Annotated in this window: 50 protein-coding genes and 4 pseudogenes (2 of these 54 running past the window's edge); 38 read left to right on the top strand and 16 right to left on the bottom strand. The window is 47.5% G+C overall.

Annotated elements, in window-relative coordinates; translation table 11 throughout:
• Positions 1 to 48, top strand: the 3' end of a protein-coding gene (locus K7I13_RS06725; protein ID WP_255948939.1) for a hypothetical protein. 756 nt of this gene lie to the left of the window's left edge; only the last 48 of its 804 coding nucleotides appear in the window; its start codon lies beyond the left edge, outside the window; the stop codon is at positions 46 to 48.
• 429 nt (positions 49 to 477) lie between these two features.
• Entirely contained in the window at positions 478 to 858 is a 381-nt protein-coding gene (locus tag K7I13_RS06720) for a hypothetical protein (protein WP_255948938.1), read from the top strand.
• A 14-nt stretch (positions 859 to 872) separates the two neighbouring features.
• Here the strand turns inward: K7I13_RS06720 and K7I13_RS06715 are convergent, their stop codons facing one another.
• The gene (locus K7I13_RS06715) at positions 873 to 2,792 is read right to left on the bottom strand and encodes a hypothetical protein (RefSeq protein WP_255948937.1); all 1,920 of its coding nucleotides are present in this window, start codon (positions 2,790 to 2,792) and stop codon (positions 873 to 875) included.
• 144 nt (positions 2,793 to 2,936) lie between these two features.
• On the opposite strand from K7I13_RS06715, the gene K7I13_RS06710 reads away from it, so the two are divergent.
• From K7I13_RS06710 to K7I13_RS06655, 12 genes and pseudogenes are all read left to right on the top strand, one after another.
• On the top strand, positions 2,937 to 4,130 hold the full coding sequence (locus K7I13_RS06710; protein WP_369413731.1) for a pyridoxal phosphate-dependent aminotransferase: 1,194 nt from the start codon (positions 2,937 to 2,939) through the stop codon (positions 4,128 to 4,130).
• Between the two features lie 9 nt (positions 4,131 to 4,139).
• Complete coding sequence (locus K7I13_RS06705) at positions 4,140 to 4,823, top strand: metallophosphoesterase (protein WP_255948936.1); 684 nt, start codon at positions 4,140 to 4,142, stop codon at positions 4,821 to 4,823.
• 54 nt (positions 4,824 to 4,877) lie between these two features.
• Positions 4,878 to 6,044, top strand: a complete 1,167-nt coding sequence (locus K7I13_RS06700) for a sodium ion-translocating decarboxylase subunit beta (RefSeq protein WP_369413714.1) — start codon at positions 4,878 to 4,880, stop codon at positions 6,042 to 6,044.
• A 90-nt stretch (positions 6,045 to 6,134) separates the two neighbouring features.
• Entirely contained in the window at positions 6,135 to 6,278 is a 144-nt protein-coding gene (locus K7I13_RS06695; protein WP_255948935.1) for a hypothetical protein, read from the top strand.
• A 192-nt stretch (positions 6,279 to 6,470) separates the two neighbouring features.
• Entirely contained in the window at positions 6,471 to 6,956 is a 486-nt protein-coding gene (locus tag K7I13_RS06690) for a hypothetical protein (protein ID WP_255948934.1), read from the top strand.
• 28 nt (positions 6,957 to 6,984) lie between these two features.
• Positions 6,985 to 8,100 (top strand): annotated as a pseudogene (gene purD / locus K7I13_RS06685) (phosphoribosylamine--glycine ligase); the annotation flags it as partial.
• Positions 7,998 to 8,393, top strand: a complete 396-nt coding sequence (locus K7I13_RS06680; RefSeq protein WP_255949240.1) for a phosphoribosylglycinamide synthetase C domain-containing protein — start codon at positions 7,998 to 8,000, stop codon at positions 8,391 to 8,393. The pseudogene purD and the gene K7I13_RS06680, both read left to right, overlap by 103 nt.
• A 92-nt stretch (positions 8,394 to 8,485) precedes the next feature.
• Positions 8,486 to 9,418 carry an aspartate carbamoyltransferase gene (gene pyrB, locus K7I13_RS06675; protein ID WP_255948932.1) on the top strand — a complete coding sequence of 311 codons (933 nt, stop codon included), beginning with the start codon at positions 8,486 to 8,488 and terminating at the stop codon, positions 9,416 to 9,418.
• 41 nt (positions 9,419 to 9,459) lie between these two features.
• Positions 9,460 to 9,897, top strand: coding sequence for an aspartate carbamoyltransferase regulatory subunit (locus K7I13_RS06670; protein ID WP_255948931.1), 438 nt, complete (start codon positions 9,460 to 9,462; stop codon positions 9,895 to 9,897).
• The gene (locus tag K7I13_RS06665) at positions 9,894 to 11,366 is read left to right on the top strand and encodes a dihydroorotase (protein ID WP_255948930.1); all 1,473 of its coding nucleotides are present in this window, start codon (positions 9,894 to 9,896) and stop codon (positions 11,364 to 11,366) included. Before K7I13_RS06670 ends, K7I13_RS06665 begins: the two co-directional genes overlap by 4 nt.
• An 88-nt stretch (positions 11,367 to 11,454) precedes the next feature.
• Positions 11,455 to 12,111 carry a DinB family protein gene (locus K7I13_RS06660; protein ID WP_255949238.1) on the top strand — a complete coding sequence of 219 codons (657 nt, stop codon included), beginning with the start codon at positions 11,455 to 11,457 and terminating at the stop codon, positions 12,109 to 12,111.
• Between the two features lie 349 nt (positions 12,112 to 12,460).
• Positions 12,461 to 12,775: a hypothetical protein gene (locus tag K7I13_RS06655; protein ID WP_255948929.1), complete on the top strand. Its 315-nt coding sequence runs from the start codon at positions 12,461 to 12,463 to the stop codon at positions 12,773 to 12,775.
• A gap of 311 nt (positions 12,776 to 13,086) precedes the next feature.
• Here K7I13_RS06655 and K7I13_RS06650 read toward each other — a convergent pair whose 3' ends face one another.
• Positions 13,087 to 13,755 (bottom strand): hypothetical protein, encoded by a 669-nt coding sequence (locus tag K7I13_RS06650; RefSeq protein WP_255948928.1) that lies wholly within the window; start codon positions 13,753 to 13,755, stop codon positions 13,087 to 13,089.
• Between the two features lie 28 nt (positions 13,756 to 13,783).
• On the opposite strand from K7I13_RS06650, the gene K7I13_RS06645 reads away from it, so the two are divergent.
• The 7 genes from K7I13_RS06645 to K7I13_RS06615 all read left to right on the top strand — a co-directional run bounded on the left by K7I13_RS06645 (position 13,784) and on the right by K7I13_RS06615 (position 21,960).
• Positions 13,784 to 14,452, top strand: coding sequence for an MBL fold metallo-hydrolase (locus tag K7I13_RS06645; protein WP_255948927.1), 669 nt, complete (start codon positions 13,784 to 13,786; stop codon positions 14,450 to 14,452).
• 210 nt (positions 14,453 to 14,662) lie between these two features.
• The gene (putP, locus tag K7I13_RS06640) at positions 14,663 to 16,252 is read left to right on the top strand and encodes a sodium/proline symporter PutP (protein WP_255948926.1); all 1,590 of its coding nucleotides are present in this window, start codon (positions 14,663 to 14,665) and stop codon (positions 16,250 to 16,252) included.
• A 143-nt stretch (positions 16,253 to 16,395) separates the two neighbouring features.
• Positions 16,396 to 16,977 carry a xanthine phosphoribosyltransferase gene (locus K7I13_RS06635; RefSeq protein ID WP_255948925.1) on the top strand — a complete coding sequence of 194 codons (582 nt, stop codon included), beginning with the start codon at positions 16,396 to 16,398 and terminating at the stop codon, positions 16,975 to 16,977.
• A 227-nt stretch (positions 16,978 to 17,204) separates the two neighbouring features.
• Complete coding sequence (locus tag K7I13_RS06630; RefSeq protein WP_255948924.1) at positions 17,205 to 18,299, top strand: BMP family ABC transporter substrate-binding protein; 1,095 nt, start codon at positions 17,205 to 17,207, stop codon at positions 18,297 to 18,299.
• Positions 18,300 to 18,386: 87 nt separating this feature from the next.
• A complete protein-coding gene (locus K7I13_RS06625; RefSeq protein WP_255948923.1) occupies positions 18,387 to 19,925 on the top strand; it encodes an ABC transporter ATP-binding protein in 1,539 nt (512 codons plus the stop codon).
• The gene (locus K7I13_RS06620; RefSeq protein WP_255948921.1) at positions 19,922 to 20,998 is read left to right on the top strand and encodes an ABC transporter permease; all 1,077 of its coding nucleotides are present in this window, start codon (positions 19,922 to 19,924) and stop codon (positions 20,996 to 20,998) included. Before K7I13_RS06625 ends, K7I13_RS06620 begins: the two co-directional genes overlap by 4 nt.
• Positions 20,995 to 21,960, top strand: coding sequence for an ABC transporter permease (locus K7I13_RS06615; RefSeq protein WP_255948920.1), 966 nt, complete (start codon positions 20,995 to 20,997; stop codon positions 21,958 to 21,960). The genes K7I13_RS06620 and K7I13_RS06615 overlap by 4 nt, the downstream gene beginning before the upstream one ends.
• Before the next feature lie 354 nt (positions 21,961 to 22,314).
• Here the strand turns inward: K7I13_RS06615 and K7I13_RS06610 are convergent, their stop codons facing one another.
• Entirely contained in the window at positions 22,315 to 22,692 is a 378-nt protein-coding gene (locus K7I13_RS06610; RefSeq protein WP_255948919.1) for a hypothetical protein, read from the bottom strand.
• Positions 22,693 to 23,030: 338 nt separating this feature from the next.
• On the bottom strand, positions 23,031 to 24,422 hold the full coding sequence (locus K7I13_RS06605) for a YncE family protein (RefSeq protein WP_255948918.1): 1,392 nt from the start codon (positions 24,420 to 24,422) through the stop codon (positions 23,031 to 23,033).
• 152 nt (positions 24,423 to 24,574) lie between these two features.
• On the opposite strand from K7I13_RS06605, the gene K7I13_RS06600 reads away from it, so the two are divergent.
• The 3 genes from K7I13_RS06600 to K7I13_RS06590 all read left to right on the top strand — a co-directional run bounded on the left by K7I13_RS06600 (position 24,575) and on the right by K7I13_RS06590 (position 28,877).
• Positions 24,575 to 25,744 carry an alpha/beta hydrolase fold domain-containing protein gene (locus tag K7I13_RS06600; protein WP_255948917.1) on the top strand — a complete coding sequence of 390 codons (1,170 nt, stop codon included), beginning with the start codon at positions 24,575 to 24,577 and terminating at the stop codon, positions 25,742 to 25,744.
• A 102-nt stretch (positions 25,745 to 25,846) separates the two neighbouring features.
• Complete coding sequence (locus K7I13_RS06595; protein ID WP_255948916.1) at positions 25,847 to 27,661, top strand: proline--tRNA ligase; 1,815 nt, start codon at positions 25,847 to 25,849, stop codon at positions 27,659 to 27,661.
• A 232-nt stretch (positions 27,662 to 27,893) separates the two neighbouring features.
• Positions 27,894 to 28,877: a DUF7954 domain-containing protein gene (locus K7I13_RS06590; RefSeq protein WP_255948915.1), complete on the top strand. Its 984-nt coding sequence runs from the start codon at positions 27,894 to 27,896 to the stop codon at positions 28,875 to 28,877.
• Here the strand turns inward: K7I13_RS06590 and K7I13_RS06585 are convergent.
• Positions 28,874 to 30,217 carry a BamA/TamA family outer membrane protein gene (locus tag K7I13_RS06585; RefSeq protein WP_255948914.1) on the bottom strand — a complete coding sequence of 448 codons (1,344 nt, stop codon included), beginning with the start codon at positions 30,215 to 30,217 and terminating at the stop codon, positions 28,874 to 28,876. The two genes, K7I13_RS06590 and K7I13_RS06585, sit on opposite strands and share 4 nt — an antisense overlap.
• 117 nt (positions 30,218 to 30,334) lie before the next feature.
• Here K7I13_RS06585 and radA point away from each other — a divergent pair.
• Positions 30,335 to 31,683, top strand: a pseudogene (radA, locus tag K7I13_RS06580) (DNA repair protein RadA).
• A 192-nt stretch (positions 31,684 to 31,875) separates the two neighbouring features.
• Here radA and K7I13_RS06575 read toward each other — a convergent pair.
• Genes K7I13_RS06575 through K7I13_RS06565 form a run of 3 tightly spaced genes read right to left on the bottom strand, consistent with a single transcriptional unit; the run spans position 31,876 to position 35,427 of the window.
• Positions 31,876 to 33,054, bottom strand: coding sequence for a TraB/GumN family protein (locus K7I13_RS06575; protein ID WP_255948913.1), 1,179 nt, complete (start codon positions 33,052 to 33,054; stop codon positions 31,876 to 31,878).
• Positions 33,023 to 34,027 carry a DHH family phosphoesterase gene (locus K7I13_RS06570; protein WP_255948911.1) on the bottom strand — a complete coding sequence of 335 codons (1,005 nt, stop codon included), beginning with the start codon at positions 34,025 to 34,027 and terminating at the stop codon, positions 33,023 to 33,025. The genes K7I13_RS06575 and K7I13_RS06570 overlap by 32 nt, the downstream gene beginning before the upstream one ends.
• Positions 34,028 to 34,032: 5 nt before the next feature.
• Positions 34,033 to 35,427, bottom strand: coding sequence for a tetratricopeptide repeat protein (locus K7I13_RS06565; protein WP_255948909.1), 1,395 nt, complete (start codon positions 35,425 to 35,427; stop codon positions 34,033 to 34,035).
• A gap of 56 nt (positions 35,428 to 35,483) precedes the next feature.
• On the opposite strand from K7I13_RS06565, the gene K7I13_RS06560 reads away from it, so the two are divergent.
• Entirely contained in the window at positions 35,484 to 37,418 is a 1,935-nt protein-coding gene (locus K7I13_RS06560; RefSeq protein WP_255948907.1) for a hypothetical protein, read from the top strand.
• 5 nt (positions 37,419 to 37,423) lie between these two features.
• Here the strand turns inward: K7I13_RS06560 and K7I13_RS06555 are convergent, their stop codons facing one another.
• Positions 37,424 to 37,894 (bottom strand): L-asparaginase family protein, encoded by a 471-nt coding sequence (locus K7I13_RS06555; protein ID WP_255948905.1) that lies wholly within the window; start codon positions 37,892 to 37,894, stop codon positions 37,424 to 37,426.
• Positions 37,895 to 37,935: 41 nt separating this feature from the next.
• On the bottom strand, positions 37,936 to 39,753 hold the full coding sequence (locus K7I13_RS06550; protein WP_255948902.1) for an asparaginase domain-containing protein: 1,818 nt from the start codon (positions 39,751 to 39,753) through the stop codon (positions 37,936 to 37,938).
• 273 nt (positions 39,754 to 40,026) lie between these two features.
• On the opposite strand from K7I13_RS06550, the gene K7I13_RS06545 reads away from it, so the two are divergent.
• From K7I13_RS06545 to K7I13_RS06525, 5 genes are read left to right on the top strand one after another with little or no spacing between them, the layout of a single operon-like run.
• A complete protein-coding gene (locus K7I13_RS06545; protein WP_255948900.1) occupies positions 40,027 to 41,457 on the top strand; it encodes an MGH1-like glycoside hydrolase domain-containing protein in 1,431 nt (476 codons plus the stop codon).
• A 4-nt stretch (positions 41,458 to 41,461) separates the two neighbouring features.
• Complete coding sequence (locus K7I13_RS06540) at positions 41,462 to 43,006, top strand: Ppx/GppA phosphatase family protein (protein WP_255948898.1); 1,545 nt, start codon at positions 41,462 to 41,464, stop codon at positions 43,004 to 43,006.
• Positions 43,007 to 43,016: 10 nt separating this feature from the next.
• The gene (locus K7I13_RS06535) at positions 43,017 to 43,397 is read left to right on the top strand and encodes a hypothetical protein (RefSeq protein WP_255948896.1); all 381 of its coding nucleotides are present in this window, start codon (positions 43,017 to 43,019) and stop codon (positions 43,395 to 43,397) included.
• The gene (locus K7I13_RS06530; RefSeq protein ID WP_369413730.1) at positions 43,304 to 44,524 is read left to right on the top strand and encodes a polyphosphate kinase; all 1,221 of its coding nucleotides are present in this window, start codon (positions 43,304 to 43,306) and stop codon (positions 44,522 to 44,524) included. The genes K7I13_RS06535 and K7I13_RS06530 overlap by 94 nt, the downstream gene beginning before the upstream one ends.
• Positions 44,521 to 45,162: a polyphosphate kinase gene (locus tag K7I13_RS06525; protein ID WP_255948894.1), complete on the top strand. Its 642-nt coding sequence runs from the start codon at positions 44,521 to 44,523 to the stop codon at positions 45,160 to 45,162. Before K7I13_RS06530 ends, K7I13_RS06525 begins: the two co-directional genes overlap by 4 nt.
• Before the next feature lie 53 nt (positions 45,163 to 45,215).
• On the opposite strand, the gene K7I13_RS06520 is transcribed toward K7I13_RS06525, so the two are convergent.
• The 4 genes from K7I13_RS06520 to K7I13_RS06505 all read right to left on the bottom strand — a co-directional run bounded on the left by K7I13_RS06520 (position 45,216) and on the right by K7I13_RS06505 (position 48,331).
• Complete coding sequence (locus K7I13_RS06520) at positions 45,216 to 46,130, bottom strand: ParB/RepB/Spo0J family partition protein (protein ID WP_255948892.1); 915 nt, start codon at positions 46,128 to 46,130, stop codon at positions 45,216 to 45,218.
• Complete coding sequence (locus K7I13_RS06515; protein WP_255948890.1) at positions 46,123 to 46,878, bottom strand: ParA family protein; 756 nt, start codon at positions 46,876 to 46,878, stop codon at positions 46,123 to 46,125. Before K7I13_RS06515 ends, K7I13_RS06520 begins: the two co-directional genes overlap by 8 nt.
• Positions 46,879 to 47,074: 196 nt before the next feature.
• On the bottom strand, positions 47,075 to 47,779 hold the full coding sequence (locus K7I13_RS06510; protein WP_255948888.1) for a queuosine precursor transporter: 705 nt from the start codon (positions 47,777 to 47,779) through the stop codon (positions 47,075 to 47,077).
• 108 nt (positions 47,780 to 47,887) lie between these two features.
• A complete protein-coding gene (locus K7I13_RS06505; RefSeq protein WP_255948886.1) occupies positions 47,888 to 48,331 on the bottom strand; it encodes an Hsp20/alpha crystallin family protein in 444 nt (147 codons plus the stop codon).
• Between the two features lie 473 nt (positions 48,332 to 48,804).
• Here K7I13_RS06505 and K7I13_RS06500 point away from each other — a divergent pair, with 473 nt between their 5' ends.
• The 4 genes from K7I13_RS06500 to tkt all read left to right on the top strand — a co-directional run bounded on the left by K7I13_RS06500 (position 48,805) and on the right by tkt (position 52,901).
• A complete protein-coding gene (locus K7I13_RS06500; RefSeq protein ID WP_255948884.1) occupies positions 48,805 to 50,286 on the top strand; it encodes a hypothetical protein in 1,482 nt (493 codons plus the stop codon).
• The gene (locus K7I13_RS06495; RefSeq protein ID WP_255948882.1) at positions 50,279 to 50,449 is read left to right on the top strand and encodes a hypothetical protein; all 171 of its coding nucleotides are present in this window, start codon (positions 50,279 to 50,281) and stop codon (positions 50,447 to 50,449) included. The genes K7I13_RS06500 and K7I13_RS06495 overlap by 8 nt, the downstream gene beginning before the upstream one ends.
• Positions 50,449 to 50,745: a PTS sugar transporter subunit IIA gene (locus K7I13_RS06490; protein WP_255948880.1), complete on the top strand. Its 297-nt coding sequence runs from the start codon at positions 50,449 to 50,451 to the stop codon at positions 50,743 to 50,745. The genes K7I13_RS06495 and K7I13_RS06490 overlap by 1 nt, the downstream gene beginning before the upstream one ends.
• Positions 50,746 to 50,915: 170 nt before the next feature.
• Positions 50,916 to 52,901, top strand: a complete 1,986-nt coding sequence (tkt, locus tag K7I13_RS06485; RefSeq protein WP_255948878.1) for a transketolase — start codon at positions 50,916 to 50,918, stop codon at positions 52,899 to 52,901.
• 246 nt (positions 52,902 to 53,147) lie between these two features.
• Here tkt and lgt read toward each other — a convergent pair.
• A pseudogene (gene lgt, locus K7I13_RS06480) lies at positions 53,148 to 54,145 on the bottom strand (prolipoprotein diacylglyceryl transferase).
• A 209-nt stretch (positions 54,146 to 54,354) separates the two neighbouring features.
• Here lgt and K7I13_RS06475 point away from each other — a divergent pair.
• From K7I13_RS06475 to K7I13_RS06465, 3 genes and pseudogenes are all read left to right on the top strand, one after another.
• Positions 54,355 to 54,744 carry a hypothetical protein gene (locus K7I13_RS06475; RefSeq protein ID WP_255948876.1) on the top strand — a complete coding sequence of 130 codons (390 nt, stop codon included), beginning with the start codon at positions 54,355 to 54,357 and terminating at the stop codon, positions 54,742 to 54,744.
• A gap of 128 nt (positions 54,745 to 54,872) precedes the next feature.
• Positions 54,873 to 55,982 (top strand): GGDEF domain-containing protein, encoded by a 1,110-nt coding sequence (locus K7I13_RS06470; protein ID WP_255948874.1) that lies wholly within the window; start codon positions 54,873 to 54,875, stop codon positions 55,980 to 55,982.
• Positions 55,983 to 56,369: 387 nt separating this feature from the next.
• Positions 56,370 to 57,364 (top strand): annotated as a pseudogene (locus tag K7I13_RS06465) (radical SAM protein).
• Between the two features lie 25 nt (positions 57,365 to 57,389).
• On the opposite strand, the gene K7I13_RS06460 reads toward K7I13_RS06465, so the two are convergent.
• Positions 57,390 to 57,671, bottom strand: partial view of a hypothetical protein gene (locus K7I13_RS06460; protein WP_255948873.1) — the end only. It continues 423 nt past the right edge of the window; 282 of the gene's 705 nt are visible here — the last part of the coding sequence; the start codon falls outside the window, past its right edge — the gene reads right to left on this strand; the stop codon is at positions 57,390 to 57,392.

The raw sequence follows: 57,671 nt of genomic DNA, 5'->3' as shown, positions 1-57,671 counted from the left end.
CTTGCAGCGATTAAAAAAGGCTATACAACCAAATTCAGTTCATATTAACAGTGCAGAGCCGGGCCGCTTATTTGTGATAAGGGTTTAATCAGCCTGCGGCTGGTTCTGTAAGGTATATAATGGCCGCTTCCGCGGCCTGCGAATGCCCCAGACCAAAGGTCTGCAGCTCTTCGAGCTGACTGCTCTGCGGCGGGGTATTTTATTTTTTTCTGCTTTGGATATAAAAAGAAACCGAGCGGTCGTAGCTCCGTTCTTCCTCCGGAGAAAAATAACAGGCCGGTAATTCTCCCGATCTTCTGTGGTAGCTGATACATTCGCAGCATATTCCCTTTTTGCTGCAGGGATAGGTACAGTTACAGTTTTTTGCGTTTTCAGTTGCCGTACAGACTTTCATTTTTTCCTCCCGTTTTTTGCGTACAAAAAAATACAAAGCCCGGAATATAGCTTTTCACTCAAAATAAGTATATATTAGTAAGTATGATGCGTAAACTGACTAATGATGAATGCCTGTATGCTACAAAAAATGGTGATTTTTCTCCTGAAACAAAAAGCAGCGCGGCAAAAACGGTTATTATAATGACCCAAAGCTGGTGTCCCCAATGGAAGGTAATGGAGATGTACATGGGGGCCGTTGAGAAAAAAATAGCGGCTTCCGCTTCCGGAGACTCTGTGGAACTGCTGTATGTTGAATATGATAAAGAACCGTTTTATGAGGAATTTGTCCATTTTAAGGAAACAGTCCTCAAAAACTTTGAGATTCCTTATCTGAGGTTCTACAAAAACGGAGAGCTGACATCAGAGAGCAACTATGTTTCCGAAACAGAACTGCTGTTCAGACTGGGTATAGGGGAAAAATAATACTTCCGCTCCGGCTATGCCATATTATTTTTCTTTACGATAAGCAGTATATATAACTGTACATATACAAGCAGGGCTTCCGAATTTCTGATGGCATTCAGGCTGGGGGTCTCTACCAGTGTTTTTGCCAGATTCTGGATCCTTGCCTGATCAAATGAAGACGCTTTAAGCGTTTTCAGGACCTTTCGCATATAATCCTTGATAAGCGCGTTAACATCGTGGGTCAGATTCTGCCTGGCTTCCGGGTTAAGATTCTTGTTCCACGCGTCCAGCTGCGTCTTCATCTCGTTTTCTATGGTTGAACCTTTGGGAACAAGCTGTTTTTCAAGGACTTCGACCGCTGTTTTCATTTCAGCGTGTGAAGAATGATGCCGGCTTTCATGCTGGTTCTCGTTCACCTGGACATCGGCGGAAGTTTGCTGAACCTGGGACTTTTTCCGCTTCTTTTTTTTCGGGCGCCGGAAAAAAGCAATAATTGAAGAAATTATGGGGATCGTATACCAGAACGGCAGCATAATCCTCGTATCGGTGAGCAGTTCCTGCCGGTTCAGCATCAGCAGCGTACTGTAGGGAAGGAGCCGTCCGTGTTCAAAAACCTTGTGCTTCCCCGGATTCGCTTTTTCCGATTCAAGATCTTCCCTGGCCATAAGCTGGATAAAAGGAGCAGTCAGCAGTCCGTGGAGGACCGGCTCGACTGTCTTGCACAGCGCCTCGAGCTTTTTTTCAAAGGCCTGCTGGTTTTTCATGGCTTCATCCTGGCCGTAGGCCATCAGTATCTGCAGCCATTCCTGGGTAATAAATTCCTTGATTTTCTTTCTGTTTTCATTGCACAGGTGAATAATCAGAGCGGGTATCCTGTCCTTCAGGATAAAGTATCTGCCGCTGTTTTCAGTTTTAAAAACCAGCATTTCGGGAAGGGCTTCCGGTGAAATCTGCGCTGTTTTACTTTTAAGGAAGTCATCGAGGTCTGTTTCACTGTACTGGCCCAAAAGCGGAACACCCCGCGAATCGATAAAACCGGTTATTGCATTCATATCAAAATAATACGGGGCTTTCTGAAAACACAGGGCAAGGTTCTTGAGGGCAGTTTCCCGCTGTATGCTCTGCTGGGCCTTTGACTTGAAATAATAATTCATATGTTCGATTATGAGTACAGCCTGAAGCAGCGCGTTTTCTTCAGGAGTTTTTTCATTTTTCTTTCCGTAATCCTGTTTTATAAAGCCGCAGACCGAACTCCAGAAAATATAGGTGTCAGTGGCTTTTTTAAAATCCGCGAGCGCATCGGAAGGGTGCATCTGAAACTGGAACAGGAATTTCTTGACAACCATTTCCCTTCCCGGATTGGTGACCGACAGCCGTTTCTGTATATAATCGCGGGATTCATCCTTGCGCAGAAAATAGCGGATTTTCGCCAGAGCAAGCGTCAGCATTTTGTCCGGCAGTATGGACCCCGGATACACAAGCGCGGGGATTTCATCGGGAAAATTCAATTGATATAAGAAGTTATTGGAACGTTCTCCTGTTTCAAGAAGTTCAAGGAACTCGGCGGAAACAAGAATCTGCCTCAGGACCTCTACCGGAAAATTTTCCGGCAGTTCCGATACAAGCGGGAAGGGTACTTCCGGGCGTTCCTCTATTCTTTTGTACCACTGGGTCATTTTATCCACAAAAAACTGGGGCACAAAAACAAGATTTCTGCTTTTCGGGTCGCTTGAAAGGACCACCCGGCCCTTGTCCTGCAGTTTTTCCAGTTCAATCTGCACGGTGGACGCCGTGTCCGCGAGGTAGATAACAAGCTCAGGTTCCTGTTCAATATAGTGCCGGGCATATTTCTGCAGATATTCGCAAAAATCCTGTATGACAATATTAGGATTGTTCTGTTTGCCTGCGTAGAGTCTCAGTAATACTGCCAGATCGGTCGGAATGGATGACATACTTATAGTGTTTTATTATATCATACCTCCGGTATTTTCTCAATGAAGAAACTGCGCTTTGCGGAAAAATTGTGGTCGAGGGGTAAAAAGTGAAGACAGAAGCCCGGAAAAAAGCTTTGCGAAAAGACAAATCCGGTCCAACTCCTGGCCAGACAAAACGGATTCCTGGTTTTAAATCAGTTTTTTTCGGGAGCAGCCTGCCGCCACCCTTGCCGCGGGATATGTAATAGTGTAAAATATGCCGGAACTCAGGGGCCCTGTCCCTGTCTGAACCGGAGGCCTCATGTTTGCCCGTCGTTTTTCAGCATTGCATCCCTATATTCCAGGAGAGCAGCCGAAAGACCGCCCTTACATAAAACTCAACGCAAACGAAAATCCCTATCCCCATCTCCCGAAGTCCAAAAGGCTGTCAGGGAATTTGACGCCGGACAGTACCGGCTGTATCCCGATCCCGACTCAAATGCGCTGCGAAACGCGATCGCGGGCATGCTCGGCCCGGGTATTACGCCCGACATGGTATTTGCGGGAAACGGCTCCGATGAGGTTCTGTCCTTTATCTTTTTTACACTCTTCGATTCCGATGCTCCCCTGCATTTTCCCGAGTATACTTACAGTTTTTACCCGGTATACTGCGGTTATTACGATATTCCGTTCAGGAAGATCCCTCTTGCCTCTGATTTTTCCCTTGACTGCGGAGCCCTGCTTGAAGGAGACAGTTCCGGCCTTATTTTCGCGAACCCGAACGCGCCGACCGGTATTTTTCTGGAACTCCCGGAACTAGAGCGGCTCCTGGACAGATATCCTTCAGGACGGCCTGTGGTTGTGGATGAGGCTTATATTGATTTCGGCGGCGAAACCGCGCTCCCGCTTCTGGAAAAATATAAAAATCTTGTAATTGTGAGAACCTTTTCAAAAAGTTTCTGTTTTGCCGGGGCTCGTCTCGGGTACGCTGTCGCCGATCCCGGTATTATACGGGCTCTGTTTACAGCGAAGGATTCTTTTAATCATTTTCCGGTTGACCGGCTGACCCAGGAAATCGGGGTTGCGGCCTGCGGCGATCCCGGTTACTACAAGAAAATCAATACTGAAATAATACAGACCCGGGGTTTGTTTTCGGCGGAACTGGAAAAGCTGGGATGGACCGTTCTTCCTTCCAGGGCAAACTTTGTATTTGTAAGGCATCCGTCGCTGAACGGCAGGGAAGTATATGAATATATTAAAAAACAGGGAGTACTTGTGCGCTATTTCGACAGTCCCGGAATCGCCGGGTTTGTCCGTATTTCCATTGGTACTCCCGATGATATGCGGCAGCTGCTGGATATTATGAAGAACTTATGAGAGGTAGCTATGAAGATTCTCATTCTGTCTGACGGACACGGAAACCTTTCAGCCCTGGACAGGCTGAAGCCGGCCGCAAAAAACGCGGACATGGTTTTATACGCGGGTGACTTTGCCGAATGTTTTAAGCCTGAAACCGGACTCCCTTTTCTGGAACGGCTGGCCTCCCTGCACGATGATATTTTTGCCGTCCTCGGAAACTGCGATGAACCTGATTTTATCGGGAAGCTTGATGAATATGACATGAGACTTGAGTCGACCCTTTCCAGTTTTAACGGGCTTGTGCTGACCGGATCAGGCGGGGGCGCGAAGTTCACGGGAAAGACCCCGAACGAACGGACTGATGAGGAACTCGCCGGCGACCTCAGGCTGGTTTCGGAAAATTCCGGCGAAGATAACCAGTGGCACAATCTTGTAATTGTTACGCACAATCCCCCGAAGGACACCAGTCTTGACCGCATTTCTACAGGGACCCATGTCGGGTCTCCGCTGATCCGGGAATTCATTGAAACATACCAGCCCCTGCTGGCGGTATCCGGTCATATTCACGAGTCGGCCGCGACAGATACAATCGGGAGGACTGTTCTGGTAAATCCGGGGCCGCTTGATGAAGGCCGGTATGCTATTGCCGAAGCGGTCTGTAACGCAGACAATCGGTTCACTATAATGTCAGTGGAATTAAAGGAATTCTAGCATAAAGAATCAGCTGATTCTTTATATCAGAAACATAACTTAAAGGAGTATAAAATGCTGGAGGAGCTATTTATTGGTTTTCTGTCGATAGGATGGAAAGATATTGTAATGATTCTTGTAGGGCTTTTGCTTATTTTCCTGGCGATAAAGAAACAGTATGAACCCATGCTGCTTTTGCCTATCGGCTTCGGCGCTATTCTGGTTAACCTTCCCCTGCGCGTCGCCTTTGAGCATGCGGGACAGCCCGGGTTTCTGAAAATTCTTTTTGACGCGGGTATTGCGACTGAATTATTTCCGGTGCTTATTTTTATTGCCGTAGGCGCCATGTGCGATTTCGGGCCCATGTTCAAAATGCCTGTCATGATGTTTTTCGGGGCAGCCGCCCAGCTTGGAATTTTCCTGACTATTATTGCGGCCCTCCTGGTCAGCAAGTGGTTCCCCGGTCTCGGGCTGAATTTTGGCCTTGCCGAAGCCGCCACAATCGGCATTATAGGAGCGGCGGACGGGCCGACTTCAATTTATGTCGCGAATAAATTGGCCCCTTCGATTCTGGGACCCATATCGGTGGCGGCCTATTCCTATATGTCCCTGGTCCCATTGATCCAGCCGCCTATTATCAGGCTTCTGACTTCCAAAAAAGAGCGGACAATAAAAATGAAGGTCGAAGAACAGGATATTCCGAAATCCCTGCGCATAGCCTTTCCCATTCTGGTAACAATTATTTCCGGCTTTGTCGCTCCGATGGGCGTACCCCTTATCGGCAGCCTGATGTTCGGAAACCTGATACGCGAGTGCGGCGTTCTCGAAAAACTTTCGATAGCAGCCCAGAATGAACTTGCGAATATTGTGACCCTGCTCCTCGGTATTACCATAGGCGCTTCCATGAGATCGGAAGACTTTATACAGTGGACAACAATAATAATTCTTATTCTTGGTTTGATCGCCTTTGTGTTTGATACTGCCGGCGGCGTCCTGTTTGCGAAATTTCTGAACCTGTTCAGAAAGGAAGGAAATAAAATAAATCCCATGATCGGGGCCGCCGGTATTTCCGCCTTCCCCATGAGCGCCCGGGTTGTCCAGAAAATAGCCACCGAGGAAGACGGAGAAACTTTTGTAATAATGCAGGCCGTCAGCGCGAACGTATCCGGCCAGCTCGGCTCTGTTATGGCCGGCGGAATTATTCTGGTTCTTGTGCCGATTCTTCTGGGAGGCGCCCTGTAGCCAAATAATCCGGATTATTTGTGTACGTGTTTCCGCTGTAAAGAATGAACCAATTCTTTGCAGCAGAAACGTAACTTAAAGGAGTATATAATGAATGAATGGACTGAAATACAAAAGGCCCTGTTTTTGCTGCCTGTAGGCGTGGGCTTTGTTTTTGGCGTACAGGTTATATTCTATGCTGTCATAAAAATCTTTATCTTTTTCGGAAAAAAATCGAAAAAAGACCCTTCGTGACCGGCACCCATTCGCGGCCGGACTATAAAGTCCGGCCGTGTTTTTAAACACTTATTATAATACTTATAATAAGTGTTATAATAAGTCCGGATATATGGAAAGTTCCGCCTGATTCCGGCGGAAAAGGAAATTTCCGGAGCCCGCCGTTCTGTTCTTGTTTTTTTTTCATATATACAATACGATGTACCCGTTATGACTATTGCTGAAATCATTCCGGCGGTTTCATTCTGTCTGCTGCCGGTTATTTTTATTGTCTGCTTTGTAAGGTCCAGGAGCCTCAGGAAAAAAATGGGCGCGAGAGAACTCGTCATGCCGCAGAAGTACCGGCTGCAGTTTCTCGGGGTCCTGTGCAGCGCTCCCATATTAATAGGCCTCACCTATATCCGGAAATTTGACGCGCTTTCAGTAACCGCGATCTGCGGTGTCGGCGTACTCGGTTTCTTTATCGCCATACAGGATATTCTCTATTCGGGAATAAGCGGAGTTTATGAAAACGGTCTTATCTGGAACTCTTCCTATCTGTTTTTCAATGATATTGACGAGGTCAGCCTTCCCGAAGAAGCTACTCTTGTACTGCTGACAAAAGACCGTACGAGAAAGGTTTTTTCATCAAATGATACCGCCCTGCTTACAAATGTAAAAGAAGTAATAGAAAAAAAACTCAACAGCTTGCAGTAAATACCATCTTTGACATATTATACATAATATGAAGACAATCGTTATCGGCTCCGGAGGACGGGAGCATGCCATAGCCTGGGCGCTTTCAAAATCACCCAAGGTAGGGGAAGTTATATGCATTCCCGGAAACGGCGGTACAGCCTGCGAGGAAAAGTGCAGAAATATTCAGGTCAGTGTTTCGGAAACCGCTTCGGTTGTTGAGGTCTGCAAAAATGAACTTTCCGGCTTGAACGATGGTTCTTTTATAGTGATCGGGCCTGAGGACCCTCTCGCGGCTGGTATTGTAAACCGCCTGGCCGATGAGGGGCTGGATGTTGTCGGCCCGCAGCAGTCAGCCGCGGCCCTGGAAGCCAGCAAGGACGTTGCCAAACGTTTTATGAGCAAATACGGTGTAGCCTGTGCGAAAAGCGAGGCCTTTACCAGTGTTGCCGATGCTGTTGCCGCGCTTGAGGATATAAAGGGGCCTGTTGTAATAAAGGCCGACGGGCTTGCCGGCGGCAAGGGCGTCGTGATTACGGACGACCACGATACCGCAATCCAGACCCTGCGGGATTTTATAAAAAACGGGACCCTCGGGGTCGCCGGCAGGAAAATCCTGCTTGAAGAATATCTCGCGGGCGATGAAATATCGATACTGGCCGCGGTGAGCGTTTCCCCCGGGCTTGCGGACCAGGGCAGGGCCTCTATAGTTCCCTTTCTCCCGGCCCGTGATCACAAACGCCTTCTCGATGGCGCACTGGGGCCGAATACCGGCGGCATGGGCGCGATTGCCCCTGTTCCCGGACTTGATCCCGATATACTCGACCGCTTCAGGACTGATATTCTGGAACCTACCCTGAAAGGGCTTATTGAGGAAAACTATGAATACCGCGGCTTTCTCTTTTTCGGTGTGATGATAACCGGAGACGGGCCTAAACTTCTGGAATATAATGTCAGGCTCGGTGATCCGGAAACTCAGGCAGTGCTGCCCCTTATGGATTTTGATTTTGCAGAAATGTGCCGGGCCATTATCGACGGGACTCTTTCTTCCTTTCAGTTTAAATGGCGCGATGGATATGTGTGCGCGCCTGTCGCCGTTTCCGGCGGATATCCGGCTTCATACCTGAAGGGCCTGCCCATAAAAATGGACAAACAGGTTATCCGCGAATCGGGAGCAAAAATTTTTATTGCCGGAGCCACAGCCAACAGAAGAAAAATGGTGCGGCGCTGCGTGGAACGGCTGTCCGTGTTATTCCGCAACCGCACTCCCGGCCCCGGCGAACTCATTACTTCGGGGGCAGGGTCCTTGCCGCTTCTGCCTTCGGCAGTACAATCGATGAAGCGCGCAGCAGGGCTTACAGGGCGCTTGACGGCATTTCCTTTGAGAGGATGTTCTTCAGGCGCGATATAGGTTTGCCGGGCGCGGCGGTTTCTCCGGAGACTGAAAAAACTCCATAAATTCCGCTCCGGGTATACGGCTTTTCCCGAACTAGTGCTGTCATTTTCTTTACGGTTTTGATAGAATGTATCAGTAGGAAAAGAGGTGAATAATGCTGAAAGGACGTCATCTGATAGAACCGGGTGATCTTTCCGTTGCAGAGCTGGATGGACTGTTTGATCTTGCCGGGCAGATAATTGCCGCTCCGGAAAAGTATTTGCATGTTTGTACCGGGAAAATTCTCGCGACATTGTTTTTTGAGCCGAGTACCCGGACCCGGCTTTCATTTGAAGCCGCGATGCAGCGGCTGGGCGGTACGACGCTCGGGTTTGCCGAGCCGAACGCAAGTTCATCCTCAAAGGGTGAAAGCCTCGCGGATACAATCCGCACTGTTTCCTGTTATGCCGATATTATCGCGACCCGCAGTCCGAAAGAGGGCGCGGCTCTCCTTGCTTCGCAGGTCAGCGAAGTTCCCGTAATCAATGCCGGTGACGGCGGACATCACCATCCCACACAGACTCTTACGGACCTTTTAACAATAAGACAAATCAAAAAAAAGGTAAGCGGGCTGACAATAGGTTTGTGCGGCGATCTCAAATTCGGGAGGACCGTCCATAGTCTCGCAAAGGCTATGGCCCGTTACCCCGGAAACCGCTTTGTGCTTATCAGTCCTCCTGAACTGGAAATTCCGGATTATATTACCGGCAGGGTTTTTAAACCGGCCGGAGTGTCCTTTACACAGGTCCGCAGGATAGAAGACGCTATCGGCGATCTTGATATCCTGTATATGACACGCGTCCAGCGGGAGCGGTTTTTTAATGAAGAGGATTATGTCCGCCTGAAAGACAGTTATATCCTCGATGAGGAAAAAATGAAACTTGCCCGGCCCTACCTTTGCGTTATGCATCCGCTTCCCCGTGTTAATGAAATAGCGGTTGAAGTCGACGCCGATCCGCGTTCCGCCTATTTTCTTCAGGTCAAATATGGCATGTATGTGCGCATGGCTCTTATCGCGAGCCTCCTCGGCGTGAAGCTGCCAGATTAGTTTATAGATAAGATGCAATATTTCCTGCGGAGGGAAACGTTATGAATGTGCAGAAAATAAAGAACGGACTTGTAATCGACCACATCCGCGCCGGAACCGGCCTGCGGATTTTTAACTGGCTGAAGCTGGACAAGGTTCCGTTCAGCGTTGCCCTGATTATGAATGTTTCCTCAAAACACATGGGCAAAAAAGATATTATAAAAATCGATAATGAAATAGATATTGATTATTCCGTTCTTGGATTTATTGATCCTAATATAACCGTAAATGTAGTTGAAGATGAATATGTAATCCGGAAGATTTCATTGAGTCTGCCTGACCGCGTTGAAAATGTTATCCGCTGTCTGAATCCCCGGTGCATAACCAGCTCGGAAACAGGCATCCCTCATGTATTCCGGCTGGTGGATAGAAAGCGGGCGGAGTATGCCTGTCTCTACTGTGATGAGCTCTACCGCGCAGGAATAGGAGAAGTCCTTTGAACAAAATACATAGCGGCGGGCTTTTGGACAAGGCTGCCTATTTCCGTTTTGCTGAAAAAGAAAACGCCGGCGAACAGTTTTTTCTTGTGTATAATGCCCGCCTGATAGACCGGGATATTGATACCCCGGGCGCCTTATTAATACAGGACGGTATGATATCCGAAGTATATACCGGAATAAATGATATTGCCTCGGAAAATGTGCGGGAATTCGCAGAGAACATCGGAAGTCCCGGTCTCATTGATGCGCAGGGTCTGGTTATTATGCCTTCCTTTATTGATATGCATGTGCATCTCCGTGATCCGGGACACACCCGGAAAGAGGATATTGAAAGTGCTTCAAAGGCCGCGGCCGGCGGCGGGTACGGAACAGTGGTTGCAATGGCGAATACGGAGCCGGTAATCTCCGGCATGACCGCAGCTCAGGAAGTAAATGACCGCGCCAGAAAAATAGGATTCATTGATGTTTTTCAGGCCGTGAGTGTTACGGGAAATTTCGACGGGGCCGATACCTCCGCCCTGGCAACGATTGATCCATCCATTGTGCCGGTCGTGAGCGAAGACGGGCATGAAGTCGCCTCTGCGGCAGTGATGCTTGACGCAATGGAAAAATGTGCGGACACAGGGGCAATTATAAGCTGCCATTGTGAAGATCCTGATCTTGCCCGTGAGGCAAAAACCTTCAGGACCGCCGCGCTGAAAACCGGAAACAAGTATTTTGCCGACCAGAACCCATTCGCGGAACCGGGGCCTCAGTCCGGGGCCGCTGAGTTGCGGCTCCATCTTGCCGGAGCGGGACGGCTGCTCCGGCTTGCCGAAGACAGCATGACTGCCCGGAACCTTCTGCTTGCAGCGGAAGCCGGCTGCCGTGTACATATCGCCCATGTCAGTACCGCCGGTTCGCTCGACGAAGTGAGACAGGCAAAGCGGATTGCGGCAAAGGCTGGTGATTCACGTTCCGCGAAAATAACCTGCGAGGTTACGCCCCATCATATTGCGCTGACTGATACAACTGCGGCGATTGTAAATCCTCCGCTGAGGACCGAAGTCGACAGAGAGGCCCTGATAGCGGGAATTATGGACGGAACCGTGGACGTTATTGCCACTGACCACGCGCCTCATACATCCGCTGACAAAGCTTTGGGGACTCCCGGTTTTTCCGGCATACAGACATCCTTTTCCGTCTGCAATACCGTGCTGGTAAAATCGGGAAAAATATCTCTCTCGGAATTATCCGGACTCATGTCGGCAAATCCTGCTGTCATACTGGCCCTTCCGTGCGGACTTCTCAAAAGCGGATACACAGCTGACATCGTCCTCCTTGATCCGGACGCCGAATGGACTGTTCGTACTGATGATCCTGCCCACTGGTTCAGCAAGGGGACAAATACACCCTTCGCGGGAAAGGTTTTGAGCGGGCGCGTAATAAGTACCTGGAAGCGCGGAAAGAAAGTATACGAACTGCAGTAATCCCGGCGGACGGTTCCATTGTTTCCGCCGGTTTGCAAAAACAGAAAACATATTTTTTTGTATAATACGGAGGTGTCCCGTGACCGATATGCCAAAAAAATGGGGTGAAAAACAGAACCAGCTGAAATCTTTGCTGAGTACCGGGGAATGGGACGCGGCCATAGCGCTCGCTGCTGAAATGCACGCGAGCATTCACGAATCATCCGGCGGAAAAAATAAAACATATGAAGACCTTCTCTGGGAAGGACTCAGGCCGGAAATATGCAGGATAATAACAAAACAGGGACGGTCGATACTGTGGAACATATGGCACATTACCCGGATCGAAGACCTGACAGCCAATATTTTAATTGCCGACGGAAGCCAGGTGCTGAATGGCGAATGGCTTGAGCGGATGCGTACCCAGATAACCGACACCGGAAACGCAATGACTAATGAAGAAGTCGCGGAATTCAGCAATGAAATTGAAATTGAAGAGTTAAGAAAGTACCGCAGGGAAGTCGGTCTGCAAACCCGAAAAATTTTAAAAAAACTGAAAGCAGATGATCTCAAAAAAAAGATGCGGAAGGACCAGCTCGACAGGATTCTTTCTGAAGGCGGTGTACTCAATGCCGCAGACTCGGTCTGGCTTCTCGATTTCTGGGGCAGGAAAACAGTTTCCGGCCTGCTCACAATGCCCATAACCCGGCATCAGGAATCCCATGTCAATGATTCATTTAAAATAAAAAGCCGGTACAATAAATAATATCTCATCATGCCAATTGCCTGCTGATACGTTTTATGACAATAATGAAAAAAAATATGGCAGGGCTGTTTTTATTCGAGGCGCTGGTTTAATCAGCCTGCGGCTGATTCTGTAAGGTATGTAATGGCCACTTCCGCTACCTGTGAATACCCTGATGCTCTGCTGCGGAGTATTTTATTTGTTTCACTTTTTCTGCTGTTCATAGTGGCAGGGTCCTTCTTTATTTACCGGCATTTCAGAAATGACGGTTATATATACTCCTTTAGTTTAAGTTTCTGATGTAAAGAATTAACCAATTCTTTACATCAGAAATACGTACAATCGGAAATAGTCAAATAATTTAAATTATTTGACTATAAAAATCAGCTTTACAAATTATGCTCCATCGAAAGTCATAATAAATTATACCGAGGCAGAAGAAAATAATGGAATATATTTTAAAACAACGGATTATGGTCCTGTCGAAATAATCATTTTTGATGAGGACGCGGAATATCCCGCTACAATCAGGGTGTTCCATGAAAACAGCTGGTATAAATCAGAGATGACCATCGGAATGGAAAATGGCGGGCTGAATATTATTTATTCCGAAGACAAAACAATAGTGGATGCGGAGAAACATACTCTTAAGTTCGGGGAAGAAATCACATTCAGCTGGCTGTAGAAGAGAAGACCATATCATATTTTTCAGATGGCTGCTTTTTTCGGAACGCAGGAGAATTTCTGATTGTGAATACGATGTGCTATCGTATTCACAATCGTATCGTGACACGATTCAAACCGGCGGCCCCTGTTAGTTCTGCATACAAAATTAGTATGTAAAAAAACACTGATATTAGTTCATTCAGGAAAAAAGCGATATATTTTCCGCCGTTAAAAGAACGATAAGGGTGCCGTATTTTCAGTAACAGATATACCAGAAGACAAACATAAAAAGAACAATGTTTATTACAATCCCGGAAGTCTGCAGGGCGATCAGGAGTCTTTTTTGAACAGTTCCTTTTTTTCTTCATTTTTATACAGCTTCATGAAAAGAGGCGTCAGAAACGGTAAAAAAAATCCCGGCGGGCAATAGGGAATGGCTTTTCCGAAAATGGCGGCAAAGGCTGTAAAGCTGACAAACCCGAGTTCAGGATGTCTGAGAGATTCAAGAAAAACCAGAAATTCCAGAAAGGCTCCTCCCATCACACAAAAAGGTTTCGCCGGATTATCAGGTTTTTCACTGAACTGCAGATTTTCCGGTTCCGGCAGCTGGGCCGGTTTGAGCGCCTCGGTAAAAAGAATACACAGGCCTCTCTGTCGTTTTGTTTGCGCGGGAAATATGAGTCCCATGGTTCCCAGTTTTATAAGAGCAAATTCTTTCGGATCGGTTTTTTTAAGGACCCCGTCTTCCGAAACCGTAAGAAAAAGATTTTTTTTGAAGGGTACCATCATTTTTCCCGGTTCGCCCGCCGTTTTGTCTGTCAGCTCAAATTCAAGCACATGAAGGCTGGCTGCGCTGAACAGGCCGGTGACGGCTTTTTCCGATTGGAGCCGGGACAGAATATGCCTGCGGTTTTTCCGTATTAAATAGGAAAAAAAAAGCGGAAAGAGGAAATATGCTGCGATTGCTATAAAAAAAACCAGCACCAGCCTATTTATCATGTTCCATTCCTGGGTTATACTATAAAATATGGAAATCCACCGCCTGATTACAGGTTTGCTTTCGGTAAACACCTGGTTTATTCCTGCCGGGGACAACAATCTGCTGGTTATTGACCCTGGGGGAGACCCGGATAGAATTATATCACATATTTCCGATTTATCGGTACATCTTTTTTGTATACTTCTGACCCATACCCATATTGATCATCTTGGCGCCCTTCCTTCTTTACTTGAGGTCTTTCCCGGAACACCGGTTGGAGTCCATCAGGCTGAATCCCGTTTTCTCGGTCCCGGATCCCGTAAAAAGCACCAGGAAATGCTTTCCCATATCGGTATGGCGGAACTCGTCCCCGGCTTTTTTGAAGACCTGAGGCCGGCTGATTTTTTTCTGGAAGATGGGCAGGAACCTGAATTGCCTGGCGGAAGAAAAATTGCCGGATGGCGGGTCATACATACACCGGGACACAGTCCTGGATCAATCTGTCTGTATAATGAAGAAGACAGTACGCTTGTCTCCGGCGATACGCTTTTTTATTCCGGAATCGGACGGACCGATCTTCCGGGCGGCAGTTTCCCTGAAATCTACCGGAGCCTTTCCGGACTCTTTGAACTTCCTCCCGATACGCGCGTACTTCCGGGACACGGACCGGAAACAACTATAGGACGGGAACATCCCGTTGCTCTGGACGGATTTTGAAGTTTTAACGCCGGATTTGCCTCTGTTCCGCTGCTATAAGTTCCGGTTTTTTTTGCTTGACGCCCCGGCTGATATCCCTTACCATTTTTTTAACACAAAAACAGAAATATCTCCTGAATTCCGGAGCCGGATCGGCTTTTCCCGGATGCGAGGGGTTTGTTTTTCCTTGTTTAAGCTAAAGTATCAGTTATTTCAATAAGGAGTTTCAAAATGGATGGGGGAAGTATCCAAATTTTAATCGTGATGGGCTGCTATCTGCTGTTTTCTATCGGGATCGGTTTATGGTATGCGAAAAAAAGCAATGAAAATACCGAAGAGTATTTTCTGGGAGGGAGGAGCCTTGGTCCCTGGGTCGCCGCCATGAGCGCGGAGGCCTCCGATATGAGCGGCTGGCTTTTGATGGGTTTACCCGGGGTCGCTTATTTTACCGGGGCCGGTGAGGCTGTATGGACGGCGATAGGCCTCGCTGTCGGGACCTGGATAAACTGGCGTGTAGTTGCCCACAGGCTGCGTTCCTATTCACAGATAGCGAACAATTCGATAACTATTCCCGCGTTTTTCGCGAACCGGTTTCATGATAAAAAGCGCGTTCTGCTGATTATTTCGGCTGTTATCATTCTCGTATTTTTTTCCATCTATGTAGGGGCACAGTTCGTTACATTCGGAAAACTGTTCAGTTATGTGTTTAATATGCATGACTATTATGTACTGATGGTTATTCTTGGGGCCCTCTTTGTTCTGGCTTATACGGCAATAGGCGGCTTCCTTGCGGAAAGTCTTACCGATTTTATTCAGGGCATTTTAATGTTTGTCGCCCTGGTGCTTGTCCTGATTATCGGGACAGTAAAGGCCGGCGGTATCGGTCAGATCGTTGAAAATCTCCGGGAAATCCCCCGGTTTACCGATTTTTTCGGTATTGCCGTGCCTGTTGACGCAAACGGGATAGCCTCCAGCGTTTCGGGGAATCCTCAGGCCGTTGTCAATGGAAAAGGTGTTTTCGGTCCCGGCGCTAATTACAGTTTCCTTTCCATTTTGTCATGTCTTGCCTGGGGACTCGGATATTTCGGGATGCCGCAGGTCCTGCTCCGCTTTATGGCAATCAGGAAATCTTCCAAAATAAAACAGTCGAGGATTATAGCGGTAACGTGGTGCTGTATTTCGCTGTTTGCTGCTGTTGCCATTGGTATGATAGGAAGGGCCCTGATGCCCGGACTGCTGACGACTGCGGGGGCTTCTGAAAATATATTTATCCATATGGCTGTGGATTTTTTCCCGCCGATATTTGCGGGGCTGATCCTTTCAGGTATTCTTGCGGCTTCGATGAGTTCTTCCGATTCATATATGCTGATCGCATCTTCCGCTCTGGCAAGCGATCTTGTCCGGGGTGTCCTTAAAAAGGACGCGAGCGAACGCTTTATTATGTGGGTCGCCCGTATCACCCTGCTCGTAGTTACCATTTTCGGCGTGTGGGTGGCCCTGTCCGGAAACGATTCGATTTTCCGGGTCGTGTCCTATGCCTGGGCCGGTCTTGGCGCCGCCTTCGGTCCTCTTATGCTTTTCAGTCTTTTCTGGAAGCGGACAACGCTGCCTGCGGCCATTGCGGGTATGCTTACCGGCGGAATTATGGTTGTTGTATGGAAGGAAGGACTCAGTAAACTGGGCGGTTTTTTCGGCGTGTATGAATTGCTGCCTGCCTTTATTATTTCCTGCATCGTCATTTTTGTTGTAAGCAAACTGACAGCCGAACCGTCCGAAGAAATTCAGGAGGAATTTGAAGCGGCGAAAAACGCCGAATTCTGAAAACCCCGCATAAGTTACACAGCCCTGAGCTAAACAGCTCTGAGCTAAACAGCTCTGAGCTAAATAGCTCTTGAAAAAGGGCTGTTTAACTATTAGGATACAGGTACTTTTCAATACCCTGCATTTTCATAAGGGCGGAACAGGTGGAGTTATTACAGAAACGGATACGTGAAGACGGCGTTGTACTTCCCGGGAATATTCTGAAGGTTGACAGTTTTCTCAATCACCAAATTGATGTCAGTCTGCTGAATAAGATAGGGGAGGAGTTTGCCCGCCGGTTCGCGGGCATTCCGGTAACGAAAATCCTTACTATAGAAGCTTCCGGGATAGGCGTGGCCTGTATCACGGCCCAGTACTTCAATGTTCCTGTGGTTTTTGCGAAAAAAGTAAAATCAAAAAATATCGGGACCGATCTGTTTCACTGTGAAGTAAGGTCGTTCACAAAGGACACCGTGTATCCGGTAACTGTGTCAAAAATGTATCTGTCGGCAGAAGATTCCGTCCTTATTATTGATGATTTCCTTGCGGAAGGAAGCGCCCTTGACGCCCTGATCCGGCTGGTCCGGGAAGCCGACGCCCGTGTGGCCGGCGCCGGTATCGTTATTGAAAAGGGTTTTCAGAAGGGAGGAGACCGCATCCGTTCCCAGGGCGTCAGGCTTGAATCACTTGCCGTTATTGACCGGATGAGTCCCGAAGAGGGCATTGTTTTCCGTGATGACGCCTGAAACGGCTGAAAAAGTCCCCCTGTTTTAAAAGGCGTGTTTTTACCGGCTTTAATTTTATTTGATTTTACTGTATAAAGAATTATAAAGTGCGCCGGAGGCGGAAATAACACCTCCGGAGGCATTGAAAAAATGTGATTCCTGCCGGATATATTCGCAGGACTCTGCGGTATCAGTGAATTTGCCGGAATTCCGGCTTTTAATATTTTTCTGCATAAAGGAGTGATGCAATGAAAAAGGTACTCATTGTGGCGGTGATGGTTCTGGCCGTATTTTTTACAACTTCCTGCGCCAAAAAGGAAACCGAAAAGTCAGCCGGAAAGCTGACAAAGGATACCATCAAGGTTGGTTTTGTGTATATCGGAACCATCAATGATGAGGGGTATACGGAAGCTCATGACCAGGGAAGGCTTGCTCTGAACGAGATGGGTATTGAGACCGCATATATTGAAAATGTCCCCGAAAATGCTGACTGTGAAAAGGCCATCCGTGATCTGATTGATCTTGGCTGTAATGTTATTTACACAACCAGTTTCGGTTTTATGGACTGGACAATCAGGGTTGCCGCTGATCATCCTGAAATTTATTTTGGACACTGTTCCGGTTACCGCCGTGCGGCCAATGTTTCCACTTTCTTTGGAAAAATTTATCAGGCCCGGTATCTGTCGGGTATTGTTGCCGGAATGAAAACAAAGGTTAACAAGATCGGCTATGTCGCCGCAATGCAGATTCCCGAGGTTATCCGCGGAATTAACGCCTTTGCGCTTGGCGTACAGTCCGTTAATCCCAGCGCAACCGTTGAAGTTATCTGGACAAATACCTGGTTTGATCCCGCTGTTGAAAAGCAGGCAGCTCTTGAGCTTCTGAACAAGGGCTGTGATATTATTGCCCAGCATCAGGATACGACAGCCCCCCAGATTGCCGCCCAGGAGAAGGGGGCCTTTGCCATCGGCTACAATTCACCGACCGCAAATGCCGCTCCGAAAGCCTACCTGACAGCGCCGCTGTTCCACTGGGAAGTGTTTTATGTGGATGACGTGAACAAGATCCTCGACGGGACCTGGGTTTCACGGGCTTACTGGGAAGGTCTGGACACGGGAATGGTTTCCCTCGACGAGCTGACAATCAACTGCGCGCCGGGAACCGCCGAAGCTGTTGATACCGCAACAAATGCCATTATTGCCGGAGACCTCCATCCTTTCGCAGGACCTCTGTATGACCAGAGCGGAACTGAAAAAGTCGGAGCTGGTATTATTATGACCGATGATGAAATCTGGAATATGAGCTGGTTTGTTAAGGGCGTTATCGGAAATATATCAAATTAAGAAACTGTGTTCTATCGCAGGTAAGCAACAGCGCGGGCAACCGTATTCCGGCTCCCGCCGCTGTTGTTTTCATTTTTCGGAAACTGTATGACAGAAAACGCATATATTGAATTGCGTAATATTTCAAAAGCCTTCGGCCAGGTGCAGGCCAATCAGGATGTCAGCCTTTCGGTCAACCGGGGTGAAATACTGGCCCTGCTAGGTGAGAACGGATCGGGGAAAAGCACCCTCGTGAATATGCTTTCCGGAATCTATATGCCTGATTCCGGCAGTATTTTCATTGACGGCAAAGAGCAGTTTTTTTCTTCACCCTATGATGCCATCAGGGCCGGTATCGGCATGGTGCATCAGCATTTCAAACTTGTTTCCGTTATGACCGCCCGTGAAAATATCGCGATCGGGGAACGGAAAAAATTCTTTATAAACAATTCAGCAATAACAGAAAAAATTTATCAGGTGGAAAAACATTTCGGGCTTGTAATCAATCCCGACAAAAAAATATATAACATGTCCGTCGGCGAAAAACAGACGGTCGAAATCCTGAAGGTTCTGTACCGCGGCGCGAGAGTTCTGATTCTTGATGAACCGACTGCGGTCCTGACTCCGCAGGAAATCACCCAGCTGTTTTCCATTTTGCGTAAAATGAAGGAAGACGGCTGTTCGATTATTATCATTACCCATAAGTTAAATGAAGTTATGGAAATAAGCGACAGGGTCACTGTTCTGAGGAAGGGCCGAAGCGCCGGAACGGTCAGGACCGCGGAAACAGCTCCGCGTGAACTCACTGAACTGATGGTGGGTGCTCCTATTTCCCTGGAAATAAAGCGGGCGGAAACTGAAAAAACGGCGGCCCCCATGCTTGAAGTCAGAAATTTAACGGAGACGGATGAAAATAATGTGCGCCTCCTGAACGACATAAGTTTTGACCTTTACGGCGGAGAGATTCTCGGTGTCGCCGGAATCGCCGGCTCAGGGCAAAAGGAATTGTGCGAGACAATAGCAGGGCTGATCCGTGCGGACTCCGGTTCAATCCGGTTCCTTGGCGAGGAAATTACCGGACTTTCCCCGCGTACTATTATCAGAAAAGGCATAACCATGAGCTTTATCCCCGAAGACAGGCTTGGAATGGGTCTTGTTGCCGGCAGGGATATAACCGACAATATTCTGCTTAAGTCATATAACTGGAATTCAGGACTTTTTATTAACCGGAATGAGGGGCGTCGCAAGGCCGAGGAAATTGTACGCGACTATGATATTTCTACGCCCTCGGTCAATCATATAGTAAAAAAACTTTCAGGCGGCAATATCCAGAAAGTCCTTCTCGGACGCGAGATTGAAATGCAGCCAAAGCTTCTTATCACTGCCTATCCTGTCCGGGGACTTGATATCGGGGCTTCGTATACAATTTATGATATGCTGAATGAGCAGAAAAAACGGGGCGTCGCCATTCTGTATATTGGGGAAGATCTTGATGTTCTGCGCAGTCTCTGTGACCGTATAATAGTAATTCATAACGGGGCCGTAATGGGGATTGTCGACCCGGAAAAAACTTCAAAGGAAGATATAGGTCTGCTGATGCTCGGAGAAAAACAGGGAGATGAAAATTCCCGGGAGGAAGTAAAATGATACACATTGCGTCCAAACGGGAGCTTTCCATGCTTCAGGAAAATCTCCTGCGCCTTGCGGCCGTAGCTATTGCGCTTCTGGCTTCGGCACTCATTATGCTTATAATGGGATATAATCCCCTCGATATTTATGCAAAAATTATTTCAGGTTCTCTTGGTACGGCCTACCGGTTCAGGGAAACGGTCAACAAGGCAATTCCCCTGACTGTCCTTTCCCTGGGGACCGCGGTCGCTTTCCGGATGCGGTTCTGGAATATAGGGGCCGAAGGCCAGTTTTACCTGGGCGCTTACGGCGCTTCGCTCATTGCTTTCGGTTTTCCTGATCTGCCGGCCTTTGTGCTGCTGCCGCTCATGTTTATCGCCGGTTTTATATTCGGCGGTTTGTGGGCTCTGATCCCCGGTTTGCTCCGGGCAAAATTTTCCGCCAGCGAGACCCTCGTTACTCTGATGCTGAACTATGTCGCGGTAAAATGGATTTCATATTTGCAGTACGGTCCGTGGAAGGACCCGGCCGCAAGCGGGTTTCCGAAAATAGCGTCATTCAGTAAAAACGCCGTGCTGCCAAGTCTGTTCGGGATCCATATTGGCTGGGTGATAACGCTCGTTCTCGCGGTCCTGATGTTTATTCTGCTGAAAAAGTCGAAGCTGGGATATGAAATTGATGTACTCGGAGAAAGCGAAGCCACGGCCCGCTATGCGGGAATGAATGTGTCCCGCATTATGCTGACCGCCATTCTGATAAGCGGCGGGCTGTGCGGCATTGCGGGTATGATGCAGGCTTCGGCCATCGAGCAGTCACTGTCTGATCAGCTTTCGGGAGGGCTTGGGTTTACGGCTGTTATAACTACCTGGCTTGCCCGGCTGAGTCCTCCGGTAACCGTGGTTGTGTCCTTTCTGTTTTCAATGCTGATCCAGGGCGGAAACTTTTTACAGAGTTCCCTGAAAATCCCTTCGTCAATGGCCCAGATTCTGCAGGGTATTATTATTTTCTTTGTCCTCGGGAGCGAATTTTTTATCCGCCATAAATTTGTCTGGATACCGGTACGCAAATCAGCGAAAGGAGACGCGGCATGATGTTCCTTGATTCACTGTCCTTGTTTTTGCAGACCGCAGTTCAAATGGGGACCCATATTCTGCTGGCAATTCTCGGCGGCATTCTGTGCGAGAAGGCGGGTAATATGAACCTCGGAATTGAAGGCATGATGCTCCTTGGCGCTTCCGTCGGATTTTCAGTCGGCCTTTCTACGGCGAATCCTGTCGCGGCCGTCATTGCCGCTGGACTCGCCGGCGCCGCAGGCGCCTTTATATATGCCGTAATCACGGTAACCTTCCGGGGCAACCAGGTTGTAACAGGACTTGTCCTTACCATATTCGGCACGGGAGTTTCCAGTTTTCTCGGCAAGAGCCTCTCGGGCAAGGCCCTGCCGGAATCGATTTCGTCGGCCTTTGCTCCCGTATCTATTCCCGTTTTAAGGGACATTCCCATTCTGGGCAAGATGTTTTTCGAGCAGAGTATGTATGTCCACTTCGGAATTATAATAGCCATTATTATGTTTGTTTATTTCCGGCACACTCAGGCCGGACTCAATGTCCGGGCCGTAGGAGAAAACCCTGCGGCAGCCGATGCGTCCGGAATAAATGTAACGGCGTATAAATATGCCCATATTACCGCGGGAGGTTTTCTGTGCGGCATGGGCGGGGCCTATCTGTCTCTTGTATTTGTTCCGCGCTGGCAGGAGAATATTACCGCCGGTGCCGGCTGGATCGCGGTGGCCCTGATTATTTTCAGTACATGGAACCCGCTCAAGGCAATATTCGCGGCCTATACCTTTGGCGCGCTGAAGGGCATAGGCTTCAAATTCCAGAATATAGACTTGTTCCTGTTCGGGAAGAGAATTGTTTTTTCTCCTCAGCTGCTTGATATGATTCCCTATCTGGCGACCATAATCGTTCTCGTCCTGATCACGCTCCGGAAGAAAAAGGAGTGCCAGAGTCCGGCTTCACTCAGTGTTCCGTATTTCAGGGAAGACAGGTAGAAAAAATCCGTTCTTCCGGGGATTATTTCCCCGGGTGCTCGGGATTATAGTTTTCCACGTATGATGTATACACTGAAAGGGCGGCGCAGAAAAATTCTGTCTGGTATTCACTGATAATTTTTTCCGAAAAATAAATCTGCGGATTTTTTGAAGTTATAACCAGGTATCCTGCCAGGCTGCCGTTTGCAGTTATGGAAAATGTCTCATCGCCCGCGGCTTTTTTCCCCTTTGCTATTGAAGACGGGGTGTCCGATTTTTCAAAGACAAATACATCTGCAAAGAGTTTCGCATAGCTGCCCGCGCCGGGGTTTGTTTTAACCGAAAAAAATGAACCGTCACTGTAGGAAACACTGATTATTTTTTCCGAGCTGGTAATTGTGTATGTGAAAGTGTTTTTCTTTTTTCTGCCGTTTTGATAACCTCAAAAAACCCGGCCGTGGTGACTTCGCAAAGTTTTTCATTATCTTTTCTGAAGCCGAAAATTTCACCGATTTCAGCGGTATATTCCCCTGTCTGGTCTTTTTTCGGGAGATTAACATATCTGCTGAGGTCCCCTTCCTTTACTACCGCGAAACTGCCCGCTACATAGGCTTTCCGGTCGTTAATAACTTTCTTTTCAATCAGGATCCCGGTAAGCGCAATATCAGTACCTGATGTATCTTTCTTTCCTGAAGATACGCAGCTGAAAAAAACGGTTGACAGCAGCAAAAACACGCAGAGAATTTTTTTCATAGGTAATTCCTTATCAAACTAAATTAAAGCCTCTCTCTATACTATATACCCGGGACCGGGTTTTTTCAAATAAAACAGCCGGAAAATGCGTTTTTCCGCTGCTTTCCCCCCTGTTTTTGGGGGGCGATCCCGCTTTTTCCTGCCTGACAGCGAACTCTTTGCCCTTCTGTCCGGCTGGAACTTTTTCACTGCTTTTGCAGACGGGGAAAATCCTGCGAGGTCCTTTATCCGGTGAAATTCGTACAAACAGTTCTGGCCAGCCTTGTTGTTGACTGACCGTCAGTCAGTTTTCGCTGTTTGTTGACTGACCGTCGGTCGGTTTTTCATATGCCGGTAAATCAGAATGCGGTCTCATACAGTTCCATATTTGCGTCAAGAAAATCAGTGAATACAAAAAATTTTCCGTCAGGGGATACCGCCAGTCCTGTCGGTTGGTTCCGGCCCCAAATCCGGCCGGCCGGACTGAGATCCTCTGCTGATAAAACCGAAACACTTCCGAAATCGGGTCCCGGTTTTGTGTAATCCTCCGGATTGTTTTTTCCTCTCGATGAAACATACAGATATTTTTTATCAGGCGAAAACACCATGGTATTCAGGTTTGGGCCAACATACACCGCCCGCAAAACTTTTCCGTTTTCCGCGTCCGCTGTAATAACCCGGCCTGCTGCCATATCGGTAACATACAGTTTCCCGCTGCCATACAGAATATGCCGGCATGCGCCAGGCCCGCTGTGCAGTTTGAAATTCCGTATAACCTTTTGCAGAGCGATATCAATGACCGCGACCGTGGCTTCGTCAAATATGGCTGTGTACAGCAGTTTCCCATCAGGGGAAAAAACCATTCCGCGCGGAGTTCCCCCTGCCGGAATTCTGGCGACGACTTTTTTTGAATCGGAATCGAAAAGACTTATGTCTCTGCTCTGCCAGTTTGATACCGCGGTAAGGGTTCCCCCGGGGTTCTGTACAATTACCTTGGGCATCGCGCCTCCGGTTTTGATCCCTGTCTTGTAAGCAAGTGTGCCGAGATCATAGATGTGGACCTTATGGTCTTCCATATTTGATACCCACAGTTCGCCGCGTTCGGCGTCAGCCAGGGCTTCCACAAATCCTTTTGCGCCGCTGCCCGGAACGGTCAGCCGCTGTTCAAAAACCAGCATATCCTGATTATTTCCGGGAGAAAAACTGAAAACATCAATTCCGCTTTCATTTAAAAGAGGAACGAAAATCCTCTTTCCGTCCGGAGAAAAAAAAGCGCTCTTTGGCTGTTCCCCGGTCCCGATTTCCGTGACAAGCTGGTATTTTCCAAGTGCTGGTTCAAGTTTTATCTGGAGGATGTCTTTGCGGAGCCTTCCGGAAATTTCTTCCGGCCTGAGGTACTCCGTCAAATAGCCGGGACTGTAGAAGCGGAGGGAGTTCGAGCCTGATTCAAGTCTGAGCGAAAATATTCCGCCGCTCCGCTCTGAGGGGACCAGTTCCTTGCCCGCGCAGTCAATTTTTATATCGGGAGGCGCGGCCTTGACCATAACAGTATAGGGGAAATCCTGGCTGTCAGGAAATGTGATTTTTAAAGATTCCGTATTTGACCCGGGGCTTTCCGCGTTATCATATTCCGGGATTTTATCCGTATCGCGTAAGCCCGGGATGTTTTTTTCTCCGGTGCAGTTTGTGAGCGGAAGAAGAATAAAAATCCCGGCACAGAGCAGAAGCCATGCCGGAGGAAGATATATCACCTGTACTTTTTTCTGTACGTCATAAAAGTGTTACGGAATTATATCCCGTGTATCCGTTTTCATCAATGAAATAAAATATTCGAATTTTGAATAATGCAAAATCTTGTGTTATACTGATAACTAACTAAAATGTATAAAGGCGGGTATCTATTATGAAAAAGATCCATTTTCTGTGGACCGCGCTGCTTTTTCTGTGCGGAATAATTGTAACCGGATGCAAAGTTTCTGATGAAGCTCCGTCATTGTCCCGTCCGGGAGTCCCGGACGCGGAGGCAGGATATGAAAGGCTTTTTATAAGCTGGGCCGCGGTAACCGGCGCGGATTCATATGCTGTTTATTATAATACATCCAATGATTCCTCCTCGGCGCTGAAATATAACGATACCATACAAACTCCGGACATAACCATAACAGGTCTTGAAAACGGCGTCGCCTATTATGTCTGGGTACGGGCGGTCAATTCGCAGGTCGCAAGCAGTCTCAGCGAGGCCTGCGTAGGCACCCCTTCGCGGACATACCGGGACCTGTCATACGGTTCTTCTTCCGCCCAGGTTCTTGATATTGTTTTTCCTGAAAATCTTGAGGATGTGACTCCGCTGAACGCCATTTTATTCATCCACGGCGGCGGCTGGCAGTCCGGCGATAAGGATGTGTATGAAGAAGCGATCATGGACAACGCGGATAATTACCATGTCATAACAGCCGCAATGAATTACCGGATGTTTGGGGAAGGCGCTGACTGTGCCGATATGCTTGAAGACATTGACGAGGCCCTTTCCCTCATAAAAACAAAGGCCCTGGACCAGGGTGCGCAAATCGATAAGATCGTTTTAATGGGAGCTTCCGCCGGTGCGCATCTTTCCCTGCTCTATACGTACAAGAACCATTCTGTTTCACCCATCCCCATTGCCTTTTGCGTCGGCCAGTCAACTCCGGCGGATTTTACGGACCCCGAGGTATTTACAGGTTCATGGAGGGATTATATGCTTTCCTGCGCTTCAAATCTGACCGGGGAAGAAATAACAGTCAGTAATTATACTGGAAAAACAGCCTCTCTCTTGTCGGTATCCCCGGTCAACTATGCGGCTTCTTCCGTTCCTCCCACGCTTCTCGCCCACGGAACAAATGATGATCTGGTCCCTGTATCCAATGCCAACCGACTGAAAGCAGCTCTCGACGCGGCCGGAGCTGTTTCGGATCTTTTTATATATCCGAATTCCGGCCATGAGCTGGATAATCCCGATGATTCGGGTGTTAATACAGCCTTCTTTACAAAAATGCTCGAGTATATAATCAGCTATATGGGATTTTATGCCGGATAAAGTGATGACAGGCTTTTTTTTGCAGATGGTATATCCGCTGTCCGGGCTTATTGAAGATTTTGCCTCTTTTATATAGAATATTTTCAAAGAGGTATTATTATTATGCGAATGTCTCAAATGCTGCTGCCCACTTTACGGGAAATACCCGCCGAGGCGGTTATTGCAAGTCACCGGCTGCTGCTGCGGGCCGGTATGATACGGAAACTTTCAAACGGTCTTTTTGCCTATCTTCCGCTGGGATTGAAATCTTTCCGGAAAGTTGAAAATATTGTAAGGGAAGAAATGGACACCATCGGCTGTCTGGAATTCAAGCCTCCTGTAGTCGTCCCGGGCGAAATCTGGCGTGAATCCGGCCGCTGGGAAACAATGGGCGAGGGAATGCTCAGGGTAAAAAACCGTATAGACCAGGAGCTTGTTGTCAGTCCAACGGCGGAAGAGGCCTTTACCGCTCTTCTTCGTTCGGAAGTTTCTTCATACCGGCAGCTCCCGCTCCTTACCTATCAGATCAATACAAAATACCGGGATGAAATCCGTCCCCGATACGGACTGATGCGGTCCCGGGAATTTACCATGAAGGACGCATATTCATACCATGCTTCGGATGAAAGCCTTGATGAAACCTACAAGCTGTTCGGAAAGGCTTACCGTCAGATATTCAAACGCTGCGGTCTGACGGTTATACCTGTCAGCGCCGACTCAGGCGCGATGGGCGGAAGCGGGTCCGAAGAATTTATGGTGGAATCCGAAGTAGGGGATAATAATCTCATTCTCTGTCCTTCCTGCGGGTACGCGGCAAATGATGAAAAGGCCTCCTGCGCGCCGGACCCGATTTCTTCCGGCCCCGGCAGTACACCTGCGGACGTCCCCTATGCCCCCGTTAAAACTCCCGGGGTAAAGACAATTGACGACCTGACTTCTTTTCTGAAAACAGTCCCGCAGGCCTTTATAAAAACACTTATTTACCGGGCTGTTAACTGCGAGCTTGATCTGGAAAACGCCCCGGGATGTGAACATCTCGAACGGATTGTTCCGGCAAATTCTCCCGCCTTCTATCCTTCAGCCTTTTTTGCCGTCTGCATCCGGGGAGACCTTGATGTCAATGAGGCGAAGCTTGCCGCAGCGCTGAAGTCAAGCGAGGTTGAGCTTGCTTCCGATGTCGCAGTTGAACGCGTGACCGGTGCTCCGGTTGGTTTTGCCGGTCCTGTCGGCTTTACCTCCGCGCCGATAATAACCGACAATTCGGTTATGCTGATGCATGATACGGTCACCGGAGCCCTCACGGTTGATTTACATTTTGAACATGTTGAACCGGGCCGGGATTTTTCTTCCTGGATGACAGCTGATGTGAGGACCGTTAAAGCGGGGGACAAGTGCCCGGTCTGCAATTCGGTTTTTTACAGCAAGAAGGGAAATGAACTGGGCCATATTTTCAAACTGGGATACAAATATACAAAGACCATGAATATGCTGTATCTGGATGAAGACGGAAAACAGAAAAATCCGGTTATGGGTTCTTATGGTATTGGCGTTGACAGAACCCTCGCTTCGATTGTTGAAGAACATAATGATGAAGATGGAATTATCTGGCCCATGTCGGTTGCTCCCTTCCATGTGGTAATCGTTCCGATTAAATATGATGGTCTTATGAAGGAAGCCGCGGACAGTCTCTATTATGAACTAACAATGCTCGGTGTGGAGGTCCTGCTCGATGACCGCGCGGAACGTCCGGGCGTCAAGTTTAAGGATATGGACCTTATCGGCATTCCGCTCAGGGTTGTGGTAGGAGAAAAGAATCTTCCCAACGTTGAAATAAAATTCCGGAAAGAAACGGAATCATCCCTGTGTCCAATAGAGGAAGCGGGAATGAAAATTTCCAAGCTGGTTTTTGCGGAGATTTCCGCCGGTGCGCAGGAATAGACGTGTTCGACAACCCTGTTGGCTGGCAAACACGTTTTTGCAATTTTTCGCCTAGAGGCTGCGAAATACGCATTTTTCAATGGATGTTGTTCGGAAAACTGAGGTTTCCGAACAACTCTGATATACTTTTGAGGTTACAGTAATGAAAAAAACAATATGCAGTGCGGTTCTGGGAATATTCTGTCTAGGCTGTTTTCTTTTTGCGGAGAATACTTTTTTTTCCGGATATCCTTTGAAAAATTCCGGTGAATATGTAGTATACCGGGATTATACCTGGGCCGATCCGACCTGGGTAGGGTTTCTGTTTTATGATAATTCCACATACGGGGCTTTTTGCGTTACTCCGTCGACGGGATCACGCGTCGCCATTTTATTCAGAACTGAGACCCTTGACGGTCAGATGATTCTGACCGGGCAGAATATTATTTCCGAGATTACACAGGATGATGTCCTCGCAGTGAACTATCTTATGCAGCTTTTGCCTGATATGTACAGATGGCGCTCATCGGCCGAGCAGGGCGCGGGAGCCGGCATTGCGAAAATAAAAAACCGGCCGGCCCTGTTTCCGCCCGCAGTGCAGCAGAAAATCTCGGCCCGGGAATTCGGCGGCGATGTTGTGCTGACCTATACCCCTGAAACGCCTTTTTTTAACCTGCACACTATGACAGGTGCGGATGGAGGCGTGCTCCTCCAGCTTGTGCGAACAGGACAGATTGATTTCGGCGGCGATTCCGTTTTCTTTGAATTTGTCCCGGTTCCTGAGGACATAACCCCTGACCGGAACGGCTCTTCATATATGGTCCCGAAAAAACGCAAGGCGGAAACAAAAACTGTTGACGGAATCAAACTGAAGCTGGATGATCAGTGGACAATGGTTGCCGACAACGCTTTTTTTCTCGGCAATGAGGCGGTGATTCTTGTTGACATTCTTGATTATGAAGAAACAGAAACCGGCCCTGAAGATATGCCCATCCTGCTCCTCAGGCTTTTTTCTTTTTCCGGCAGGGATACCTGGAGCATTCCTTCGGAAATGACAGTAACCGGCAGCGCAAAAAGATTCCGCATCGACAATACTTTTTATGATTCGGAAAACGATACTCTCCGCAGGAGTATTAAAGTTTGTATCCCGCAAAAAGAAGGGTATGCCGTTATCAGTCTGGCGGTCACCGAAAGTGTGTACAGGGCAAACCGGAAATATTTCGACGGTCTTTTTTAATATGCAAAGCTGAAACTGAAATTAATTTCGTACCGCTTGTTGCCTATCCTGGACTCCGGCCTGAGGTCATAGGCAAAGCCCAGACGCAGAGGCAGTGATTTCATGTGATTGAGAATAACCATAATATCACTGCCGATCGCGAACCCGTAATCAGCCAGATAGTCCGGGTCGCTGTAAGCCGAAACAAAAATAAAATCGGCACTCGGCGCGAGGTGGACTTCCAGAATTTTCAGGCGGAGTATCCTTATCTGGATACCGGTATTCACATAGAAGCCGTAATTCCCTTTCAGTTCATTATCGCGTATCCCGCGTATGAATCTTCCCGCCTCCAGGGAAGGCGGTCCCGAATTAATAAAAGCTCCTGCCCTGAAATTCGGGTTGATCCATTCTCCCGCCGCAAAATACTGGCAGTATTCCAGTGACGACGAAAAGTCATGATACGCTTCTGCGTGAACTGGATCCGCATAATTGTAACCTATATCGCCCCTGATTTTGATACCTTTTCGGAAATTCCCCGTCCAGTTTACATTATCAAATGAAAAAATCTGGCCAACCTGAATCTGTGTCTTGTAGGGACCGTATTGCAGATAGTCAGGGTTTGAAACATCTACCAAACTGTTTGCGAGTCCTGCCGTGTACATAAATGAGGACGATGTTGAAAAAGATTCAGTAAAAGGATAAGTAAGCATAATCCCGCCGGTAAGAGAGGTATGCGTCAGTTTTACCTGCGGGATTCCGCGGGCTGTCGTTTCCTGATTGATTTTCACTAAAGCGGCCACTACTGTCAGTTTTAATCTGAAAATCTTTATCCCCTGCCACATTAATCCAAATACCAGATCCGGATCCGTCCATTGCAGGGAATCATCCGCAGCCGGCGGAGCCATATAAACTCCCGCCAGCATGAGGTCCTGCATTGTCCCGAAAATGTTCGGCATGTTGAGAAACACCCCTGCCGCGAAGCCCGAATTGCTGTTATAAAATGCGAAGGGTATGGGGAGAATAGGTATACCGTCTTCAACCTTTGTTCTCAGAACTACCTGTATCGGACCATCAGCTTCCGGTTTGCTTTCGCCGCCTTCCTGATCCGGCGGTACTGCTCCCTCTTCAGGATATTCAATATCAACGGATGTTTCCTTGAATAATCTGAGGTTTTCCAGCTCCTGTTTTCTGTATTCGGCAAAGGCTTCAAGTTCCGATTCGGAACTGAAAATCCTGCCTTCGGCAGTACCAAGCTCATCAAGAAGTCTTTTTTCCCGCGTTCTTCCGGATATTTCAAAAACTTCTTGTGCAATAATATATTTCTGTTCCGCAAAAGCCAGACACGGTATCAGAAAAAACAACAGAAACGAGCTGCATAAAAAACGAATGCCTGAAAAAATTTGCATATATGCAATATGTATATATAAAAAACGGGTTTTTAACCAGCCCAAAACCCGTTTTTCTGGTATAAATATAGTATGTGCGCAAAGAAAAAGAACGGACAAACTGAATTCCGCTGTTCCCAGTGCGGATATACGCAGCCAAGATGGCTGGGCCGCTGTCCCGAATGCGGGGAATGGAACAGTTTTGACGAAATCCCCGTCCAGGGAACGGGCGGTCCAAATAGCGGACACCATATGGCATTCCAGCAGGCGGTACCTCTTTCTTCGGTGGAAGCCCAGGACGGGGTCAGACTTTCTACCGGAATAGATGAACTTGACCGGGTTCTCGGCGGGGCCGCGATGAAACGTTCCGCGGTTCTTGTCGGCGGCGAACCCGGCATAGGAAAATCCACACTTTTACTCCAGGCCGGATCATCGGCCGCAACAGGCGGGCGGGTTCTGTACGTGAGCGGAGAGGAATCAGCCGCTCAAATACGGTCCCGGGCCGACAGGCTGGGAATAAGTGTAGATAATATAGAAATTCTCTGTACCACCCGGCTTGAGGATATTGTCCATGCTCTGGACACCATACATCCCGTGTTTGTTATTATAGATTCCATCCAGACCGTTTACTCCCCGGATGCCGGTGTTGTTCCGGGGACCGTTAACCAGCTGAAACTCTGCGCGCAGGAGCTGGTCGGCTGGGTAAAAGAACGCGATTCAGTCCTGTTTCTTGTTGCTCATATTACCAAAGAAGGGACAATTGCCGGCCCCAAGGCCCTCGAGCATTTAGTTGATACTGTTATTTCCTTCGAAAAAATAATGATGAAATCCGGTTCCTGCGGGCTCTGAAAAACCGGTTCGGTTCGGTAGACGAGCTCGGCATTTTTCAAATGACGGAAAACGGACTTACTGCGGTACAGGACCCTTCGACTCTGTTTATTATCCGGCGTACCGGTGAACTTCCTCCCGGTGTGGCGGTAGTGCCTGTTTTTGAAGGGAGCCGTGTTTTTCTGGTGGAAATTCAGGCCCTGACGGTAAGCGCGAAGAGCGCGATGACAAGGGTTTATTCGGACAGGATCGATGCGGCGAGGGTCAGCCGGGTCGCCGCGGTGCTTGAAAAACGTATCGGCCTGCGTTTTTCCGATCAGGATATATATATTAATGTGGCCGGCGGTGTTCGTCTGACGGAAAGCGCGATTGACATTGCGCTGGCTGTGGCGCTCTATTCCGCACGTACGGATATCCCTTCTCCCGGTCTGACTGCCTTTGTGGGGGAACTGAGTCTTGCCGGGGAAGTCCGGCCGGTCAACCGGCTCAAGCCACGCGTAAAGGCGGCCAGGACTCTCGGATTTACCGTAATTTATACACCGGAAGAAATCCCGGATTCACTGAAAGTAGGAAATATCAAAGAGGTTATTACGGCTGTCTTCGGAAAAAAGTAACAGTTTTTTAGCCGCCGGGATCCGTTTAAAATAACAGCAGGCCAATCTATCAGACTGGTCTGCTTATACCGTTTTATTCGAGGCGAGGGTTTAATCAGCCTGCGGCTGGTTCTGTAAGGTATGTAATGGCCGCTTCCGCGACCTGTGAATACCCCCAGACCGAAGGGCTGCCCTGCTCTGCGGCGGGGTATTTTATTTGATCAGCGTGCCTATCAAAGACGGGACAGCAATAAAATTGCCTATTGCTCCGCCCAGACTGGAAAGCAGAAAAACAAGCAGAACATGGGTAATACGGTTTTTATAAAAACCCTTAACGGATGTAATATCGGAAGAAAGGTTTTCCATATCAATAACCCTCGGTTTTCGCGCCCAGGCCTGGACGAGGCCCGAAAAAAGCCCCACGCCTATAAATGGGTTAATGGTTGCTATGGGAGCCCCGACAAAGGCGGTCAGTACTGCGAGCGGATGACCCAGAGCTATCACGGTTCCAAGCGCGGCAAGCGATCCGTTCCATAATATCCAGTTAAGAAACATTTTCAGGGACGCTGCCGCGCCTCCGGTAAAGAAGCCGGCAACAATAAGGGCTACAATAAGCGCGGGAATAATCCATCCCGCTATTTTGCTGCCGATACCTTTCGGCGGAACAGTTGAAATGTCAGATGTGTCGGAAGACATTTTTCCGGAAGCGATTTCCGTAATTATTGATTCAGTTCCAGGCAGGTGTCCCGCGCCCAGGACGGCAACAATCTTTTTGCCAGGCGCTTCCCAGATATGACTTGCCAGATACCGGTCCCGCTCATCTATCAGCACTTCCTTTACGGTCGGGAGATAGTCGGCAAGTTCGTTCATCATACTGTCCATTGCACCCTGATTTTTCAGGTTTTCTATTTCTTCCGCACTGATTTCTTCATTGCTGAAGGCACTGGAAACAAGGGCCGCAAGCAGTTTGCTTTTGCCCCAGAAACTATTTTTTGCCCAGGCTCGCTGAAGGGTTACCTGTATCGGCCTGTCCACCATTACCGTACCGATACCTTCTTCCTTTGCAATGGTAATAGCTTCCTTCATTTCGTCTCCGGGCTTTATGCCGATACCCTCTCCCATACGTTTCTGAAAAGAGGATAAAACAAGATTTGCCAGAAGCAGAAAGCCTTTGCCTTCTTTCAGGACTTTTGTAATATTGAGTTCCTGCCAGCCTTTTTCATTTGTAATTGACTGGAGCCTGCCCTCATCCAGTTCGACACACACACAATCAGGGTGTTCGGTCCGGATTATTTCCGCAACTTCATCTATACTTTCTTTTGATATATGTGCTGTTCCGACCAGAATTATTTCACGCCCGTCAACAGGTATGCGTTTTACTGTTTGTTTCATTATCATTCCCTTCTTTATATGCCGCAACTTCCTGCGCGATCAATTTTAAAAATTTATTTGCCCCCGGATAATCCTTTGCGCGGATTACTCCTCCGGCCATTTCAGGATGGCCGCCGCCGGTCCCCATGTTTTTCAGAGCATTACAGATAACATATCCCGTATCAATGTCCTTTTCCCGGGATCTGGCTGAGAGGCGGTATTCGGGGCCTTCTTTTTCAAGTACTACAGCAAATGTAATTTCCCTTAATTGCAGCAGAAAATTGGCCAGAACAGAGAGCAGTTCATTGGGGTAATCTCCGTGGACTTCCAGAAATAAAATAGTATTTTTCCTGTGATAAAACTGCATCGCGCGGGCAATATCCGGCAGTTGAGTTATGCTGAGTGATACAGAGATAAACTGCTGCGCTAGATAGCTGTCCCCGGTAAAATAGAGATGATAATGGGCGTCCAGATCTGTTTTGCTTACCCTGCGGGACAGGGAGGCTGTGTCCAGTTTTATGCCGGCCAGAAGGGCCGTCGAGGTTGTCCTGTCCGGTATTTCCCCCGCCTCATTCCAATATGTCCAGATAATTGACGAACAGGACCCGACTTCGGGCCGGATGTCTACAAAGGGAGCCGTTGTTTTTTTTCTGACAGGGTGATGGTCTATTATTCCGACAAGTTTGCCGGCAAGTGTTTTAACTGTTCCCAGCGCCGGAGAACCGTCGACTACAATAGTCTGGTATTCCTGACTGTTATCCAGTTCCTCAAGCGGAGTCATATGAATTTCCAGTTTTTCAATCATTTGAGAAAGGGATATGCTCTGCAGTGGTCCCCCGTAAGTTATAAAGCAGGAATAATCCATACGGAGCAGCAGCTCGCACAGCCCGTAAGCGGAACCGACCGCGTCGTGATCAGGGAAATCATGCGTTTGAATCAGGACCTTCTTTTTCCGGTCAAGTATGCTTGTCAGCGTCTGAAAGGCTCTCTCCATATTTATCAGCTTCCCAGGGTTTCAAGAGCCGCTGCTGCCAGCCGGTATTCGAAAAAGGTCGGGCGTTCAAACGCGACAACCTCATTATAGGTTTTCTGGGCAAGCGATTTGTTTTTGGAAATATCATAGTATGCGGCCATATAATACAGCATCTGATAGCGCTTGTGGAGCTGTGTTTCCTTCATGATTCTGTTAAGTACATCCGCATCACCGGTCCGCTCTGCAAACATCCTGCACAGATAATATTCCGTTGTATTGCGGTCAAGCGTCGCTATATATTTTCCCATGAAATTCCGGGCTTCCGCCGGCTGGTTCATCTGATAATAAGCAAGCGTCATCATAAGCGCGTATGATGAATTCTGGGGTGAATAATAGAGGGCCTGTTTAAAGGCTTCAAAACTGCCGACATAGTCCTTTTTTTCCCACAGGAGTACGCCGAGTGCCTCCGTTGCATAGTAATACTGCGGGAAAATTTTACAGATATATTTATAGTCGGAAATGGCTTCTTCTTTATAACCCAGATCGTCATTCAGCCCTGCCCGGTAAATATAGGCAAGAAACTGTTCCGGATCAATGCGGATCGCTTCCGTAAACTGGACCCGGGCGTCTTTCAGCTTTCCGGCGTTAAACAGATACAGGCCGCAGTCAATGCGGTATTCATACACATTCGGATCAATGGATATTGCCCGCTGGATATCTTTCAGCGCGCCCGCGCGGTCATCCGCGTCATATTTGACGCGGGCCATTTCGGCCCACAGCGTGTCCGATTCGGGATTTTTCTGCAGGGCAAGATTCAGCGTGCTTTGGGCCTGTGAGAGTTCTTCCTGCATATAATATACCCGGGCCAGGTATAAAAGCGCTTCCTGGTTTTCCGGGTTTGCGGCAATCGATTTGAGGAGCCAGTTTTTTGCCTGCTTATAGTTCTTTTTTACCAGAAAATCGTATCCGAGCTGGGCCATGGCGTCGCTGTGGCCGGGATCAGCCTGCACCGTTTTATTCAGATACGCAATATGAGCGCGCGAATCTTTCCTGGCGCTCGCAAGGATCGACTGGATATAAAGAATATCGGCATTCGCCGGATACTGTTTTTCAAGCTCGCCGGCGAGGGCTGTGGCCTGATCAAGATAACCGGCCGAAATCAGGATTGAGAGTTTCAGTTTCTGTATGGCGAGGCTTGATGCGTCCCATTCCGGCACGGTATCAAACAGAGCGAGGGCCTCATCCGTCTTTTCCGCTGCGAGTAATCTCTGCAGTTCTTCGGCAAAAGCAACGCGGGAATAGCCCTTTTCCACCGGTTTTTCCGGCCCCGGCCGTTCCGGCGGCTGTGTTTTACAGGCAAAAAAAACGAAACAAAGCAGTCCGCAGAGTACAAATAGCGTCTGTTTTGATAATATTTTCATAATGAACCTCACAAAGAAGTTGATTTTGTTGCGTTCTTTAAGTTACACTCAAGCAAATGGCAACGAATGTACTCCGCAGAATTATTTTATTAACTGTATTATATCTTTGTATAATTTTCGGCATTTTTGCAATACAGTTTACAAATAGTAATGCTTTCACACTTTCCATCGGGACCCTGCTCATTTCCGGTTCACAGCAGGCGGGAGAAAACGGGCTTAAAACCCCTCTTTTGCCGGTGCATTTTACAATGAACGGAGTTGATTTTTTTCTGGATGACCAGAGGCCTCTGCTTGCATACGGCGCGTCCGGAACAGCCGTTCCGCTTTCTGTTATTTCCTTCAGGCAGGAAGACAATTCTTTTATAATTAACTTCAGCGAAGATACCTCCGTAACCTTCAGCGTTGAAAAGCGGAATGAGGCTGATGTTCTGGCCCTGAGCGCCCGCATGCCGGCGAAATACCAGAAAATAGCCTTTCCATTCAGGCTGATGCGGAACACCTCTTTTAAAGAAGATGAAAGTCCCGTAAAGGTTACATCGGGAAAAAAACAATATGTTTTTCTCGGGACCGATGTTCTTCCCCAAACCTCATCAAACCAGAATCTGCAGATATTCCGTTCCTCGCCGGTAGTTTACTACCAAACATACATTCCTGCAATGGGTGTCTCAATAGAGGAAATTGCGGGACTCATTGACGCAAGTGAAGAAAAGTATAACAGTTCGCTTTCCCGTTTTGCGGATAACGCTCTTGTTTCTTTCCGGGAATCCGTAGCCGCCGGACATATTTCGGAGCCGATCGCGGCCGCCTATCTTGCCGAAATGGGGAAGGGCGGCGAGTACCTTGCGGGTCTCCGGGCTATCCCCGAAGCCTTCCTGCGCAGTTCCGACAGGACCTGGCTGACAAATCCTTTCCTGGGCGGTCTTGAACGTACCTGGGCCGGTTATATTACCCGGAGCAGGGATACCAGAGCAAAAATTGCTTCCGATCTGCGGCTTAATAACGGTGCTGTTTTTCAGACCCCGGAGCTCATACCCTATCTGATAAATGCAAGTGCAAGCGGTATGATAACCGATTTACTGAATTTTACTCCTTCATTTAACACAGAGTTGCTGACTGCCAGACAGGCTGCCGGTGTTCTTGAGGCAATGATGGATATGGCTTATTATTTGCCTGGACGCGAAAATGTGTTTGTACCGCTTACGGAAAAATGCGAAAAAAAACTGCAGGATTCCCTGGTTCTTGTGCAGAACAAATTATTTATCAGCGATAATACCCAGGAAGCAGATACCATTGAAACTTTCAATATCGCTGATATTCTGATCCGCTATGGCTCCGAGTATCCCGGCAAGGAAGACTGGAGGCACATAGGGTATTATCTTGTGAATTCACTTCTTGATTATTCCGGAGACAGGGCCGCGCTTCCCATGCAGTTTATCCTGTCATCAGGAACCGGCCAGTCTTCCGGTCCCAGAGATATGATAACGCAGCATGAGCAAATGCTGCCTCCTTCGGAACTATATTCCCATATTATAACCGGCAGTACCTGGTATCCCCACGCGGTAAATCTTTCAAAGACAGCCGGCGCCGGTATATGGGCATGGACAATAGCCCAGTCAGTTACCGCGGAAAAGCCCGAGGCTAATATTTTAAGCCTGCAGGTGCGGTTCCCCCTTGAACATTCCCATTATATGGTGATTTCCGGCGTAAAGCCGTTTTACCGCATTCAGATCGGCGGCATAGACTTCCGTACTGATCCCCGGTTTGAAACATATAATTCCTCCGGGTACAGGTACAATGAAAGGACGGAAACCCTTTATCTCAAACTCCGGCACCGGACCGAGATAACAGATGTTGTGTTATATATGGGAAACCCGCCCGCGCCGGCCCCTGAACCTGCTCCGCCGGCAGTGCCGGAACAGGCTGCGCCGGAAGAAGTCATTACGGTTATTGAGCCGGCGAATGTTCCGGCTCCGCTTCCGGGGTCCCGGTAAAGAACTCAGCGCTGTCCTGCGTTTTCAAGTATTTCATCAAGCTCTTCCAGCGAGTCGCATACAAGGCTTGCGGCGAAATACAGGGCGACCGCGGATTCAGTGGTAAGAGAACCCATTGGAACGGCCCCTTCACGCCACATTCTCCGTGATGTGGAATACCCGGAAAAGTCCACGACAGCTTCCTGCTGTGATGTGCAGAAAAAACGGCAATTTCTTTTATGTCCCTGAATGAGCAGGGGTTTAAGCGAATACGGTCCTTCTTTCATATTCCCTGTTCCCTTTTCGTACAGTTCCAGGAAAAAATACAAGACTCCCTTATCAATAAGCGCGGAAAGATGATTCGCGCGCATTCCGGGATAAATGCGGCAGATGTGCATTCTGTCCGCCGCTTCGCATAATATCTGGCTCATTACATAACGGTCCGTATCCTTTATATCCGTAAGAAGGCCCAGCCCGCTATAAACCATTTCGTCCATATTCCAGTTCGTAAAACCCGAATGCGCCGGCCTCAGAAATTTCAGATTAAGCGGGGACAGGGTCCGTTCCCCGAAAACAACATATATTCCCTTTTTTTCTCCTGCGCAAGTACTATCGCCCTGTTGAGATTTTCACGGGCTTCATCCGGCATTTCGTTTTGTCCTTTAGTTTCCGGGGGCGTATTTGAAGCCGTAAAAATTATCGGGACCGGAGTATCCGCAAACAGCCAGTATATAAGGGCCGCCGTATAGGCCAGTGTGTCGGTCCCGTGTGTGATTACAATACCGTTTGCCGTATCAGATGAAATTTTTGACGCTATAGCATAGATCAGGGCTGCCCAGTCCGCCGGCTGGATTTCCTCGCTTAAGAGACTGTGTGAAGTTACCCGTTCAAATCTGATATGCCGGGAAAGTTCCGGTGAAACCATTGTTTTTAGAACTTCCGTATCTCCTGCCGAAACCTCGCCGTTGTCAACATTGCCTGAAATAGTCCCGCCCATTGCCAGAACATATACAATACTTATTTGCAGTTCCTGTTTTAAAAGGGTTTTCACAACAGTCGGATCGGCCAGCCCGCGTGTTTTTTTCATAATGAGGCCGGTCAGAAATTCGAGCGGCCCCATTTCGGCGTCTTTCAGCCTTTTAACTTCAGGTTCATTTTCCTGAATTGTTTTCCGCACCAATATACCCAACTGCTCCGGGTCGGTAATCTGCCGCCAGTTATTTTCCTGCAGCAATGCGCCGGGGTCCCGGTCGGTTTCTATGACCGCAGTTATAAGGTGCCGCGCTGTTGTGCTGTTAATTACACGGTTGTTATACATTGCGAGAATGGCCGCAAATCTGCGCGGCGACAGGGGTGAATGCTGGATGGATTTTCCCTCTTTCCTCAAAATGCCGGTAACATCGGCCATGAGCCAGTGAGCGGTTTCCATTGCGTCCGCTCCGAACGTGATCGTTTCCTCGAAAAAATCCGCCCGGGTTTTTTCATCGCAGATAAACTCCGCCCTGTTCCTGGACAGGCCCCAGGTTTCAATCAGCCGGTTTTGCCGTTCCGAAGGGTGTTCGATTGCCGACGCCCGCAGCTCGGCAAGCAGTGCGGGCGGACATTTAAAGGCGGGAGCCCCTGCTATCGGAAAAACTTCCAGATTGGAAACTGATTCCCTCGGCTGGTAAAATTCGGTTTGTCCCTGTCTTTCATTCCAGATTCTGCTTTCCGAAACAACCTTTCCCCCGGAAGAAAGAATATTTTCCTGGCGGTGAAGCTCCGCGTTTATGGCCTTCCGTACAAAGTTGAAGGAATTCAGGTTGCGGAGTTTAACATAATAACCGGGTTCATCCGGATAACTTGCCAGAGATACATAGGCATTGCAGCGGATCACATTTTCAGGCAGAACACCCTTAAGTATTCCCATATACTGAATCCGGCGCCTCAGTTCAGATAAAAAGATTTCCGCCTCTTCTCCCAACTCAAAACTGGCGCCGGTACGGATGCGGATACTGGGGGCCCCGGCGTAGGAATAATCCATTTTTGCCTTGCCTTCGCTGTGTGTCAGCCTCCCGGCATCTTCTTCAATGCGTACTTCCGTAACAGGTATCCGTTTTTTTCTGCGGTGGAATTCTATATCCATAAAACCGTTGACAGCAATCTTTACTGAAGCTCCTGAGAGGGCAAATTTTTCAGGCAGGTCAGGGGCCCCGGCCGGACGTTCATAGGGGGCCTGCCCGAGCAGTTCACAGTCGAGGGCATGGGCCAGTGTGTAGGCCCTTCTGACAGCCTGGGCGTTTATTTTGAGAACCGCATTATCTTCCCGGCGGCATACGGACAGGTCCCGGCTTTTTCCCCCAATTTGCAGGAACAAAAGGCTTTTTCCATGGCCGGAAACAGAATCCGGACTTCAAGAAATACATGTGACTGATACATTATACACCTTTACTTTACGTTTCTGATGTAAAGAATTAGTTAATTCCTTGCATCAGAAATACTCGCAATCGGATATGGTCAAATAATCTGAATTATTTGACCATATTGCCCTCCGCGGCAATTTTTTACGTCAAAAGTATATAATTTTTTGCAAATATATGATATACTTAAAAATTACAGCGGTGATTTAAAATATCATGAAGGAGCAAATGTGAACAAGAGAGACTTCCCCAAGGTTCATTTTTACGACCAAGATTTTGTCGATATTTACGACAGAAGCTGGGCCTGGATTCAGGATTACTGGATTACGCCAGATGTCAAGGGGCTCTCTCCGGAAGGTTATTTCATTTATCCTGACGGTGAAGAAATGACAATTAACCAATACGAAACAATTTTCTCCTCCTTCTTTTTTGTCTACTCCAACCGGAATTACCAGTCAAACCAGAGCCTCGATTTTTTTTATGAACACCAGGAAGAAAACGGCGCCATCCGCTGGAAATACAATCTGCTGACGGGGGACCCCATTCTTACAAAGGATAATCCGGAGGGAATAGGGCTGCCCCTTTTTGCCTGGGCGGAATTCAATCTGTTTCACAAATCGGCGAACAAAAAACGCATTAAAGATATTATGCCCGTTCTGCAAAAGTATATGAACTGGGTCGACGCGACTTTCAAAAAGGAAAACGGGCTGTATAAGGTTCCTCTCAGCGCCACGACAATGACAAATTCTCCCCGGAAAAAGGCCGCGTATCTGGTTGATTTTAATACCGCCCTTGCGGTGAATGCTCTGTATATGTCTGCGCTGGGTGATATTCTTAACGATCGCGACCTGGGTTTTCAGTATAAACGGATGTATTTTTCCCTTAAAACGAGGATTAATTCACTGATGTGGGATCCGAATACCGGTTTTTATCACGATATTGATGAACATGAAAACCGTTTGCCGCAAAAAACAATTGCCGGGTTCTGGCCCCTCCTTGCTGAAATTCCGAATGAAGACAAGGCGGAAAAACTTATATCCCATCTTCATAATCCACAGACATTCGGTGTGGACCATCCCTTTCCCAGCCTTTCCGCTGACGATCCCGAATACGATGAACGCGGAATGGGATACCGCGGAAGCGTTTTCCCTCATTTCAATTTTATGGTTATTAAGGGACTTGAAAAATACCAGCGTTATGACCTTGCCCGCGAATGCGCTATAAGGCACCTGTATTATGTCCTTGACGCCCTTTCCCCGAACGGGGAGCATAATAAGGGTTTTTTGTGGGAGGCTTACATGCCCCAGAAAGAAGGTCCTTCCCACTGGCCCGGAAAGGAAGGGTTTCCCCGGAAACAGTACCTTCCGTATGCCGGGCTTTCAACCATAGCGCTCATGATCGAAAACATCATAGGGTTATCCATAAGTCTGCCGCGTAAAACTGTTGACTGGATTATTCCGAATCTTGAAGTCATGGGAATTGAAAATCTCAGTCTCAAGAGAAATCTGATAACTATTCTTTCCAATAAGAGCCAGCGGGGCTGGGAGATTCACATGGAAAGTGAAAAGCTCTATTATTTTACCATTAATATTCTGGGGCAAAAGAAGAAGACGCTTCCCATTCCTTCCGGAAAGTGTTCAATGCTGATAGATAAATTATAAGGATATGAGTGATCAGAACAATCGCAGACTTGAAGCGGTAATCGAAATTGGCGCAACCGGTATACGTCTCCTGGTGGTTGAGGTAACCGGAGATGCGACCTGGCTGGTAATTGACCGCGCCGAACGCGCACTTCCCCTGGGCAGAGATGTCTTTACAACCGGGATTATTTCCCGGGAATCGCTGATGCAGTGTATCGCGATCCTTAACCGCTATAAGGAAATGCTGGCGGGCTGGGGCATGTCCTGTGAACAGGTTACTGTTGTTGCAACCAGCGCAATACGGGAAGCCAGGAACCGTGACTCCGTTGTTGACCGCGTCGCGGTAAAAACCGGTTTCCGTATAAAAGTTATAGACGGGATCGAAGAAAACCGGCTTATGTATCTGGTTGTTGACTATGCCCTCAGCGACGCTCCGATGAAATTGTCCAAAACAAATTCTATTATTATGGATGTCGGCGGCGGATCAACTGAAATAATGCTGCTGAAAAAAGGCAAGATGGTTGCGGCCCACAGCTTCCGCATGGGGACTGTTATTATTGAACAGCAAACCCGGGCGCTGATGGGTTCTGAAAAAGATATGAGGCGTTTTCTGTCCGATTATATCAGGACTACGGCCGAAAACCTGAACAAGGAACTCCGCTTTGATCTGGTGAACCAGCTTATTGCGATCGGCGGCGACGCCCGCCTCGCGGCGAAAACCGTGGGAACGAAGGGGAACGGTCCCTATGCTGAAATAACCCGTACGAATTTTTTCGCTTTTATAGAACAGCTCAGTTTGTTTTCCGTGGAAGAGCTGGTGCAGCGGTTTAAAATAAGCTATTCAGACGCGGAAAGCCTGGTCCCCGGCCTGCTTGCATACCAGTATTGTCTGGAACTGACTTCCGCAGATATTGTAGTTGTACCCTTTTTCTCCATCCGGGAAGGAGTAATAATTTCACAGCTGTCAGGATCGGATGACGCTGTCAGGGAAGAATTTTATGTGCTGATAGTGGATTCGGCCCTCAATCTTGCCCGGAAGTTTCTCTTTGATGAAGCCCATTCCCGGTATGTAACAAAACTTTCTCTGAAGCTGTTTGACAGTCTTGAAAGCGAGCTCGGGCTTGACCGGCATGCGCGGCTTTTGCTGGAAATAGCTTCTATTCTGCATGACGTGGGCAATTTTATACGGGCGAGTGACCATCATATTCACAGCCAGTATATTGTTTCCCATTCCGATATTTTCGGATTAAATAAAGATGATATGAATATCATTTCAAATGTTGTGCGGTATCACCGTTCCGAAATTCCCAGCCCTGACCATGCCGCTTATATGTCGCTTCCCAGAAACGAACGTACTATGGTACTGAAACTTGCGTCCCTGCTCCGTATCGCCGAAGCGCTTGATTGCGGACATTCCCAGCATATCAAGGATTTTGATATACAGCTGACAGGCGATACGGTTTTTTTACGTGCCGCCGGTACGCATGATGTGACTCTTGAAAGACTTTCTCTGGAAGAGAAGGGGGATTTATTTGAAAATGTTTTCGGATATAATGTGTCACTGAGCTAGAGGATTTGAAATGAAAAAAACTGAAAACAGATTTATCAACCGCGAATTATCCTGGGTAGAATTCAATGCCCGTGTTCTTGATGAAGTCGGACAGCCTGATGTGCCGCTTCTCGAACGCCTGAGATTCCTTTCTATTGTTTCATCAAATTTTGACGAATTTTTTATGGTCAGGGTAGCGGGCTTAAAAGCCCAATTTGTGAGAACCCCTGAAAAAAGGGATATAACCGGAATAACCCTGAAAGAACAGCTTGAACAGATAGCCAGGCGGGTCCATGAAATTCTCGACAAACAGTATGAATATCTGCTTGGGGATATTCTTCCCGGCCTCGATGCGGAGGGGTTTCCTATGTTAAGCCGTCTGATTATACGCCGGCGCAGCTCCAGTTTCTGAAAGCGTTTTTTATATCGAATGTTCTGCCTCTCCTCACGCCCCTCCGGACCGGGGAAAAAGATGTTTTTCCGAGTATTGGAAATCTCCGCCTGCATGCCGCCTTTCTGCTCAAAAAGGATGCTGAGGCCGCATCAGAATATCTGGAAAAATCGGGTATTGTTACTGATGAAACAAAAGAACTGCCCACGATTTCAATAGTCCAGATCCCTGCCAGCATTTCACGTATAGTATGGCTCCCCGATAATGGCGAGCGCAGGCTGTTTACCCTGCTCGATGATGTTGTACGAACTTTCGGGCAGTGCCTTTTTCCCGGTTTCAGCGTGGAGGAAACCCTGCTCTTCAAAGTGACCCGTGACGCCGATTCCGCTGTAGATGAAGACCGTGACGATGATTTTATCGAAGCGATCCAGGAAATTCTGTCTGCCAGGCTTTCTTCTTTTCCGGTGCGGATGATATGTACCGGAAACAGCCCCACTATTCTGTCTTATTTAAAAACAGGAATGGACCTGACTGAAGCTGAAATCTATCAGGTTCCCCCGCCCATAGATTTTTCTACACTGAACGAACTGGTCAACAGTGAAGGCCTTGACCGTTTACGGTATCCGGTCTGGGAGCATTATTGGCCCGTTGATTTTCCTTCCGACACGCCTCTGTGGGATACACTGGACTGTACCGATCTCCTGCTCCATGTTCCGTATCAGAAGTATGACCCGGTTATCCGCTTTATAAATGATGCGGCTGATGATCCCTCTGTATTGGCGATAAAAATAACATTATACCGCACAAGCGGGGATTCCCCGATAATCCGGACCCTTGAAAGGGCGGCCCGTTCCGGAAAGCATGTTACGGTTTTTGTGGAACTGAAAGCGCGGTTCGATGAGGAACGGAATATTTCCTGGGCATACCGTCTTGAAAAGGCAGGCGTTATAGTTGTATACGGAATTGCCAAAATCAAAGTCCATGCAAAACTCCTGCTTGTAGTACGCCGGAAGGCGGGAGGCATTTCCCGGTATGTATATTTATCGACCGGAAATTTTAATGACAAAACAGCCCGTCTTTATGTTGATATGTCCCTGTTTACTACAAATGAAGATATTACAAATGATGCGACGCTTTTTTCAATATGATATCCGGCTATTCCGCCATTCTGAACACCCGGCGTCTGGCTGTAGCCCCTCTTGATCTTAAACCCCGGCTCCTGGCCCTTATTGAACGGGAAATTGAACGGACAACCTCGGAAAATCCCGGACATATTATGGCAAAAATGAATTCTCTCGCTGATCCGGATATTATCGAAGCTTTGTACAAAGCCAGCCGGGCCGGTGTAATTATACAGCTGAATGTCCGCGGTATCTGTATGCTTGTTCCCGGAGTCCCCGGCATGAGTGAATATATCAGCGTAGTCAGCATTATTGACCGCTATCTGGAACATACCAGGATTTTCTGGTTTTCAAACGGCGGGTCCGATGAGTTATATCTTTCCAGCGCTGACTGGATGCCCCGGAATCTCGATCGACGGGTCGAACTCATGTTCCCCATTTTGCAGGAGAACATAAAAAAGAATATATGCGAAATTCTCCGTCTTTATTTTCAGGATAATACCAAGGCCCATTATCTTATGCCGGATGGCATATGGAAGCGCCGTACACCATCCAAAAATGAAAAGAAAATACGCTGCCAGGAAGTTTTGCATAATAAAGAAAAAAAACGCAAAGAGTTATATGAAAAAAATCCTGAACGTGAATTTATCATCCGCAGACTGTAAAGCTTTTTGAGTAGGTACAGGAATCAGGTTCTGACGTCCTGCAGACAGAAGTATTATTTTTTTCCGATGATTTCGTAAATTCTGTCGAGGTCATCTCTCGAGAAATATGCGATTTCGACAAAGCCATGATCAAGAGTCCCTTTAACGGAAACCTTTGTTCCCAGGGTGTCTATGAATTTCTGTTCAATATCCCTGATTTCCTGCGCTTTGCCCGGTTTGGCGGACGCAGATTCCGATTTTTTTCCTGACCGCGCGCCCTTGTTTAATTCTGCGGCCATCCGCTCTGTATCACGCACTGAAAGCCCGTTGTCGGTAATACGTCCGAATAAAACTCTCTGATCAGAAGGATTCAGAACTGAAAGAAGCGCGCGGGCATGTCCAGGAGTGATAACCCCTGACGAAAGGGCGGAAAGCATATCTTCCGGAAGTTTAAGCAGGCGGAGTGCGTTCGCGACTGTCGAGCGGTTTTTCCCGACGCGGGAAGCAACTTCCTCCTGATTAAGGTTCCCGAGAGTCATCAAGTCACGGTACGCCTGGGCTTCTTCAATCGGGTTTAAATCTTCACGCTGTATATTTTCAATAAGGGCAATTTCGAGTTTTCGTTCTTCTGAAAATCTGCGCCGGATAACAGGTACCTTTGTAAGCCCCGCTATACGCGCTGCCCGCGTCCTTCTCTCTCCAGCTATAATATAATATGATCCGCCGTCGCCCGTTTCTTCAACAATAATAGGCTGGATAATGCCGTGTTCGCGAATGGAATCGGCAAGCTCGGAAAGTGCCTCTTCATCAAATTCCCTTCGCGGCTGGTGCGGGTTCGGCTTCAGCTGCGATACTTCAACAAAAAACTCGGACGTCTGTTTGTTTGATGATTCGGATTTTTTAACATTTACGGTAACCGCTTCATCCTGCTCAATATCACTTCCAAGCAGGGCCTCGACACCTCGTCCCAAACCGCCTTTTTTAGCCACGTTCTATAACCTCTTTTGACAATTGTTCATAACTCCGGGCGCCTATGCAAAGATTATCATATTTGCAAATAGGCAAACCATGAGAAGGCGCTTCAGAAAGTCTGACATTGCGGGGAATGATTGTATTAAAAACGCGGTCCTTGAAATAAGCCTTTACCTGCCGCACCACATCCTGGGCAAGGCGGGTCCGGGAATCATACATAGTGAAAAATATTCCGCCTATATCAAGCGACTGGTTCAGCGTTTTCTGGACCCGCTTTACTGTCTGCAAAAGCAGTGTAAGTCCTTCAAGCGCAAAATATTCGCACTGCAGGGGAATAAGAACCTCGTCCGCGGCAACAAGACCATTCAGTGTAAGTATCCCGAGAGATGGCGGGCAATCAATCAGAATATAGTCATAAAAATCTCTTTTTGGAGCGAGTGCATTTTTCAGGAAAAATTCACGGTTTTTCTGATCAACCAGTTCTATAGCAGCCCCTGATAAATCAATTGAAGCAGGGATAACGTCAAGTCCGGGAATAATGGACTTTTGTATGACCTGATCCAGAGAAGCCTTGCCGGCGATCAGATCATAGACAGTGGGTTTTTGCCGGGCGAGACCGATTCCCGAAGTCATATTTGCCTGAGAGTCAAAATCAACCAAAAGGGTTTTTTTCCCGCTGAGAGCTATATAAGCCCCAATATTTATTGCGGAAGTTGTTTTGCCTACGCCGCCTTTTTGGTTTACAAAAACGAATACTTTCCCCATATATTATTAATTATACCTACTTATCAAGTTTTAGAAAAGACATTTCCTTAAATGATTCTATTACGGAAAATCCCGATACTGTATTTCACCATAAAAATACGGCTTTTCCCGTGTTTCCGGTAATTTATTTTTCACTCCATTAATATAGTAATAACAAAGCATATCCCTAATACATATCGGTATTTTTTGCGTGGAACTAAATCGGCGTGTATTTTACATTATAATCATACACATCTGTTTTTTCTTTCCGTTTTACAAAGCCTACTATCAAATATGTAAACGGCGTAAAAAGAACCTCAATTGCTGTCTTGAATATATAATTTGAAAAAGCCATAACAGCAAGGATTTTTACAGGATACATCCCCAGAAATGCAATGGCCACAAACAGAAAGCTGTCAAGAAATTCCCCGACAAGTGTTGATCCTATAGTCCTCATCCACAAGTGTTTGCCGCCGAGCATAACTTTCATCTTTGATAAAACAACCGAATTGGAAAACTCCCCGACAAAATATCCCGTAATACTCGCCAGAACAATGCGGGGCATTTGCATTAAAATATTCCGGTAATCATTTTGCAGCGTCCAGCCGGGTTCTGCGGGAAGCAAACCGATCAGCCAGATATTGAATGCCATCAGAATGAGCATAAAAAAACCGGTCCATATAACCTTCCGGGAGGCCCTGTATCCGTATACTTCCGTGAGGACATCTCCAAAGATATAGGAAAGCGGAAAAATAAGCGTTCCTCCGTCAAAAACAAAGGGTCCCAGCTGTATCATTTTGGATGCAAGAATATTCGAAAGAATCAGTACCCCGACAAAAATGCCTGTAATAACGGGAAGAAAACGGGTTCCGCTCTGTTCCGGGGCCTGTACAGTGTTCTGTTTAACTTCGGATGAATCCATAGTATAAGGAGTGTACTATTTTATGCCCTTCCCTGCAAGTTATACCGCCTTTCATGGTAAAAAAAGGGCGGCAGAAAAATCTGCCGCCCTTTGCCCCGGAAAAGAAAACTATGTTGCCTTAACCTCAATTGCCCGGGGCCTTGTTTCCGGTTTGCGCGGAATGTTCACAGTGAGCACTCCGTTTTTGAATTTTGCCTCAACAGATTCAGCGTCAATATCTGCCGGTAACGTAAATCTGCGGGCAAAACTTGCGGTATGGCGTTCCCTGACCAGGTATTCAACGCCATCTTCTTTTTTCTTATCTTCCCCTGATTCATTCTTTGATGACTGAATTGTCAGAATTCTGTCCTTCAGGTGAACTTCAATATCTTTCTCGGCAAATCCGGGAAGATCCATATCCAGTATATATGCGTTTTCCGTTTCACGCACATCGACACGCGGGACTGTAAATGTATTAGGAGAAACAGGAGCAAATAAGCTCATTCCCTTGTCGAGTGCATCGAAGACATCCGACGAAAATACCGGATTAAAAAGACTCAGTGTGTTGTTCATAAGTTCCCTCCACAATTTTTGTTTTATTCGAGGCGAGGGTTTAATCCCCCGCTGCGCTGCTGCGTTTTTTATAAGTTCCATGGTATTAAACCCGAGTCCAATTCCACGGGAGAGAAAAATATTCCGCCGCTTCGCGGAGGAATATTTTATATCTATTTGACATTTTTCTGATTCATGTGAATCAGATTCAGTCTTATTTATTATAGAGCAAAATTTGTGCCAACTTTTACAACGCTTTGAGGTGTTTTCTAAATCATTATATTGCAATGATTTAAATAATATGGCGTACAGGATATTTTGAAAAAAGAATATTTGAAGATTTCTTTTTTGTTCCAAAATGGCTGCTTGTATCAAAATAGCCTTGTTTGTTGTGTCATTTTGATACAAATGTAAGAACCAATGCACTGTATTATGCGCTGTATCCTGTATATAACTGCTGATTCCTTTTAAAAAAGGTGATATAGTTATGATACATGAAAGATTTTTCCGAAAAAAAACTCATGTATTTTCTCGAAACCCGGTTAACGCCGTTTACGCTCAGGGATCTGTCTTCCTTTCTTCATTTATCCCAGACGGATCTCATGCATGAAGAGTTATCGGAATTCCTGCTGTATAACCAGCTGGCCTATATAAGGCCCGATTGTGAGGAAAAAGATGCCCTGTGGATCACGCGGGCGGGGTTATTCACGGGGAAAACGCTTATAATAACACCTTCACGGTCCGAGATTGCCGCAGGAATCCTGATTCCGGGATCACGTTTTGTCCCATTTTCCAATCCCGGAAAGCTTCCCCAGGAATATCTGTTTGAATTCGAAGGGAAAAGGCTTTCTTTCATTCTGACCGGCGCCACCGCACCGGAAGTTTATCCCCTCTATCAGTTATTCGGTGAAGAATATACTTCACAGTATCTTGCCCTTGATAATGAAGAAAATATGCATATCTTTTCCGAATTTGATTATGATGCGCCTCCGTCTTTTCAGATAAATGCCATTGATATGAAAAAAATATACTGGCGTTCGGGATTTAAACCGGGCGACAGTATTCAGGCAAAGGTCCTTGACTGGCGGAACTGCCTCTTTTCACTTTCCGTTCTGCCGGATAATCCTTCGAGAGAAACAGCCCGAAAAAAATGGCAGTACGATTTTGAAAACAGTTTGCTGGATGCCTTTACGCTGGCGGGTCCGTCCGGAACTATTGATGAACAGCTTGCTTTTGCCTATTTTCTCGGGCAGGATACTTTATTCACTGAAAATGCGCTTCCCGTGCAGGAATTTCTGCAAAAAACAGAAAAGGCCGCATTAGCCCCCTTTGGCGTCGAAACGCGGCTCTGGTTTGCGGATACGGAAATCCCTTCGCAGAAAAGCTGGAATATGGCCATTGTTTCTTCCCGGCCGACCCTGCTGGATAATGTTTTTGCGCAGCTCGGACTGCCCCTCTCTGAAATCCTGGCAGATATTTATATTTATGATGCGCTTTTCTTAAAAGAAGATGACACGGAACAGCTCATGAACAGATTGATTCCCGTTCAAAATCATGTCAGTATACTCCATGTCTCTTATATTGAACGGACCATTACGCACCGTTTCAAAAAACTCGAAGCCGGATATAACTGGTTCGCGGACAGGGAGACTGGTGCGCTGCGCAACAGGTTTATTACCCTGCACTCGGCTCTGACAGGTTTTATCCTGGAGCTTGCGGAAAATGATATTCTTCCGGGCCAGATACCGGATCAGGGAGCAATAATCCTGGGGCAGATTCTGTCCCATGCTGTTTCCGCGCTGGAAACGCTGGGTTTTTCTTCCAGGAATACGGAAGAGGATATGGATTCTTTATGGTTATCAATAGAGGGTATGGAAGAAAGTTTTTTTGAAACAAAAACAGCAATCCGGAACATTTGCCCCGAATTGCAGAAAAAGAAATTCACGCTTACAAAAAAGGAATTTATTGATGAATAAATCTGACAAGATTATCGGGATGCTTATTGCAGGAGGCGTATATCCCGATATACCGGGAAAAAATATGCGGGACGTTTTTCAGGCTGCTGCCGACATAATAAACCTGCCCCGGGCATTGACAGACAGGAGTTTTTTACCGGATTATATGAGAGAGAAGAATTAATGACTACGTCGGTCGGTTTCGGTATTGCCCTGCCGCACCCGCGGGTTCCGCTTATTTCCGGTGAAAAGGATGAACGTATTTTTGTCTGTTATCTGGAAAATGAGATCGATTTTAATGCTATGGATGGGGTGCCGGTAAATAATCTTTTTATAATACTTTCAGATGGTTCCAAAAATCATTTAAATGTGTTATCTAATCTTTCATACCTGTTTCAGCAGGACCAATTTCGTGAAATTCTGGCATTAAAGCCCGGTATTAAAGAGCTGACTGCGGCAGTTAAACAGTATTTACAATAAAATGCCTCGCCGCGGAGCAGCGAGGTATTTCGTTCTCCCGAGGAATTGGTCGCAGGTGTTAATACCATGGAACCTATAAAAACTAAAATTTGTATGGGTGTTTTATAAAAAAACGCCGCCGAGCAGCGAGGTGTCAAACCCTCGCCACGAATAAAAAACAGGAGACACTAATGAACACACTTGATGCAGTAGCTCTGTCTATCAGAAGCCTGTCAATGGATGCAATTGAAAAGGCAAAGTCAGGGCATCCGGGGCTTCCTCTCGGCGCTGCGGAGCTTGCTGCAATTCTGTACGGAAAAATCCTCAAGCATAATCCTGCGGACCCGGCCTGGGCCGACCGCGACCGCTTTGTATTGTCTGCCGGACACGGCTCTATGTTTTTATATTCTATTCTTCATATTTCCGGTTATGATCTTTCCCTTGATGATATCAGGGAATTCCGCCAGATAGGTTCAAAATGCCCGGGACACCCTGAATATGATATGACGGACGGCGTCGAAATGACCACAGGTCCGCTTGGCCAGGGAGTTTCATCAGCTGTCGGAATGGCAATCGCTGAGACCATGCTTGCCGCAAAATATAATACTCCGGAACATACAATTGTAGATCATTATACCTATGCCCTGGTCGGCGAGGGCTGTCTAATGGAAGGTGTAACATCAGAATCGGCAAGCCTTGCCGGTCATTATCAGCTGGATAAGCTGATTGTGTTTTATGATGAAAACCGCGTTTGTATCGATGGTCCGACCGATATGACCTTTACCGAAGATATTGCCAAAAGATATGAGGCCTACGGCTGGCAGGTATATCAGGGCAGCATGTATAATTATGATGAAATTGAAGATATGGTAAACCGCGCAAAAAAAGGCCGCGGTCCCTCGCTCATTATGCTGAAATCAATGATAGGGAAGGGTGCCGAATGCGTGGTCGGTTCTTCAAAAGCCCACGGCGCGCCTATCGGCGAAAAGGGCATTGCCGCGGCAAAGGAACATCTTGGCCTGGATCCGGAAACCTTTTTTTATGTTGATCCCAAGGCGTATGCCTTTTTCGAAGAAAGAAAAGAAGACTTTGCGGCCGCGCAGGCAAAATGGGAGGCGGCTTTTCAGGCGTGGTCAAAAGCCAACCCGGAAAAGAGAGCTCAGTGGGACGAGGACTTTATGAACGGCGGTATCGATCCGGAGAAAATCCCGGCTGTAAAGCTTCCCGAATATAAGGAACCGGATGTTCTTGCGACCAGAACAGCTTCGGGCGCCGCGCTGAATGAATATGCGAAGATGTTTCCCAATATTGTAGGCGGATCAGCCGACCTTTCAGCTCCGAACGCGGTCACCATCGACGGCGCGGGAGTATATGGAAAGGACTGCAGGGACGGACGGTATTTCCATTTCGGAATCAGGGAAATGGCAATGGCCGCCGCCGCGAACGGAATCCAGCTGCACGGCGGGTTCCGGGCGTACTGCGCAACCTTTCTGATTTTTGCCGATTACCTGCGCCCCGCCCTCAGGCTTTCCGCCCTCATGAAACAGCCGGTAATCTATGTTTTTTCACATGACTCAATCTACGTCGGCGAGGACGGCCCGACGCACCAGCCGGTGGAAACCCTGGCTTCTCTGCGCATTATTCCGAATGTAATGGTCCTCCGTCCCGGTGACGCGGAAGAAGCTCCTTACGCATGGAAGATCGCGCTTACGCAGACTGATAAACCCGTATGTATTATACTTACCCGCCAGCCGGTTCCGGTATTCCCGAAAGCGGACCCTGACTGGCGGCATACCATTGAGTGCGGGGCTTACATCGCCCTTGAAGGCGGACACGAACCCGAAATCACTATACTGGCAACCGGATCGGAAGTTTCAATGGCAATCAATGCCGCAAAACTGGTCCCTGAAAAAAAGGTCCGCGTTATTTCTGTTATGTGCAAGGAATTGTTTGAATCGCAGCCTGAAATTATCCGTAACAGTATCATTGGCGGAAAAAAAGGATCTGTCCGGATTGTAACTGCTGAAGCCGGAGTTAAAACAGGCTGGGAAGGCTGGACAGCCTCCCGTGAGGATATTTTCTCGATAGACCGGTTTGGAGAATCGGGTCCGGCAGGCAAACTCGGCGCGCATTTCGGCTTTACCGCCGAAAAACTGGCCGAACTCCTGAGAAAGTAAAATACCCCGCCGCTGGGCAGCGGAGTATTTTTCTCTCCCGTGGACTTGGTCTCGGGTTTAATACCATGGAACTTACAAAAACGAACGTTTTTATAAGTTGTTATAAAAACCGCCGCAGAGCAGTCAGCTCGAAGAGCTGCAGCCCTTCAGTCTGGGGTATTCGCAGGCCGCGGAAGCGGCCGTTAAATCAGTACCTTACAGAACCAGCCGCAGGCTGATTAAACCCTCGCCTCGAATAATACCTGCTTACGCTTTTTCCTTTCTTCCGGCTTTTCCTTTTCTGTTAAGGATCATCCGGATGATCAGGAAGGCTGCCCCTCCAAGAATCATCAAAAGACACAAAATCTGCCCGGTAGATAGATTCAGGAGGGATTCATTCAGATACAGCGGAGCCGGATTTCCGTCCGCTGTAATTCTGTATCCGAGATGCTCATCAGGCTCACGGAAATATTCAATAACAAAACGGACCAGCCCATAGCCGATGGTATACACCGCGATAAGAAAACCGTTAAACGGACGTCTTTTTCTGAAAATAAACCAGATCACCGCCCATAGCACAATTCCTTCAAAAAATGCCTCATACAGCTGACTCGGATGCCGCGGCAGGTTCACCATCTGCGCGCCGGCGGGAATACTCATCCCCAGTTTTTCGGCGGTCACCCGGACCCATTCTTCGGAAAGGGGCAGCGGTCTGGCTCCCGGAAATATCATGCCCAGCGGACTGGTTGTTACCCGGCCGTACAGTTCTCCGTTAAAAAAATTTCCAAGGCGTCCGAAGGTATATCCGAGCGGAATGGATGCGGCTATCGTGTCTCCCCAGGCAAGAAAGGACCGTTTATGGCGAATACACCATAACAGAACCCCGGCAACTCCCCTATAAAGCCCCCATGATAGGACATGCCCTGGAGTCCGGTCCAGGTACAGCCCTCGCTGAATGGCCAGAAAATAAGCCAGGGTTTATGCAGATATATATCTGACTGTTCATATACAAGAACCGAAAAAACTCTCGCCCCTATAAGAAGGCCAAGGATTCCCCAGGTAAAAAAGCTGATAACATCTTCCCCGGTAATTTCTTTTCCGGTTCCTTCAGCTTTTTGCAGTTCTCCCTTTTTTACCTGATACCTGAACAAAAGATAAGCGGTGGCAAAAGCAAATACATACATGAGTCCGTACCAGCGGAGCAGGGGGAAATTCGGGATAATTTCCGGCCTGATCCATGACGGATACTGAATATATAAAAACATGGGAAACTCCTTGCGTCATTTCATGATCTTTCGTATTGAAAAATATAGCATGTTTTTACCGGTAATGCACAGTTCCCGCTACGGAAATCCCTCAAAAAATACCCCGCCGCAAATAAACATAAAATTCCGGGAATCAGCTTTCTCCGGCTTTATTCCGGGAAAAAGAATATGGTAGTATATTTCTATCAAATGAAAAAGGATGTTGAGAAATGATACCCCTTGATAAATTTCACTCGGATGCAAATAAAATCTGCAAACATATGTCCCCGGCAGGCGGTTCAGGAAACGGAGCCGCGCAGGAATTGGCCAGGCTTTTTTTGTCTTATACGAAGCAGTACGGCAACATTGGATACGATCTGATAACGTACTGGAACGGAAAATATGACCGGGGTCTTGCCGACCCCCAAACAGCGGCCGCGGCCATTGACTGGCTTACAAATGCCCTTGCTCTCCTGTCCGGGGAATTTACAAAAGAAATGGATTTTCCGGATGCTGACTGGATGGAAATAAGGGATTGTATTACCGCTGAGGCGGATAATCTTGACATTGATCTCCTGACATCTATTATGAGTGTTTTTGTTGAACGGGGAAAAACATAAGATTCCCTGCAGCTCCAAAACAGTACATCAGACCCCTTTTCCTGTAAAAAACTAATTTACATAACTTTACTATTTTGCCGATAAAAAATACTGACAGCAAAAAAAAGGCTGGTATAATAATTATAACTATGGATGTTCCGTCAAGTATCCTAAATCAATTTCTCCACCTTGAGCAGTCAGGAAAACTGGACGCTCTTGATTCTCTCCGGAAAGAAAACCGGGAGCTTGAACGGATAATTAATGATGCTGCGCTCCTTATAGCCTTTACGGACGTCAATTCCATGCTTGATTTTATGATAGCATGCATGCTTGACCACTTTATCCCTCAATTTATGGGTTTTCTTGTTCACCCTCCGCGGGGAAAGAACCTCAGACAGTTTTTTTACAGAAACCTGAAGCAGACTAATTATGACCTCCCTGTTTCCTACTATGAAATCCTGAAAAACTATTTTACCAGGAACCCGGGAAAAACCTCCTTTAAAGATTTGCTGAAGGATATCGGTCCCGATATGTTCGGTAAGGAATTTCTCGAACTCGAACCTGAAATGATTTTTCCCATGACAGGAATAGGCGGCATTTACGGCATAGTGATATTGGGAAAAAAACTGGTGGGAAACGAATATACTGAACTCGAGCATAAATACATAGACAGAATGATCCGCTTTCTGTCGGTCAGTATCCAGAACGGGCTTCATTATGAAAGTTCAATAACGGACCCGAAAACAGGATTATTCACCCATGATTATTTCAGCAGCCGTCTTGATGAGGCGACTGCCCACATAAAACGGCACAAAAACCAGTCAGGTGTTTTAATGATTGATATTGATCATTTCAAAAACTTCAATGATACCTGGGGACATGTAGTCGGCGACAAAATACTGATTGAACTTTCAAAGGTACTGATGAATTCGATCCGCGCCGAGGATTGCGCCGCCCGTTTCGGCGGAGAGGAATTCGCCGTATATGTGGAAAGCTGCAATCCGGAAACCCTGGTACTGGTTGCCGAACGTATACGCAAGGCCATTAATAATATCCGCCTTCCGGTGGAAGACCAGTATCTTTCCGTAACAGTCAGTATAGGGGCCAGGCTTATCGAACCCCGCGCGGATATCACTACGCTCAGCGTTATTACCGAGGCGGACAAGGCCCTGTATAAATCAAAGGCGGAAGGAAGAAACAGGACCACTCTGTTTCTATCCGATGAAGAAGAAAAGAACTGCGACAGTGGCCGGGAATAATACCGCTGTTTTTCAGACCTGATTCACAGCCGGATGAAAAAAATCATTTTTTTCATTTTTTCCTTGACTGTTCCATATATCAACCGTATTATTTAAGCAAGGTGGTTATTGTAGAAAACGGTTAAACTTCATATGGAGAAGATTTAAGTCTTTACAATATTTTGTGTACGGAGGCTGCTTATGGAAAATCCGCCTGAAAGTTTACGCCGGAGAAAAACCGGCATCAGATCTGTCAAAATCAATCCGCGGTAAATTGCGGAAATACATATGTAGTTCCGGTGTTTGTCCTGTTTATCTGTAGATATAATTGGGCGGGTTCGGATCTTTATAAGCCGGTTTTAGACCGGCTTTTGTTTTTTTAAATACACTGATATACTTTGCTTTATAATGATCGCTGAGTACAATTCCTGTCTTATCTGTCCGAGAAAATGCGGAGTAAACCGCAATAAGGGTGAAACCGGTTTTTGCGGAGAAACGTCCAGCCTGAGAATTTCCTGGGCAGGTCTCCATTTCGGGGAAGAACCCCCATAACAGGGGTCGGCGGTTCCGGGACTATCTTTATAACCGGCTGCAATCTGAAATGCCGTTTTTGCCAGAATTTTCAGATTTCAAGGGAAGGAATGGGGCGGCCGGTTTCCGTCAGGGAATTTTCGGAAATCTGCCTGATGCTTCAGGACGCGGGCGCGGAAAATATCAATATTGTTACAGGGAGCCACGCGGTTCCGGCAATTGCCGAGGGTTTGCGTGCCGCCGGATCGGGCTTGCGGATTCCTGTATTATGGAATTCTTCAGGGTATGAAAGTCCGGAAACCCTTGCCATGCTGGATGGACTTGTTTCAGTCTGGCTCCCTGATTTGAAAACGCTGAACGCTCAGATATCCGCGGAACTTTTCCTCGCCGGGGATTATCCCGAAGCCGCCAAAAACGCCATTCTCTATATGGCGGATCATTCCGGACTGCGGTTCAGCTCCGGTTCCTCCGGTGAGGAGGGAAGCGCCATTTGTTCGGGCGTCATTGTCCGCCATCTTGCCCTGCCCGGGCGGCTGGATGATACCGGACAGGTTCTCGAATGGTTTGCCGGGCACCTGGAAGGAAGGGCTCTGCTTTCATTGATGACGCAGTATACGCCGGTTGCGGCGTATACCGGTGAAAAGGGACCTGATGTGTATCCCGAGCGGTTTCTCAATATTTCAGAAGATGAACGTTTGCGTGAGATTCTTTCCGAGCTTGAAATTGAGACCGGATTTTATCAGGAACTGATCGAAGACTCAGACTGGCTCCCCGATTTCAATAATATCCAGCCCTTTTCCTCAAATCTGGCAAAGCCGCTCTGGCACTGGTCCGCAGGAAATTCTGTCTGTCCTGAACCGGAAGGGCCCTGAAAAGGCTTGGATTTTTCAGATCCGGTCAGTCGCCCCGCTGAAAGAAGAAGTATATGGATACCGCAAGGAATAGCAGGGCATAACACACAAGCGATAGAACCAGCGCATAGTCCGGCACAAGCGATGAAACAATAACTATCAGCATTCTGTTTACATACCGGGCTGCTTCAATAACCCAGAAAGATATAAGCGGAAAGATAGGGAGGCAGAACACCCAGCCTGCCTTGAAAGGAATATTCTTGCTGAACCGGTATTTCCAGCCGGTAACAAGGGCAAAGATTGAAATTACCAGAATAAGAAAGGGATC

Source organism: Brucepastera parasyntrophica (genome assembly GCF_022376835.1).
Lineage (GTDB): Bacteria > Spirochaetota > Spirochaetia > Treponematales > Treponemataceae > Brucepastera > Brucepastera parasyntrophica.
The sequence above is the reverse complement of the archived record's forward strand: the minus strand, read 5'-3'. Positions and strand labels throughout refer to the sequence as shown.

Excerpts from the sequence above, each read along its gene's own strand:
- K7I13_RS06515 (WP_255948890.1), bottom strand. The coding sequence starts at position 46,878 with ATGGGGAAAGTATTCGTTTTTGTAAACCAAAAAGGCGGCGTAGGCAAA.
- K7I13_RS06625 (WP_255948923.1), top strand. The coding sequence starts at position 18,387 with ATGACAGAAAACGCATATATTGAATTGCGTAATATTTCAAAAGCCTTC.
- K7I13_RS06505 (WP_255948886.1), bottom strand. The coding sequence starts at position 48,331 with ATGAACAACACACTGAGTCTTTTTAATCCGGTATTTTCGTCGGATGTC.
- K7I13_RS06705 (WP_255948936.1), top strand. The coding sequence starts at position 4,140 with ATGAAGATTCTCATTCTGTCTGACGGACACGGAAACCTTTCAGCCCTG.
- K7I13_RS06595 (WP_255948916.1), top strand. The coding sequence starts at position 25,847 with ATGCGAATGTCTCAAATGCTGCTGCCCACTTTACGGGAAATACCCGCC.
- K7I13_RS06560 (WP_255948907.1), top strand. The coding sequence starts at position 35,484 with ATGGCAACGAATGTACTCCGCAGAATTATTTTATTAACTGTATTATAT.
- putP (WP_255948926.1), top strand. The coding sequence starts at position 14,663 with ATGGATGGGGGAAGTATCCAAATTTTAATCGTGATGGGCTGCTATCTG.
- K7I13_RS06495 (WP_255948882.1), top strand. The coding sequence starts at position 50,279 with ATGAATAAATCTGACAAGATTATCGGGATGCTTATTGCAGGAGGCGTA.
- K7I13_RS06610 (WP_255948919.1), bottom strand. The coding sequence starts at position 22,692 with ATGAAAAAAATTCTCTGCGTGTTTTTGCTGCTGTCAACCGTTTTTTTC.
- K7I13_RS06565 (WP_255948909.1), bottom strand. The coding sequence starts at position 35,427 with ATGAAAATATTATCAAAACAGACGCTATTTGTACTCTGCGGACTGCTT.
- K7I13_RS06490 (WP_255948880.1), top strand. The coding sequence starts at position 50,449 with ATGACTACGTCGGTCGGTTTCGGTATTGCCCTGCCGCACCCGCGGGTT.
- K7I13_RS06650 (WP_255948928.1), bottom strand. The coding sequence starts at position 13,755 with ATGATAAATAGGCTGGTGCTGGTTTTTTTTATAGCAATCGCAGCATAT.
- K7I13_RS06535 (WP_255948896.1), top strand. The coding sequence starts at position 43,017 with ATGAAAAAAACTGAAAACAGATTTATCAACCGCGAATTATCCTGGGTA.
- K7I13_RS06575 (WP_255948913.1), bottom strand. The coding sequence starts at position 33,054 with ATGAAACAAACAGTAAAACGCATACCTGTTGACGGGCGTGAAATAATT.
- K7I13_RS06555 (WP_255948905.1), bottom strand. The coding sequence starts at position 37,894 with ATGGACGAAATGGTTTATAGCGGGCTGGGCCTTCTTACGGATATAAAG.
- K7I13_RS06500 (WP_255948884.1), top strand. The coding sequence starts at position 48,805 with ATGAAAGATTTTTCCGAAAAAAAACTCATGTATTTTCTCGAAACCCGG.
- tkt (WP_255948878.1), top strand. The coding sequence starts at position 50,916 with ATGAACACACTTGATGCAGTAGCTCTGTCTATCAGAAGCCTGTCAATG.
- K7I13_RS06525 (WP_255948894.1), top strand. The coding sequence starts at position 44,521 with ATGATATCCGGCTATTCCGCCATTCTGAACACCCGGCGTCTGGCTGTA.
- K7I13_RS06700 (WP_369413714.1), top strand. The coding sequence starts at position 4,878 with ATGCTGGAGGAGCTATTTATTGGTTTTCTGTCGATAGGATGGAAAGAT.
- K7I13_RS06695 (WP_255948935.1), top strand. The coding sequence starts at position 6,135 with ATGAATGAATGGACTGAAATACAAAAGGCCCTGTTTTTGCTGCCTGTA.
- K7I13_RS06690 (WP_255948934.1), top strand. The coding sequence starts at position 6,471 with ATGACTATTGCTGAAATCATTCCGGCGGTTTCATTCTGTCTGCTGCCG.
- K7I13_RS06630 (WP_255948924.1), top strand. The coding sequence starts at position 17,205 with ATGAAAAAGGTACTCATTGTGGCGGTGATGGTTCTGGCCGTATTTTTT.
- K7I13_RS06600 (WP_255948917.1), top strand. The coding sequence starts at position 24,575 with ATGAAAAAGATCCATTTTCTGTGGACCGCGCTGCTTTTTCTGTGCGGA.
- K7I13_RS06620 (WP_255948921.1), top strand. The coding sequence starts at position 19,922 with ATGATACACATTGCGTCCAAACGGGAGCTTTCCATGCTTCAGGAAAAT.
- K7I13_RS06540 (WP_255948898.1), top strand. The coding sequence starts at position 41,462 with ATGAGTGATCAGAACAATCGCAGACTTGAAGCGGTAATCGAAATTGGC.
- K7I13_RS06470 (WP_255948874.1), top strand. The coding sequence starts at position 54,873 with ATGGATGTTCCGTCAAGTATCCTAAATCAATTTCTCCACCTTGAGCAG.
- K7I13_RS06660 (WP_255949238.1), top strand. The coding sequence starts at position 11,455 with ATGCCAAAAAAATGGGGTGAAAAACAGAACCAGCTGAAATCTTTGCTG.
- K7I13_RS06475 (WP_255948876.1), top strand. The coding sequence starts at position 54,355 with ATGATACCCCTTGATAAATTTCACTCGGATGCAAATAAAATCTGCAAA.
- K7I13_RS06670 (WP_255948931.1), top strand. The coding sequence starts at position 9,460 with ATGAATGTGCAGAAAATAAAGAACGGACTTGTAATCGACCACATCCGC.
- K7I13_RS06720 (WP_255948938.1), top strand. The coding sequence starts at position 478 with ATGATGCGTAAACTGACTAATGATGAATGCCTGTATGCTACAAAAAAT.
- K7I13_RS06615 (WP_255948920.1), top strand. The coding sequence starts at position 20,995 with ATGATGTTCCTTGATTCACTGTCCTTGTTTTTGCAGACCGCAGTTCAA.
- K7I13_RS06570 (WP_255948911.1), bottom strand. The coding sequence starts at position 34,027 with ATGGAGAGAGCCTTTCAGACGCTGACAAGCATACTTGACCGGAAAAAG.
- K7I13_RS06645 (WP_255948927.1), top strand. The coding sequence starts at position 13,784 with ATGGAAATCCACCGCCTGATTACAGGTTTGCTTTCGGTAAACACCTGG.
- K7I13_RS06715 (WP_255948937.1), bottom strand. The coding sequence starts at position 2,792 with ATGTCATCCATTCCGACCGATCTGGCAGTATTACTGAGACTCTACGCA.
- pyrB (WP_255948932.1), top strand. The coding sequence starts at position 8,486 with ATGCTGAAAGGACGTCATCTGATAGAACCGGGTGATCTTTCCGTTGCA.
- K7I13_RS06680 (WP_255949240.1), top strand. The coding sequence starts at position 7,998 with ATGGCGCGATGGATATGTGTGCGCGCCTGTCGCCGTTTCCGGCGGATA.
- K7I13_RS06510 (WP_255948888.1), bottom strand. The coding sequence starts at position 47,779 with ATGGATTCATCCGAAGTTAAACAGAACACTGTACAGGCCCCGGAACAG.